The sequence below is a fragment of the Testudinibacter crocodili genome, from assembly GCF_006228025.1.
In the GTDB taxonomy this organism is placed as follows: domain Bacteria; phylum Pseudomonadota; class Gammaproteobacteria; order Enterobacterales; family Pasteurellaceae; genus Chelonobacter.
In genome coordinates, this window is record NZ_VDHF01000029.1 from 1 (window position 1) to 46,005 (window position 46,005).

The following is a 46,005-nucleotide window of genomic DNA, read 5'->3' on the forward strand; positions in this document are numbered from 1 at the left end:
GCTACTCCCCGTTACCGCTCGACTTGCATGTGTTAAGCCTGCCGCCAGCGTTCAATCTGAGCCATGATCAAACTCTTCAATTCAAGTTCAATCGCTCAATGAATCTCTGACTATAAGTTTGAAACTCCAAAAAGTTTCATTATGAATTTACTATCAGCACTCATTAAGACTTTAGTTATTTTTTTCGTCCCACTGAATAACAGTAAGACTTTACCAATGTCTTGCACAAGTGCCCACACAGATTGTCTGATATATTGTTAAAGAACAGATTTCCAACCTTCCATTTTGAAAAGCGGAAAGGTTTGATATTCTACCGAATCCTTATTTTTCGTCAAGCAGTTTTTGCAAACTTTTTGCTAAAATTTTCTGACTTAAGCCATGTATTCACATTGTCGTCGTCAGTGGGTGCGCATTATAGGGGGCTTATATTTTTTCGCAAGATCTTTTTTCCAAAAAAGGGATCTTTTTAAAAAAAAGTAGTTCATCTGGTAACTAATTGAACAAACTGTTTATTTTATTCGCTATTTTAGCGCTTTTTATATACCAGCATTTAGTCAAGATATTTTAGTTCACTGAAACCGTAACGTTGCATCATGTTATTAAATCCGAAAATATTTTCGATGGTTGCGGTTGCAAAAATAAGATTTTGTAGATTATCGTTCACTTCTGCTGTTGCTGTTGTAGTATAGGCTTTTTCTTCCAGCAAAAATGTGACCCGCTTCGCAACTGCTTTCCCCGAATCAACAAAATATTTTACATGTGGTAAACAAAGTTTCAGTTCATTTTCTAGTAGGGGGAAATGTGTACAGCCCCAAATCACCGTATCCAACTGTTTCAGTTCAATCCATGGTTTGATGATATTACGCAATTTACCCAAATCCACCGAATCACCGCGCAATTTGTTTTCAGCCAACTCCACCAATTCGGTAGTACCTATTTTTTCCACTTGGCAATCTGTGGCATAAGCCTTGATCAACGCTTCGGTATAAGCGCGTTTCACCGTACCTTTAGTTGCCAACAGCCCGATATGTTTAGTTTGTGAAATTTTTGCTGCCGGTTTTATTGCCGGTACGGTGCCGACAATACTGATATGTGGCGGCAAATGTTGGCGTAATGTCGGCAGCACCACGGTACTCGCTGTGTTGCAAGCAATCACCACCAAATCTATCGGGTATTGTTCAACCAATTTGCGACAAATCAACAAAGTGCGGTCAATAATCTGCTGTTCGGTTTTTTCTGAGTACGGAAAAAATGCATTATCCAAACAATAAAAATAGTGGTTATTCGGCAGTAATTGCTTGATTTCATGGTAAACCGTCAGTCCGCCGACACCAGAATCAAATACTAAAATAGTGGGTAATTTTGTTGCTTCATTCATATAAATAACCAAAATCCTGTAAAAACAGCTCTGTCACCAACAATCCCAATGCTGGCTTAGCAATATTGGTTTCACCACCGGTTTGGACGTAAAACAAAGAGCGCCTGGCGGATAAATTTTTGCTTTTGCTCCATTGTAATCCGCTACGCCCGAGCTGTTGCTCGAACAGAAATTCACCTAACGGCTTTGCTCCCAATTGTATTAATTGCGGAAATTGGCGGCAAAGCTGCTGCGGGATCACAGTGCGGGCGAACACCCAACGTTGCCGATCACCATGCAAAAACACTTCACGAATTAAATATGATTGATCTGCCGGCAAAACCGCACTTTCACTTTTTGCTAAATCTTGCTGCCAGTTTTGAGATAACAATTCGACCTCAAATTGCTGACACTTTGCTTTCAGCTTTGCTGTCAGCGAATCAGAACACAACAGCCACTCCTGTTCGGCAATGGTTAATGGTACGATCACTGCTTCATCTTGCCAGACCGCACTTTGAATTAAAGTGCGGTATTGTTGCACCAAATCAAGCATTGCCATACATCGTCCGTTGATCTAGCCAGCGCTTAATCAAGCCATCGACACAGCTCGGATATTCTTCAATAATTTTACGTGCATTATGTTGCACCAACGGGATCAGTTTACGATCACGCATCAGGCTGGCAATTTTAAATTCGGCAATTCCGGTCTGTTTCGTGCCTAGCACTTCGCCCGGTCCACGAATCTGCAAATCTTTTTCGGCAATTACAAATCCGTCCTGACTGTCACGCAATACTTGCAAACGCTGACGCGAAACCTTGCCGAGCGGCGGTTTATACATCAGCACACAGTAAGAGTCGATATTGCCACGCCCAACCCGTCCACGCAGTTGGTGCAGTTGCGACAATCCTAAGCGTTCGGCATTTTCAATAATCATTAAGCTGGCATTGGGGACATCCACTCCGACTTCAATCACCGTAGTTGCCACCAACAAATTCAGCTCTCCGTCTTTAAACTGTTGCATAATTTGCTGTTTTTCTTGTGGTTTCATTCGTCCGTGTACCAAGCCGATGGCTAAGTGCGGTAGCGCCCGCTGTAGATCCTGCATGATCGCTTCCGCCGCCTGTGCTTCCAACACTTCCGACTCTTCAATCAGGGTACACACCCAATATGCCTGACGATTTTCATTATGACATGCCTGATCGATACGACGCACAATTTCATCACGTCGTTCTTCCGATACCACAATCGTTTGGATTGGGGTCCGTCCCGGCGGCAATTCATCAATAATCGAAGTATCCAAATCTGCATAAACCGTCATCGCCAAGGTTCTGGGAATTGGCGTTGCGGTCATAATTAATTGGTGTGGATAGTAACCGTTTTTCAACCCTTTTTCACGCAACATTAGACGTTGATGTACCCCAAAACGGTGCTGTTCGTCAATAATCACCAGAGCCAAATCATGAAATTCAACCTCTTCCTGAAACAATGCATGGGTACCGACAATCATTTTTACCTGACCGCACTTTATCCGCTCCAGCTCCGTTTGCCGCGCTTTGCCTTTGACTTTGCCCGCCAGCCAGCCGACCTCAATTCCCAAAGGTTCAAACCAACGGCGGAAATTTTGCGCATGCTGTTCTGCCAGAATTTCGGTCGGCGCCATCAGTGCAACCTGTTTCTGATTGCCGATTGCCACCAGCGCCGCCAGTGCCGCAACCAGCGTTTTGCCGGATCCAACATCGCCCTGCACCAAGCGCATCATCGGTTCATGTTGCCTTAAATCTTGCTCAATTTCGGCACTCACCCGTTGTTGTGCCGTGGTCGGACTAAACGGCAGCTGCGCTAAAAAATCTTGCAACAAAGTCGCTTTTTGATGCAGGCTGAGCGCCGTTAAACGACGGGTTTCGATGCGGCTTTTTTGTATCGCCAGATTATGTGCCAGCAGTTCTTCATAGATCAGCCGTAATTGTGCCGGATGGTTGCCCTGTTGCAGTTGCTCGGAAGAGATTGTCGGCGGTGGTCGATGCAGAAAAATCAATGCCTCTTTCAGGTTGATTTTATGCGGATTGTATGGCAATGGTAATAATTCGTTGACCGGCGTGCTCTGCAACAATTTTAACGCCTGGTCGGTTAAATTGCGAAGTGCGGTCTGACGCAGCCCTTCCGTAGTCGGGTAAATCGGGGTCAGATTTTCTTCCAACTGCAACGGCTGATCATTACGAATAATTTGATATTGCGGATGATGCATTTCCGCCATAAAACGCCCGCGTTTAATTTCGCCGAAGGCTTTGACCCGAACGCCATTTTGCAGGCTGTTTTTCATACCAGCGTTAAAATTAAAAAAGCGTAACCCGATTTTACTGCAGCCGTCCGATAGGGTAATAGTTAAAATCGGACGTTTGCCGAAAGTCACCTCACAGCTCTGCACCACGCCTTCAATGGTGGCGTAGCTTTCGGGGCGAATGTCGCTCAGCGGCGTCATCCGAGTACGGTCTTCATAGCGGCTGGGAAGATGAAACAGCAGATCTTGTACGTTATTAATATTGATCTTCGCCAATTTGGCGGCAACCGCTGCTCCGACACCGGCAAGTGCGGTAAGCGGAATAGCGTCCAGCAGTTGCTCTTTCATATTATGCAGCCTTACTCGTTGATATTGCGAACGATCTCAATCACACCAGAAACCGAGCTGAGTTTTTTGATGATACTGTTAAGCTGTGTAAGGTTGTGCGTTGCAATCAGCAGTGTAACAAAATAGACGCGCCCTTCACGCTCTTCTGTGACAATACTTTTGATATTGCTGCCAGTGGTGGCGATTGCCGACGTCAAATTGGCCAGAATACCTTGCTTATTAACCACTTCAATCCGCAATTCCGCATCAAATTCTGCCGTATTTTCACTTTTTTCCCACTCGACCGAGGTAAAATGTTCCGGTTGGTTTTGGCTCTCACGCACGATATTAGAGCAGGACGCGTGGTGTACCACCAATCCTTTGCCAGGGCTGACAAAAGCAATAATCGGATCACCCGGCACCGGATGGCAACATTTGGCGCAGCTGGTCAACAGACCTTCTGCCCCTTTAATTACCAAGTTATTCGAATCACGTTGATTATTCGGAATACCGTCGGTATCAATCGCAATTTTTTCGCCGAGTAGCGCATGTGCAATTACCGCACTCATATGATTACCCAGACCGATTTCCGCTAATAAATCATCAAACGTATCCAGCTTCATTTCCGCCAGCATGCGCTGCAGCCGCAGCTGATCGATATCATCTAATTTATATGGCGAAAGTGAATGGATTAACTGGCGTTTGCCCAGCACTACCGACTCGTCACGGCGCAAGCTTTTTAAGGTCTGGCGGATTTTAGAACGTGCTTTGGCGGTGACCACAAAATTCAACCAACCCGCACTTGGACGAGCGGATGGTGCGGTGATCACTTCCACCGTTTGCCCACTTTCCAATGGTTGCGACAGCGGATACGGCACGCGATCAACTCGGGCACCAATGCAGGTTTGCCCGATATCGGAATGCACCGCATAGGCAAAATCAATCGCAGTTGCTCCAGTCGGCAGTTCGACGATCCGTCCTTTCGGCGTAAACACATAAATCTCGTCTGGGAACATATCGGATTTTACGCTTTCGATAAATTCCAACGAGTTACCGGAACTTTGCTGCAATTCAATCAAACTTTGTAGCCAACGCTGGGCGCGGATTTGCGCGGTGGTATTTTTAACTTCGCTACCTTGTTTATATGCCCAGTGTGCCGCTACCCCCATTTCCGCCATTTGATCCATATCTTCAGTACGAATCTGCACTTCGACCGGCACGCCGTGCGGTCCAATCATTGAGGTGTGCAGCGATTGGTAACCATTGGCTTTCGGAATGGCAATATAGTCTTTCACCCGCCCCGGGCGCGGTTTATACAAACCGTGCATCTGCCCAAGCACACGGTAGCAGGTGTCCACGTCATGTACGATCGATCGAAAGGCATAAATATCCATAATCGAGTGAAAACGCTGCTCTTTTAAGCGCATTTTCTGGTAGATCGAATACAGATGTTTCTCACGTCCAAACACCCGCGCCTGAATACCGACATCGTCCAAGCGTCCTTTGATTTCGTCCGCGATTCGCTGAATCATCTCTTTGCGGTTGCCACGCGCAGCTTGGATCACTTTTTGCAGCACTTGATAACGATTGGGATGCAATGCCTCAAAGCCGAGATCTTCCAATTCGTTTTTAATGTGTTCGATCCCCAAGCGATGTGCCAGCGGACTGTAGATTTCCAAGGTCTCTTTGGCGATACGGCGCCGCTTATCGGGACGCAATGATCCCAACGTTCGCATATTGTGAGTGCGGTCGGCGAGTTTGATCAATACTACCCGAATATCTTTAGTCATCGCCAAGATCATTTTGCGGAAATTTTCGGTTTCGGCTTCTTTGCGGGTTCTGAATTTCAGTTTATCCAGCTTCGAAACGCCTTCGACGATCTCCGCCACACTACGCCCAAATGATTGGGTCAGTTGTTCTTCGGTGTAAGGCGTATCTTCGATCACATCATGCAGCAACGCCGCCATCACCGCTTCATGATCCAATTTCATCTCGGCGATAATCGACGCCACCGCCACAGGGTGGGTAATATACGGCTCGCCGCTGGAGCGAGTCACGCCCTCGTGGGCATCACGGGCAACAACATATGCCTGCTTGACCAACTCAATCTGTTCCGGCGGCAAATAGCCTTCAATGATGCGATTTAAGCTTTCGAATAGATACAAATGACACCTGCCCGTTAATTAAGGATTAACAAACTGCAACAAACTCTCTTAAAGTGCGGTTGGCGTGGAATCAGACAGGAGCGAAACCGCATGGATTTCAGCTGTTTCTTGTTCCAATTGTTCAAAACGATCTTGTTTGTCCATAATCTCATTATTGATCAAGCCTTTTTCGATTTCTCGCAAGGCAATCACGGTCGGCTTATCATTTTCAGGCTCAACCAACGGCTCACGCACATTAGACTGTAATTGTCTTGCACGACGGGAAGCCGTCAAAATCAAATCAAAACGGTTACCGATTTTTTCTACTGCATCTTGCACTGTCACTCGTGCCATAATTCTTTCTCCACTGATCGAATGCCCTGAATAGTTGCCGGGCGAATTTATTGTTAAAAACGTTATATGATACTAAAGCTGCTATGATTTCGCCAGTAATTGCTGAATTAATAATTGGTGATTTTGCTGCTGCGCTTTCAGGCTGACCTTTTCCGCCAGCAAAATTGCCTTGATCTCTTCGACGGAATCCTCAAAATTATCATTAATAATCAAGTAATCATACTCGTGATAATGTTCCATCTCGCTGATCGCCTTCGCCATACGCTTGGCAATCACTGCAGCAGAATCCTGTCCGCGCCCGACCAAGCGTCGTTCCAGCTCTTGCAAAGACGGCGGCAAAATAAAAATGCTTTTACAGTTCGGCATTTTTGACCGCACTTGCTGTGCGCCTTGCCAGTCAATGTCTAAAAATACATCAATACCCTGTGCTAAATTTTGCTCGATCATCGGAATCGATGTGCCGTAGTAATTGCCGAACACATTGGCGTATTCCAAAAACAGCCCTTGTGCAATCAAGTTTTCAAATTCGTCCATACCACTAAAATAATAATGTGTGCCATGCTGCTCACCGGGGCGTGGTTGGCGGGTGGTATGCGACACCGAAACCCGTGCTTTGCCGGGAGGAAGTTGTTGCAGCAATGCTGAAATCAGCGACGACTTTCCCGCCCCACTTGGCGCCGATACAATATAAAGATGACCTTTTTGCATAAATTTCCTTAAAACAAAATCATATCGGAATTATGCCGTGAAATAAGAAAAAAAGCAGTAGAAAAATAACTGGTAAAAACAAAAGTGCGGTCTGCCAAACCGCACTTGTGCTGAAAATAGTCAGTGGCGCAATCTTATGATGACTGTTGTTGAATACTGCGGTAATTCAACCACACCATAAAACCGACGATCACCACCCCGATTAAATCGGTGATAGGCTCCGGTACGATCAACATTAGAGATCCCGCAGCCAGAATTATCCGCTGCCAGCTTACGATCGGGTTTTTGAAATAACCTTCGACTGCGGCCGATAAGCCCAGCACCCCAATGATGCCAGTCGCTACTACACTGACAATCACCCAAATATCCGGTAGCGGGAAAGTGCGAGCGGTTACAGCAACATCGGTGACATCGATCATCAGCATATTCGGGTTATACACAAACATAAACGGCACAATAAATCCCGCCAATGCCAAACGCAACGACTGCCAACCGGTTTTCATCGGGTCGCCGCCGGCAATCCCGGCACCGGCAAAGGCGGCTAGCGCAACCGGTGGGGTAATATTGGCGAAAATACCAAAATAGAACACAAACATGTGCGCCACCAATACCGGCACATCAAACACTGCCAATGCTGGCGCCGCCATAGTGGCGGTGATGATATATGCCGGAATCGACGGCAACCCCATGCCTAACACCATCGATGCCAGCATGGTTAAAATCAAGGTCAGTAATAATGAGCCAGCCCCTAAGGTCACAATCGAGGAGGTCATCACCGTGCCGAAACTGGTCAGATTGACCACGCCGATCACGATTCCGACCACCGCACAAGCCGCCATCACCGGCAGTGCCTGTTTTGCACCGTCTTCCAATGCCGCCCAAATATCTTTCAGCCCCATTCGGGTCTCTTGGCGCAATTGGCTGACTAATACCGTGATGCCGATAGTATAGGTCGCTGCATAACCGATGGGTACCGATTGAATCAGGAAATAGACTAGGGCAAAAATCGGCAGCAGCATATGCCCGCGTGCTTTCATCACGGCTTTCAGCTGTGGTAATTGATCTTTGGAAAGCCCTTTTAAATTACGTTTTCCGGCACGAAAATGCACTTGAGCAATCACCCCGATATAATACAGCAACGCTGGAAACAGAGCAGCTAACGCAATTGTACCGTAGCTGACACCCGTGGTTTCTGCCATAATAAACGCACTCGCCCCCATAATCGGCGGTAAGATTTGTCCGCCGACCGAAGCACTGGCTTCAACCGCCCCGGCAAAATTTTTGTGATAGCCAATCTTTTTCATCAGTGGGATCGTAAACGCCCCGGTACTGACCACATTCGCCACCGCAGCACCGTTGATACTGCCCATAAAACCGCTGGAAATCACTGCTACTTTTGCCGGTCCGCCCTGCTTATCACCGGCAATCGCCAGCGCTAAATCATTAAACAATTGCCCCATACCTGATTTGCCCAAAAACGCCCCAAATAGGATAAACAGGAAGATAAACGTCACCGAAGCACCGGTAGCCGAAGAGTAAATTCCTTCGGTTTTCAGATAAAGCTGACCAAAAATATCACCGATATCATAATAGCGGGTCAGTAGCCGATCCGGCATAAAATCCATTGAGCTGATGAACGGGTAAAGCAGAAAAATCAACGCAAAAATCACCAACACCCAGCCGGTGATCCGCCGTGCTGCTTCCAGCACCACAATCACGGTCAAAATGGCAAAAATAATGTCTTCCGTACTAGGAATACCGCCACGCACCGTCATAATCGCTTGATATTGATACATTAAATATCCGGCACCAGCTAGTGCCGCAACAACCCACAGCCATTCATACCACGCCACTTGATCACGACGGCTGCTTTTGCCTGCCGGATAAATCAAAAAAATCAGCGCACAACCGACCGCAACGTGAATCGCTCGCTGTAGCAGCGTTGGCATCGGATAAAAGGTGATATAAAGGTGAAATAAAGAATAAAAAACTGCCAGCAGGCTGATCAATTGCTTACTCCAACCGCACTTTAACTGTCGGGTCACCGACTCACGATCATATTTCTCTAAAATCTGCTGCTCTTTGCTACCTAATGTAGCCGCATTTTGGCTAACTTGCCCAGTCATAACACGACGTCCCCCATAAAAAATCAATCAATGCCATCCGAGAAGGTGCTATCCGAACCACCGTGTAATCCGGAACTAATTGATATAATGCTATATTGTATCGTTGCGTACTTAGGCTGCCCTGCATATTGTTAGAGACCACCCAATTAATTTCATGCAAATAAATATGCTGCCGATAGCCGATATAGTCATGCGTTGTCGGCAGCAGCTCTCCCTGTGACGGGGTACCGGCACCAAAGGTTTGGAATAAGCTTTGATCAAGTAGAATGCTACTGCCATCGCGCCGATAGTGTTCACGCCACCATTGATGCTCCACCGAGTGACGCCACCGCAATTCAAAATCCGCACTGTCCAAATAACATTGCCGCTCAGCAGCACTTACCCAAAACACTTTTTTTAACGGCAAAAAACAGGCAAGTGCGGTCACGATCAACAGTATAATCTTTGCGCCTTTGCCTGTGATTAAGAGGTGCATTAGTGTCTATTTGGCATTAACTTCATCATAGTACTTTTTCGCCCCCGGATGCAGTGGTGCGACCAAGCCTTGTTGTGCACTTTGCAAATTGATGTCTTTTGCTGCCTGATGTGCGGTTTGCAATTGTGGCAGACTTTCAAAAAACGTTTTGGTTAATTTATATACATCATCTTCGCTCAAATCAGAGCGTACCGCCAACGCATTTTTAATCGCTGCAGTCGCAATCGGATCGGTATTGCCATAAGTCCCTGCCGGGATCTCCATCGCATTAAAATACGGTTTGGTTTTGATCACTTCAGCCAAGCCGTCTGCAGGAATGCTAACAATTTGCAGATCAAAACCTTGTTGCAATTCCATCAAGGAAGAATTTGGCAAACCGCTGGTCAAGAATGCCGCATCAATCTTACCGGATTTCAAAGCATCCGCCGCTTCGGCATAACCTAGGTAATCCACGGTGATATCATTGTAAGTAATACCAAATCCTTCCAACAAGTTCCGCGCATTGACTTCCACTCCGGAATTCTGCGCCCCGGTTGCGACACGTTTTCCTTTCAAGTCGCTGATGGTTTCAATTCCTGTGCGTTTTGAGGTGACAATCTGCACATAGTTCGGGTAAAGTGCGGCTATTTGGCTGACATTTTCGATTTTATTCGGAAAATTACCAACGCCGTTCACCGCATCACTGAGTACATCGCTCATCAGAAATGCCATTTCCACTTTTTTCTGATTCAGCAAATTGATGTTTTCAACTGAAGCCCCCGTCGTTTGCGTTTTGGAGTTGGTATTTAAATCTTTGCTATAAACTTCCGCCAACGTGGTGGCGATAATATTATAAGGACCTGATGCCCCACCGGTTGCAATCGTGATAAATTTACTCTGTACGCCATTGGTTTCTGTTGCAGATGATGCTGGTTTCTCACCACAGGCACTCAACAATAATCCCAATGCTGCCGTTGCGACAAGCATAAATGATGCTTTCATTTTTTTCATAATTTTCCCCTTATCGATAAGATAAAATTTACCCAAAAATAACCGTAAAACCGCTCTTAACCATTCAATATTTTACACCACAACACGAAATGAAGCCGACTTGACAATAACCATTAAGACTATTGCCTGTCAATCTGTTCGTGACAAGAATTTTATAAAATTCACATTTTTATTACATTTATAATAAAAAAGTCGTGAATAAAATTCTGTTTTTCTTTAATCATTATCCGGGCTGTTATATGCTATAACCTTATGTTTTATCGGTTATAGAAGGATATGTATGCACTCATTTATCGGAAAATTTTTGAAGCTGGAGTCTGCCGGTGGGATCACACTCTTGGCCACATCCGCATTGGCATTGATTTTTGCCAACAGTTTTTTATCCCCTTATTATTTCGAATTGTTGAATACGCCAGTTGTCGTGCAATTTGGTGAACAAGGCATTGCTAAGCCGTTTTTATTGTGGGTCAACGACGGGCTAATGGCTGTTTTCTTCGTTTTAGTGGGCTTGGAGGTGAAACGTGAAATTGTGTTAGGCTCGCTTTCCTCCTATCAACAGGCCATTTTACCGGTCTTAGCCGCACTGGGCGGCATGGTTGTCCCAGCCTTAGTGTTTACTTTTTTCAATTTTAACGATCCGATTGCGATGGAAGGTTGGGCTATTCCAATGGCGACCGATATCGCCTTTGCACTGGGCATTATGGCACTACTCGGCAAACGAGTTCCGTTACCCCTGAAAATATTCTTACTGGCATTAGCCATTATTGATGACTTGGGTGCAATTATCGTGATCGCATTGTTCTTCGCCCATGGTTTGAGCACCGAAGCGATGCTCGGCGCCGGGCTTTCCGTGATTATTTTAATCATCATGAACAGAATGCGAATCAGTGCGCTGTGCGCCTATCTGTTTGTCGGCATGGTGTTGTGGATTTGTGTACTAAAATCAGGGGTGCATGCTACGCTTGCCGGAGTCATTCTCGGTTTCACTATTCCGATTACCGCCAAAGACGGCAGCAGCCCGCTAGAGAATCTGGAGCATGCCCTAAACCCCTGGTCGGCATTTTTTATCCTACCGATTTTTGCCTTCGCTAATGCCGGTGTACCATTAGGCGGGGTTAATCTAGACACCTTAAGTGGCGCGCTACCGTTAGGCATTATGTTAGGTTTGTTGATCGGCAAGCCGTTGGGGGTGTTTAGTTTCTGCTTTATTGCCATCAAACTGAAAATTGCCAAACTACCACTATTAGTGAATCTGAAGCATATTTTTGCGGTCTCGGTGCTATGCGGAATCGGTTTTACCATGTCGATGTTCTTGTCGGGATTAGCATTTGAAAATGCCGGTGAGAGTATTAATACGCTATCTCGAATTGGTATTCTGTTAGGTTCAAGCGTCTCAGCAGTCCTGGGATTAGTTTTGCTACGCACCAGCACCAATACGCCAAGTGCGGTTACACACAAAAATACTTAACAGCGATCTAAAAGCAAGGGCGGATTGACTACCCGCCCTTACTTTGTCTTATCAGATATCGTTATCAATCATCAAATCACTAAGCATAAACAGGGAAACGTTTACAGATTGCAATCGCTTTCTGTTTAATATCCTCAATAACCGCTTCGTCTTCAATGTTATCCAGCACATCGCACATCCAATCGGCAAGCTCTTTGGCTTCCGCTTCTTTGAAGCCGCGACGAGTGATTGCCGGCGTTCCAACACGGATACCGGAGGTTACAAACGGGCTTTTCGGATCGTTTGGCACCGCATTTTTGTTGACGGTAATATTGGCACGTCCTAACGCTGCATCAGCCGCTTTTCCGGTCAAGCCTTTATTCACCAAATCTACCAAGAACAGGTGGTTTTCCGTGCCGTTGGAAACAATGTTGAAACCACGTTGTTTGAACACTGCTACCATCGCTTGCGCATTTTTTACCACTTGCTGTTGGAAGATTTTAAATTCCGGCTCCATCGCTTCTTTAAAACACACCGCTTTTGCTGCAATCACGTGTACCAACGGACCACCTTGACCTGCTGGGAATACCGCACTATTCAGTTTTTTGTACAGCTCTTCATCGCCGCCTTTCGCCAAAATCAAGCCGCCACGTGGGCCGGCAAGGGTTTTATGAGTGGTCGTGGTGACGATATGCGCATGCTCCATCGGGCTTGGGTAAACACCGGCGGCGATCAAACCGGCAACATGCGCCATATCCACAAACAGATAAGCGCCGACTTCATCTGCGATTTCACGCATTTTTTTCCAGTCAACCACTTGCGAATACGCCGAAAAACCGCCAACGATCATTTTAGGTTTCACCGCCAACGCTTGCGCACGCAAGGCATCGTAGTCGATAAAACCTTCATCGGTGATACCGTATTGCTCTGCATGATAAATTTTGCCAGAGAAGCTGACCGTTGCACCGTGGGTCAGGTGACCACCGTGCGCTAAGCTCATCCCTAAAATAGTATCGCCGGGATTTAACAATGCCATATACACTGCGGCATTGGCTTGTGACCCAGAGTGCGGTTGCACGTTGGCATAATCTGCACCAAACAATTCTTTGGCACGATCAATCGCCAGTTGCTCGATAATATCAACATATTCACAACCACCGTAATAACGCTTGCCCGGATAGCCTTCGGCATATTTGTTGGTCAACTGCGAACCTTGCGCTTCCATCACTCGTGGGCTGGCGTAGTTTTCGGAAGCGATCAGCTCGATATGCTCATCTTGACGACGGTCTTCGTCTTTGATTGCCTGCCATAATACCGGATCATAATCGGCGATATTCATATCACGTCTTAACATTGTTCTATTCCTCATTTTAGGTGGTCATTTTGGATAGTTGCTAACTTACTGGCTAAGTCTAAGACTTTTTAGTATTTCGATACAGCCTTTTTTACAAAAATTGCCGTCGTTAATTTCATAGCCAAGATTAAATTTTTTCATTTTCGCCGCTCAAAAGCGGAATTATTTTCCTTGTTCCCGCGCTACGGCACGATAGCCGATATCACGGCGGTAGAAACGCCCTTGCCATTGCACTTGTTCCGCCAGTTGCAACGCTTGTTGCTGTGCAGCCGCTACTGTATCGCCAAGTGCGGTGACGCACAGCACACGCCCACCGTTAGTCACGAGTTGATCCTCTTTTTGTTCAACCCCTGCCAAAAACACTTTTTGTCCGTTTCGCTCGGTTTGCCCTATTCTACTAGAAGAAATTCCACTGATCACATCGCCTTTGCGGTAATCGCCCGGATAGCCTTCCGCCGCTAATACGATCCCCAATGCGGCTTGTGCACACCATTCGGACCGCACTTGATCCAGTTTGCCGTCGCACGCCGCCAAGCAGAGTTCAACCAAATCCGATTGCAAACGCATCATAATCGGCTGGGTTTCCGGATCACCAAAACGACAATTGAACTCGATCACTTTCGGTTGTCCGTTCGGCATAATCATCAAACCGGCGTACAAGAAACCAGTGTAAACATTGCCCTCTATCGCCATACCGTTTACGGTCGGGTAGATCACTTCTTGCATAATCCGTTGGTGAATCTCCGCCGTGACCACCGGCGCCGGCGAATATGCGCCCATACCGCCAGTGTTCAAACCGCTATCGTTTTCACCGACTCGTTTGTGATCCTGACTGGTTGCCATCGCTTCGACGTTTTTGCCGTCCACCATTACAATAAAACTCGCCTCTTCGCCGTCTAAAAACTCTTCAATCACAATCCGATGTCCGGCATTGCCAAAGGCATTACCTGCCAGCATATCCTGAACCGCACTTTCAGCCTCTTCTAGGGTCATTGCCACAATCACGCCTTTACCTGCCGCCAAGCCGTCCGCTTTGATCACAATCGGTGCGCCTTTTTGTTGCAGGTAAGCCAGCGCAGGCTCCACTTCAGTAAAGTTCTGGTATTCTGCGGTCGGAATATTATGCCGTGCGAGAAAATCTTTGGTAAAGGCTTTCGAGCCTTCCAGTTGCGCCGCCGCTTGGGTCGGACCGAAAATTTTCAATCCGGCGGCACGGAATGCATCCACCACCCCAATCACTAACGGCGCTTCCGGTCCGACGATCGTCAAACCGATTTCGTTTTTCTGGGCAAATTCGACCAAACCGGCAATATCGGTGACCGCAATCGCGACATTTTCGACCTTAGGCTCAAGTGCGGTGCCGGCATTGCCCGGTGCCACAAAAATTTTCTGCGCCAATGGCGATTGTGATACTTTCCAAGCTAAAGCGTGTTCACGACCGCCATTGCCGATAATTAAAATATTCATTTGAGATCCTTACGCTAAATGGGAAAAACAAAAGTGCGGTCGCCACCGTTGGCTGACCGCACTTTGCAGATTAATGACGGAAATGGCGCATGTTGGTCAGCACCATCGCCATGCCGTGTTCATCGGCGGCGTCGATCACTTCCTGATCGCGCATTGAACCACCGGGATGGATCACACAACTGACCCCTGCCGCAGCTGCCGCATCGATACCATCACGGAACGGAAAGAAAGCGTCAGATGCCATCACCGTACCTTTGACTTCCAAGCCTTCATCTGCGGCTTTGATACCGGCGATTTTGGCAGAATAGACTCGGCTCATCTGTCCGGCGCCGATCCCGATAGTTTGGTTATTTTTGGCATATACAATCGCATTGGATTTGACATATTTCGCCACTTTCCAGCAGAACAACAAATCCCTCAACTCGGCTTCCGTCGGTTGGCGTTTGCTCACCACTTGTAAGTCATTTAATCCCACCATGCCCAAGTCTTTGTCTTGCACCAACAAACCGCCGTTGACCCGTTTGAAGTCCAAGTGCACTTGCCGCTCGCCCCACTCGCCACAGGCTAAAACACGCACATTCTTTTTGCTTTTCAAAATAGTCTGGGCGTCTTCTGCAACCGATGGTGCGATAATCACTTCGACGAATTGGCGATCGATAATAGCTTTGGCCGTTTTTAAATCCAAAGTGCGGTTAAAGGCAATAATTCCACCAAATGCGGACGTCGGATCGGTTTGATAGGCGCGGTCGTAGGCTTGCAGAATATCAGTACCCAACGCTACACCACATGGATTGGCGTGTTTAACAATGACACATGCCGGTTCGGCAAACTCTTTGACACATTCCAATGCTGCGTCGGTATCGGCAATATTATTATAAGACAATGCCTTGCCCTGCAACTGTTCTGCGGTAGCAACACTGGCTTCATGCAATTGATTTTCTACATAAAATGCTGCATTTTGATGACTATTTTCGCCGTAACGCATGGTTTGTTTACGCGTAAAATTCAGGTTTAAGGTGCGTGGGAATTGTCCGCTCGACTGGCTTAATTCCTCTTTTTCTGCACCTTGATAAGGCGGTACTAACTGACCAAAATAGTTGGCAATCATGCAGTCATATTGCGCAGTATGCTCAAAAGCTTTGATCGCCAGATTAAAACGGGTCTGCGGCGTAAGCGCATTCTGGTTTTCGTCCATCTCTTGCAACACACGCTCATAATCACTGCTATCGACCACAATGGTCACATCTTTATAATTTTTTGCTGCCGAACGCACCATCGCCGGACCACCAATGTCGATATTCTCAACGGCCTCTTCCAAGGTGCAATCGGCACTGGCAACAGTTTGTGCAAACGGATAAAGATTAACCACCACAATATCAATCGTCTGAATACCGTGAATCGTCATCACCGCATCATCAATCCCACGCCGCCCCAAAATGCCACCGTGAATTTTCGGGTGCAGCGTTTTCACCCGCCCACTCATCATTTCCGGAAATTGAGTATAGCTCGATACTTCGCTGACTGTCAGCCCAGCCTCGCTCAACAATTTGGCGGTTCCGCCAGTGGAAAGCAGCTTAACGCCGCGCTCGACAAGACCTCGAGCAAATTCTACAACGCCACTTTTGTCAGAGACACTCAACAAGGCTTGGCGAATAGGACGATTAGATTGCATGGTAATTTCCTTTACAGATTAAGGTGAAAATGAGTGAAATTCGAGCACTAATTATAGCCTAATTTACATTTTTTCTGTAGCAGAAAACAGATTTATAAAATTAAACCGCACTTTGCACAAAATCCAGCACCTGAGGATCGGCGATTCGGCGGTAGTCTTCAGTGTTGAGGATAATCGAGCTTTCCAGCGTGCCGGCGTTAAATGCCAGCTCGCTATAACGGTTAAACAAGCTGCGGTCGGCAACCAGTTTTAATTCCGGGTGAAAGCTGAAGGGTGGAATTGCACCAAAGACACAATCAGTCAGTTCGCTAACTTCTTTCGGGCTGGCAAGTGCCGCACGCAAACCACCAAGTGCGGTTGCCAAGCGAGATAAATCCGCTTGCTTGTCCGCCGGTAAAATGGCTAAAACCCACTGCTTTGTACCTTGCCCTTTCACCACGCACAATAACGCTTTTGCGCCTTGTCCTAATTCAGTACCACGCACCTTGGCGACCTCTTCCGACTTGCCGCAGGCTGGGTGCTCAACCACGCGATAACGTGCTTGTTGTTGATGCAAAAGTGCGGTCAGTTGTTGAAAAGTGGCTAATGACATCTTCTCTCTCCATCGTTGCAATTCAGTTGCTGACCTGACTATAACAAAAAACCCGCTCGGCGTTAACCGAACGGGTGGCTTGAACATCAACAAGCGATTATTTTTTACAAATTTTATTGTCCAATGCTAATGCGCCTGGGCCGGCAAACACAAAGTACAAAAACACTGGCGAATACAGCGCTGCTAATTCACCTTGATTCAACAACGGCATCAAAATATTGCCTGCGGCACCGTGCACCACAAAATAAGCAAACGCCATTTGACCAGACAGTAAAAATGCGGTCAGACGCGTGAACAAGCCCAACGCCAACAACATTCCGCCACCGATTTCTAATACGCCAGCCAAGCCGTATTGTGAGAACAGCGCCACGCCGCCGTTACCACCCGTCATTGAAACCGGATATTCGAAAAATTTCGCCGTACCGTGCCAAATAAACATATAAGCGGCGATAATGCGTAATAAGGCTAAGGCATAAGGTGCATAGGAATTTAATTTATTGTTCATCGGTTTCTCTCTTAATATAAAATGTTAAAAATGGTTACTGGTATAAAGTGCGGTCATTATAGTTTTCCTGATTGGCGGAACAACCCAAGAAAAAGAAACGTATTATCAACCCAAAAGAAATCATCCGATGTGACACTGCTGCAAAATCCCCCTTTTTACATAATAGGGGATGTTGATCTTTGTTTATCGCAATTGTCGCTGAAATTATTGCGACCTCGATGCTGAAAGCCTCACAGCAATTCACTCATTTCGCACCGAGTATGATCGTGGCGATCAACCTTTTTTCGAAAACAGTGAGGCATTAAAAGATAAAAATCGGCATCTTAGCGGTGCCGATGATAGCGCAAAGTGCGGTCAGACTTAGCCGTAAGTACAGAAATAGGCGGTTTCGACTGTAACTTTCAGATCAAACGATTGGTTGGCATCAACGGTAAAGGTTTCACCTGCACTGAATGTTTGCCATTCATCGCTTTGCGGCAGTTTGACGCTTAGGGCGCCGCTGATCACGGTCATGGTTTCAAACTGGCTGGTGCCGAAGGTGTATTCACCGGCCGCCATCACCCCGACCGTTGCCGGTAAGGTTTCAGTTTGCAACCCGATTGACGCCACTTTGCCGTCGAAATATTGATTGATTTTTAACATATTGCTTTCCTTTTGTTGATAAATAATATTTAGCATTTTATGTGATAACTTGATTAAAAATCAATAATCTTTTTAATTTTCAAGATAAGCATTAAATTTAAGCGCAAAGTGCGGTATAAACCGCACTTTGACATCAACTTGAGATTACCCAACTTGAACGCAGGTCATATCCAACGAACCACCGACAAAATCGGTATTGAAAATATTCAGCTTGTCGTCAGGATCTTGCAGCGCCAAAATATACAGCAACGGCAGATAGTGTTCCGGTGTCGGAATCGCTTTTTGCACGTCTTCGCCTAACGAGCGGTAATCGGCGAGCGCTGGCAAATCGCCTGAACGGATCAAATCCAATAAGGTTTGTTGCGCACGCTGCGCCCAGTCATACCCGAACAGTTGATCCGAGCGCTGCCAGTCGATTAGGCGCAAATTGTGGATCAAGTTGCCGCTGCCTAGAATCAACACGCCCTGCTCGCGCAGCGGTTTTAGCTGTTTTGCCAGTTCGAGATGCTGCTGCATTGTCAAACGTCCGCCCAAGCTGAGTTGCACCACCGGAATGTCCGCCGCCGGATACATCTGTTTCAACACCGCCCAAGTGCCGTGATCCAAGCCTTGTTCCATATCAAGACTGATATTCGGATTGTTAACCAAATCTTTCACTTGTGCCGCCAACGCCGGAGCGCCTTGCACCGGATATTGCACTTGATACAGCGCCTCCGGAAAACCGTAAAAATCATAGTTCAGCGCTGGATTGGCTGCGGCAGTTTCTGCCACCCCCATCGAGATCCAGTGGGCAGAGATCACCAAAATCGCTTTCGGTTTCGGCATTGCCTGTGCCGCTTGACGCCATTTCGGGGTGAATGGGTTGTCTTGAATCGCCAACATGGGCGAACCGTGACCGATAAAAATCGCCGGCATTTTGTTGTTCATATTAACTCCTTGTGAATTTGTATCTTTGAAGTATATGAATCAACCAATAGGAAATAAAGTGCGGTTTTGTTGATGGATGATTTTCTATCGGGAAATAATAGATAATGTCATTGTTTACGCTATGGATATTTTTTCAGGCTGTGTAACACGGTCAAAATGAATACGTTATTTTCCACCTCATTGTATTCATAAACAATCCGATAGCGTTGACAAAAAGCGTATCGGCTACCGTCAGACTGCACTTTATAGGCTTTCGGGAATTCTGAAATAAAATCAAATTTTTCAAAAAAAAGTGACCGTAATTTTGCAACACTTCGAGCAGAATTAGTATATTCACCAACACTAATGAGAATATCCTCTAATTCAGTTAATGCTCGAACAGAAAAATTAAGCGAACGCTTTGATATTTTGTTCAAACTCTACTTCCTCATTCGCAATCCGTTCAACAATCTCAAGTGTTAGTAATTCTGCCTCTTCAAGTGTAACAATACGACCAGCTGCAATATCCGCCCGCCCCGCTGCAATTTTTTCAGCCAGATATTCATCATATCCTTTTTCTTTTATCAGCATACAAGCCTCCGTTTTTAATTATAGTAACTGTGTTGCCACAGAAACACAGTTACTATTCATTTTATTTCCAATATTAATCAGTGACTACACTTCATAAGTCGTAGAAGCGATATCACCGCCTTTGCCGGTCCAGTTAGTGTGGAAAAACTCGCCGCGTGGTCGGTCGGTGCGCTCGTAAGTGTGTGCACCGAAGTAGTCACGCTGCGCTTGTAGCAGGTTGGCCGGCAAACGGGCGCTGGTGTAGCCGTCTAAGAACGTGATGGCCGACGCCATACACGGCATTGGCAAGCCGATCTCAATGGATTTCGCCACCACTTTGCGCCATTCTGGCAACGCATTTTCCAAAATAGTTTTGAAATAGCGGTCGGCACCCAAGAATTGCAGATTCGGATTAGTCTCGTAAGCATCACGGATATTGCCCAAGAACGCACTGCGGATAATACAGCCTTCGCGCCATAAAAGTGCGGTATTGCCATAGTTCAGATCCCAATGGTTGTTTTCTGACGCTTCACGAATCAGCATAAAGCCTTGCGCATAAGAGATAATTTTTGAGGCCAGCAGCGCTTTGCGTACCGCTTCGATCCATTGCGCTTTATCGCCTGTAACCGTATCGATCTGTTTGTTGAACAACGCTTGGTTTTCGACACGCTGTTCTTTGAATGCCGACACGCAACGAGCGAATACCGCTTCGCTGATTAAGGTCAACGGAATGCCTAAGTCCAATGCGTTGATGCCGGTCCATTTTCCGGTGCCTTTTTGCCCGGCAGTATCCAGAATTTTTTCTACCAACGGTTCGCCGTTTTCATCACGATAGCCCAGAATATCGGCAGTGATCTCAATCAAGTAGCTGTCCAGTTCGGTTTTGTTCCACTCACTAAATACCTGGTGCAATTCGTCATAACTTAAGCCCAGCCCTTCTTTCAGGAATTGGTAGGCTTCGCAAATCAACTGCATATCGCCATATTCGATACCGTTGTGCACCATTTTCACAAAATGCCCGGCGCCCTCTTTGCCTACCCAATCACAGCACGGTTCGCCATCTTTGGTTTTGGCGGAAATCGCTTGCAAAATTGGTTTGACATAAACCCAAGCCTCTTCGTTACCGCCCGGCATAATTGATGGTCCGAAACGTGCGCCTTCCTCGCCGCCGGAAACTCCGGCGCCGATAAAGCGAATGCCTTTTGCCGCCAAATCTTTCACGCGGCGGTTGGTGTCCGGATAATTGGAGTTGCCACCATCGATGATGATATCACCCTGCTCCAAGTGCGGTAACAAACTATCGATAAATTGATCGACCACTTCACCGGCACGCACCATCAACATCACTTTACGCGGTTTTTCCAGTTTATCGGCTAAATCTTGTAATGAATATGCGCCAATAATATTGGTGCCTTTTGCCGCCCCTTGCAAAAATTCGTCCACTTTGCTGGTGGTGCGGTTGTAAGCCACCACCTTGAAGCCGTGATCGTTCATATTCAGAATCAGATTTTGCCCCATGACTGCAAGTCCGATTACGCCGATATCACCTTTCATATTTGTTTCCTTTTTAGTTTGCTAAAATTGTTGATTAATATGTTATACCGCACTTTGTAAATGGGTAGATGCAATCCACCCCTACCATCATTTCAATATATCTCGGTAAAATTACTGCAACTGCGACGCCGCATCGGCATCCAAATACCATTCGGTATTACCGTTATTCGCCTTGACCCGAGCCGCTGGATAGGGCAACTCGTTCTCGCCTGCCAGTTGAATTTCATGCAGCAGATCAGCTTTACTGGCGCCGGTGACCAAATAGGTCAGGCGTTTCGCATTTTCGATCAGGTAAGCAGATTTAGACACCCGTAGTTGCCCCGATTGCGGCTGCTTCGCCACAATGGTCAACACTGTTGTGGCAAAATCCACTTGCAGCGGAAACAGTGAGGCGGTGTGACCGTCTGGCCCCATACCTAAAATAATCCAATCGAACTCCGGCACACCAGCGCTGTTTTTTGGTACGACAGCCAACATTTCAGCGGCAAAGCGTTTGGCTTCGGCTTCCGGCTCGTCTTCACCACGAATGCGGTGGATATTCTCCGCCGGAATCTGAATATGATCGAACAGTAAACGCTGCACTTCACCGTAGTTGCTCTCTTCATCGTCCGGCGCAACACAACGCTCGTCACCCCACCAGAAATGCAGATTTTGCCAATTAATTTTGTCGGCATACTGTTCCGCCAAGGTTTTAAACAACAACTTCGGGGTGCTGCCGCCGGACAGGGAAATATGGACCGGCTTGGCTTGTTGACTATAGGTTAAAAATGCTTCGGCTATCTTCTCTACCGCACTTTGTGCGTCTGCAAAAGTAATATAATTCATGTTATAACTCACAATATTCCGTATTCGTTAAATTTTTACACGGAAAACGCCAACTGCGGTTTTTAGATTCCATCATAAAATCTGCTTCTTGTGGCCCCCAAGTTCCGCTGGCGTATCCATATAGTTTTGGGTTATTGGCTTTGTAATCCAATATCGGTTGGACAAATTTCCAACAGGCTCGCACTGCATCACTGCGAGAAAACAGGGTTGCGTCTCCCAACAGTGAATCCAACAGCAAGCGTTCGTAAGCATCCAGAATATTCTTATCTGCCAAATCCTGATAATGAAAATCCATCGATACCTCTTTGGCTTCAAATCCGGAACCCGGATTTTTCAAGCCGAAACTCATCACGATTCCTTCATTCGGTTGAATGCGGATAATCAATTTATTCTCCGGGGCATTGGTGCTGAACACTGGATGTGGGGTTTTCTTAAAGTGAATAACGACTTCAGTCACCCGTGTCGGCAGCCGTTTGCCAGTGCGGATATAAAACGGCACACCGCTCCAACGCCAGTTGTCGATCTTCAATTTCAGCGCCATATAGGTTTCGGTGCGCGATTGCGGATCAACGCCTTTTTCTTCGCGATACCCGTTTTGGTATTCGCCACGCACTTTAGCACCGGTATATTGCCCCAGCACCAAATATTTTTCCAAGTCTTCATCACTCAGCGGATGCAGGCTTTGTAGCACTTTCACCACTTCGTTACGCATCGCATCAGCATTGATCACGGCTGGCGATTCCATGGCGATCATCGCCAACACTTGCAGCAAATGGTTTTGGAACATATCGCGCATTGCGCCAGAGCCGTCGTAATAGCCGCCACGCTCTTCTACGCCAAGCGATTCTGCCCCGGTAATTTCCACATAATCAATGTAGTTACGATTCCACAGTGGCTCAAACAAACCGTTAGAAAAACGCAACACTAAAATATTCTGTACGGTTTCTTTGCCTAAATAGTGGTCGATCCGATAAATTTGCGATTCGTCAAAATCCTCATGCAGTTTGCTATCTAGGCTGATCGCCGATGCCAAATCGTAGCCGAACGGTTTTTCCACCACAAGGCGTTTCCAACCATGATTCTGGTGATTCAGCCCATGTGCCGCCAGACACGCTGGGATCACCGGATACAGGCTCGGCGGCGTGGAAAGGTAGAACAGCGTATTGCCGCCAGTATGGTGCGCTTGCTCCAACTGCTGCAACCGCACTTTGACTTTGGCATAATCGGCTTCGTTCGAGGTGTCAATCGCTTGATAATAAACATGCGAAAAAAACTTATCCATCTCAGCCGCTGCAATATTTTCGCTCTTTGCCAAAATTTCACTCAATTTTTCACGATATTGTGCGTCACTGTATTCGGTTCTGCTCACGCCTAAAATCGCAAAATCATCTGCTAGACGACCATTTTTAAACAGATGGTATAAGGCTGGAATCAATTTACGGTGGGTCAAATCCCCTGATGCGCCAAAAATAACAAGGCTGTTGTTGTCCGGTTTTTTCATTTTTTATCCTTTCAGGTCTGCAATCTTTTTGATCAGCAATCGTTGCAGTCTAATAAGATGGATTCTTGTCGTCAATCGCTTATTATACGCTTATCGTCTATTTTGGACTCAGCATTTGATCATTTACGGTTTATTACACTGTTTTTTCTACATTCGGTTTAAGATGCTGTTGAAAACGTACCACCTTTTGCCACGGAAACGCTGCATTGCCTAGCATAATAAAATCAGGATTGATCAAGGTATTCCGCCGATTATAAGTCAGGGGCTCTCCGTATAAATCCACGATTTTGCCGCCAGTTTCACGCAAAATACATTCAACCGCGGCGGTGTCCCACTCACCGGTTTTGCCCAAACGAATATAACAATCGCTACGTCCTTCCGCCACCAGCGCACCTTTTAGACCACTGGATCCATAACGCAACAGTTGGTATTCAAACTGATCTCGAAAACACGCCAGCACCTGAGTGCGCGCGACATTCTGCCCAACCACAATTCGAATCACTTCATCGCTTGGGGTGCAAGTCTGCAAGCGGCTGATCACACCATTTTGCTGTTTATAAGCGCCAAATTTATCCATCGCATAAAATGCTAATCTTGGCACCGGGGAATAAACGATCCCCAATGTTGGCTGATGATCTTGCACCAAGGCGACCAGTACTGAAAATTGATCGGTCTTTTGCAAAAACTGCTGTGTGCCGTCCAACGGATCGACCAGCCAATACTGTGTCCAATGGCGGCGCTCGCTTAAATCAATCGCTTGGCTCTCTTCCGACAACACCGGCACGCCGGGCGTCAACGCTTGCAATTCATCGACTAAAAAACGGCTGGCTGCCAAATCTGCGGCGGTAACCGGTGTATTGTCCTGCTTCAATTCACTGTCGATATCCTGATAATAAAATGTCAACAGCAGCTCGCCTGCCCGTTTGGCAATCGACAAGGCGGCGTTCAGCAGTTCGTTGGTCAAGATAATTTTATTCATAACAACCGCCGTTTATGCTTCTGATTGCGCGGCTAGATGATCGCGCAACAGGTAAAGTGCGGTCAGATTACGCGCCTCACAAAAATCCTGTTGTGACAACAGGTGATCCACCTCACTGAGCGGATACGCCACCAGCTCTAGCGGCTCCGGCTCGTCGCCGACCAAGTGCGATGGCGTTAACTGTTCTGCAAGAAAAATGTGCATCGGGTTATGCATAAAACCGGGGGAGGTGATCACGGTGCGCAGTAGTGTCAATTTATCGGCTTTGAAGCCAATCTCTTCCTGCAATTCACGGTTGGCGCTTTGTTGCGGCGTTTCGCCCGGATCCATCAGCCCTTTGGCAAAACCCAGTTCATAACGTTCGGTACCGACCGCATACTCCCGTACCAATAATAAGTTGTCTTGGTGAATTGCCATCACCAAGACCGCACTTCGCTGGCTGGGTTTAAAACGTTCGAATGTTCGCCGCTCACCGTTGGCAAATTCCAAGTCTACCGCTTGGATTTCAAAAATTTTTGATTTAGCAGCAACAGAGAGAGAAAGGATTTTGGGTTTTTGCCGAGTTTCACACATGCTGGCTCCTGCGGATTAACTATAAATCCCAGTAACAATAGCATATAATCAGGCTTGGTGACCAGAAGATGTTGCTAGTAACGCCATCATTTTGGAGCATTTCCAGCGCACTTTCACGACAAAGTTCGCTCACATTGTCCGTGGCATTTAGCTGCCAATAACCCATGATAACAAAAACCATAAACAAGGATTAAGCGTGAAAATCATCGATTGGGATAACATCGATACCATATTATTTGACCTGGACGGCACCTTGATCGACCTGCATTTAGATGCCTATTTTTGGAAACAACTGGTGCCGCAAACTTATGCCGACAAAGAGGGCTTGGACGCACAAACTTGCCATGCTCGGATTCAACAGCTTTACCGCAATATTGAACACAGTATGCAGTGGTACGATATCGATCATTGGGCGAAAACATTGGATTTGCCGATTCGCGAAATGCAGCGGCAGCACGCTCTCAACACCCAAGTGCGTTCCGGCGTTTACCCACTGTTGGAATCATTGCAAAAATTAGACAAGCAATTGATTTTACTGACAGATTCACATCCTTTTAGCCTACAGGTAAAAATGGATAACTGCAATCTGAGCGGTTATTTCGAGCAACTGCTCTCATCTCACCAATTCCAAAGACCGAAAATGCACCGCGCACTGTGGCAATCGGTGTATCAACACTGTCAGCTCAATCCCAACCGCACTTTATTAATTGACGATATGGAGCCGGTGTTAGATCAGGCTAAAAGCAATCAAATGGCGTACACGTTAGGCATCACAACACCCGATTCGCAACAACCGCCAAAGCAATTTAACAACCACCAAAGTATCGCTGATTTTCAGACTTTATTGGGATCGTTACCAGGATAAAAAATGGAACAAGTCAGATTGGACAAATGGCTGTGGGCAGCTCGTTTTTATAAAACCCGCTCAATCGCCCGCGAGATGATTGACGGCGGCAAGGTACATTATAACGGACAGCGAAGCAAACCCAGCAAAATCGTCGAAATCGGCGCAATGCTGAAGTTGCGCCAAGGCAGCGATGAAAAAGAGGTGGAAATTCTAGCCATCTCCGACAAACGCAACGGCGCAGCACAAGCACAATCGCTATATCAAGAAACCACCGCCAGCATCAGCAAGCGCGAACAAATCGCCGCCGCCCGCAAAGCCAACGCCCTTTCAATGCCCAACCCCGAACGGCGCCCGAATAAAAAAGAACGACGCGATTTGATTCGGTTTAAGTATCAAGAGTAGCCAATTCTTGCTTGAGTGTAATGCTATTTTGCATTACAATTTATGCTGATAATAAAACGAAAGGAGCTAATATGGCAACGTTAAATATCCGTTTAGATGATCAGTTGAAGCAAGATGCCTACCACGCATTACAAAAAATGAATATGACTCCGACCGAAGCCGTTCGAATCTTGTTTCAATATGTAGCACAAAATGAAAAATTTCCCATTCAGACCGTTATGCTCAACGACGAGGATTTAGCATTACTTGAAACCGTACGCTATCGACTCAATAATCCTGAACAAGGTATCAAGGTAACTTTAGATGAGCTATGAACTGGTTTTTGATCCAAGAGCATTAAAAGAGTGGCGAAAATTAGGGGAAACAATCAAAGTTCAACTTAAAAAGAAACTTTTTGAAGTCCTAAAAAATCCTAAAATTGAAGCCAATCGATTACGGGAATTTCCAAATTGTTACAAAATTAAATTACGCACTTCTGGGTATCGCTTGATCTATCAAGTACAAGATGAAAAAGTGACAGTTTTTGTGATTGCTATTGGTCAGCGTGACAGTGAGAAAGTCTATAAAAATACGCAAAACCGAATCAGCACATATTAAGAAATTAGACGACGAAATGAAATCAACCCATTATTTATTCCCCTTGCAAACCCACAAAACACCCATATATACAAGCCAACATAAATACATCACAATGGACAAAATATGACCGAATTTAACGCTTACCAACCAGACAACGACACCCTGCACCGCTACCTGTTTCAGCAAAAAGCGGTGCGTGGCGAGTGGGTGCGCTTGAACCGCACTTTTGAAGAAACCTTGAACACCCATCACTATCCGAAAGCCGTGCAGAATCTATTGGGCGAGATGCTGGTAGCAACCAGTTTATTGACTGCCACTCTGAAATTCGAAGGTGATATTACCGTTCAAATTCAAGGAGACGGTCCGTTAAAGCTGGCGTTGGTCAACGGCAATCATCAACTGCAATTGCGTGCGTTGGCACGGGTAGAAGGTGAGATCGCGGATGACAGCAGCTTGCAGCAGATGATCGGCAAAGCGGTATTGGTGATTTCGATTAATCCAAAACAAGGCGAGCGTTATCAAGGGATTGTCGAATTGAGCAAAGCAACAATTAGCGAATGCCTACAGGACTATTTCGAACGCTCCGAACAACTGAAAACCGCACTTTTCATCAAAACTGGCGAGTTTGAAGGCAAACCGGTTGCCGCCGGTATGCTGCTGCAAATTATGCCGGATGGCAGCGGTTCGGTTGATGATTTGGAACATTTGCAGATGCTGACCCACACGGTTAAAGCGATGGAATTGTTTGCTTTGCCGGCAGAAGAGTTGTTGTATCGACTGTATCACGAAGAAACAGTTGAATTATTTAACCCAAGTGCGGTCAGCTTCCATTGCGGTTGCTCCGCAGAGCGCTCCGGAGCAGCACTATTATTGATTGATGATGACGAAATTGATGAAATTTTACACGAACATAATGGCAGTATTGATATGCAGTGCGAATGTTGTGGCACCCACTATTTTTTCAACAAACACGCTATCGAGCAACTTAAACAAAATTCAAACTGTGCCTAAACAATTCCTTAACAGGAATGTCTAATTCTATTAAAAAGCGCGACGCCACAAGGTTCGCGCTTACTTTTTTTCTGATAGCTATGTTGAATAGTTTGATCCAGCTAACATTTTTATTTCTGTTTTTCTTCTACAATAACTGCGGAATTTGATTTTTAATAACTTACTAAAAAACAGAGGTAATAAAGATGACAGATGTAGCTTCAGTAGTAAAAGAATTGTCCGTATTGGGAATCCACGATGTGAAAGAAGTGGTGTATAACCCAAGTTATGAATTCTTGTTTGAAGAAGAAACCAAAGCAGATTTACAAGGTTACGAAAAAGGCACATTAACCACTACTGGTGCAATTGCGGTGGATACCGGCATTTTCACCGGACGTTCCCCAAAAGATAAATATATTGTCTTAGATGACAAAACTAAAGACAGCGTTTGGTGGACCAGCGACAAAGCTAAAAACGACAACAAAACCATGACCCAAGAGACCTGGGGCAGCCTGAAAAAATTAGTGGCAGATCAACTTTCAGGTAAACGCCTATTTGTGATCGATGCGTTCTGCGGCACCAACCCAGACACCCGTTTAGCAGTGCGAATCGTGACCGAAGTGGCATGGCAAGCACACTTTGTGAAAAACATGTTTATTCGCCCGAATGACGAAGAGCTGAAAGGCTTCAAACCAGATTTCACGGTATTAAACGGTTCAAAAACCACTAACCCTAACTGGAAAGCGCAAGGCCTGAACTCCGAAAACTTTGTCGCGTTCAACCTGACCGAAGGCGTGCAATTGATCGGCGGAACTTGGTACGGCGGCGAGATGAAAAAAGGCATGTTCTCGATGATGAACTACTTCCTGCCGTTAAAAGGGGTGGCTTCCATGCACTGTTCTGCCAACGTTGGCGAAGATGGTGATGTTGCAGTGTTCTTCGGTTTGTCCGGCACCGGCAAAACCACCCTTTCTACCGATCCAAAACGCCGTCTGATTGGTGATGACGAACACGGTTGGGACGATGAAGGTGTATTCAACTACGAAGGCGGTTGCTATGCCAAAACCATCAATTTGTCTGAAGAAGCCGAGCCAGATATTTATCGTGCGATTAAACGCGATGCGCTGTTAGAAAACGTAGTGGTGTTAGAGGATGGCACTATTGATTTCAACGACGGATCGAAAACCGAGAATACCCGGGTTTCTTATCCGATTTATCACATCCAAAATATTGTTAAACCAGTCTCTAAAGCGGGTCATGCCAAAAAAGTGATCTTCTTGACGGCTGATGCCTTCGGCGTGTTGCCTCCGGTTTCTAAACTGACTCCGGAACAAACTCAGTATTATTTCCTGTCCGGCTTCACCGCCAAATTGGCCGGTACTGAGCGCGGCATCACTGAGCCAACACCAACCTTCTCTGCCTGTTTCGGTGCGGCATTCCTGTCATTGCACCCGACCCAATACGCAGAAGTGCTGGTGAAACGCATGCAAGCCTCTGGTGCGGAAGCCTATTTAGTCAACACTGGTTGGAACGGTACCGGCAAACGGATCTCGATTAAAGATACTCGCGGTATCATTGATGCGATCTTAGACGGTTCAATTGAAAAAGCAGAGATGAATCAATTACCTATCTTTAACTTAGCCATTCCAACTGCGCTTCCGGGCGTTGATCCTGCAATTTTGGATCCACGTGATACCTATGCCGATAAAGCACAGTGGCAAGTCAAAGCAGAAGACTTAGCCGGACGCTTTGCGAAAAACTTCGATAAATACACCGACAACGACGAAGGCAAAGCTTTAGTTGCAGCCGGTCCAAAAGCATAAGTTTAATCAACCATAACGAAAACCGCACTTTGAACAAAGTGCGGTTTTTTATCGGCGAGTAACGTAATTTCGTTAGGGTTGCTTATTTACCCGCGTTCACGGTATTGGAAAGCAATTTTTCCGCACCCGCTAATTTTTGTGAGAGTTCTTGCGGCACTTCATGGCGATTACCCAGAAATTCCGCTTGATTTAGTGAAACAAATACCTTACCGGCTTTATCCTCCCACACCAACGCTTTCAGTGGCAAATCAATTGCGATTGTTGGATGTTCGATCATAATCGGTGTGCCGACTTTCGGGCTGCCAAATAAAACCACCGTCGCCGCAGGCATGGTCAAGCCATTGTCTTGCGCCGCTTTTTGATGATCTACTAAACCAAAAACCGTCATGCCTTTGTCAGTAACCGTTTTTTCAATCAATTGCACCGTTTCTGTAGCATTATATTGACTCGGCACAGTCAATAAACCATTTGCGTTAGGCGCTGCCTGAGCTAAAAAAGGTAACATGGCGATAATCAATCCTGCTGTTTTGCTTAAGTTCATACAATATCCTTGTTTAGTGAAGAACGTGAGTAATGCTGATAAGCATAAAGAGATTGATTGTATAAAAATTGTCATAAAAACTACATAATTTAAGATTTGATCGCATTTTTAACGATAGCCTTTTGCCCTGAAATCAGTGTAGAATCAAGACGACTTATCCATGTTAAAAAGAGAAAACCATGACAATACATTGCCAATACCCACTAATGACAGAAACCTATCCCAACATGGTTTGTGAGTTGAACCACTACCAATTAATTGAAGTGAGCGGTGAGGACAGTGAAAAATTTTTACAAGGTCAGTTAACCACTGATATCAGCAAATTGGCGGTCGGAAATTCAACATTAACTGCACATTGTGATCCCAAAGGCAAAGTTTGGTCAGTATTCCGCCTCGTTCGTGTTGGCTCGCAGCACTTTTATTTTATTATCCGCAAAGCATTGCTACCAACGGCATTGGAACAACTGAAAAAATATGCCGTCTTTTCAAAAGTCAGTTTTAATCTGGCGCAAGACCGCACTTTAATCGGCTTTGCCGGCAGACAAGCGCCGCAAACCATCACAACCCTCAGCGATCAACTGCCGAATGCCGAAACGCCGCTGATTCATGCTGATGGGCATAGTTTATTGTATATTGAACACCCTCAGCCACGTTGGATCTTGATCAGTGAAAGTGCGGTTACGATCACCCCAACCGTCACCACAATCGCTTGGGATCTGTTGGATATTCAAGACGGCATACCGTTACTAACGGCAGAAAGCCAGAATCAATTTATTCCTCAAGCCATTAATTTACAACTGCTGGAACAAACCGTCTCTTTCCATAAAGGTTGCTATATCGGACAAGAAACCATCGCCCGCGCCAAATATCGCGGTGCCAACAAAAGAGCACTGTTTACCTTAGTCGGACAACCGAACACCGTTCCGGCTATCGGGCAGGGGGTGGAGTTATTGCTAGAAACCAACTGGCGCAAAACCGGTTCGATTTTAAATGCGGTACAGCACGACGGTGTATTGTGGCTGCAAGTGGTGCTGGCAAACGATAGCGAAGCCTGTCAACGTTTCCGCTTAAGCGAAGACAGTCCGCAGCCGCTGTGCTTATATCCGCTGCCTTATGCGTTGGAAGAAACGGAACGTTAAGTAAAATATAACCGATAGTAGAAGTCTCTATTATCGGTTATATTTGCTATTACATACAAACATCAAACTGTCTTTGACTAATAATTTTAATATTTTCCAACCTTTCCTCTCTAAGATTTCTATTACCATCTTCTGAGTGCAGGAAACTCCTCGTTATAAAAAGCTCGATTGCAGCCGAATTCTCACTTTTATTAATAAAACGAATTAACTCTAATGCAAAATGCCCACCTAAAAGTTCAATTTTACCAACACCGTTTTCTCGATCTAACGCCGTTTCAATGTATGACGCCCCTAGAGCCCTATAAGAAGGCACATGGCACATTTGATAATAATGTTTAACATTAACATAAGCATCAATGTAATTTATAGGTACTTCTATTGTAGAGGACGCTGAACCCTCAAGATTTCTCCGACTTTTTTCTAAATTAAAACAGGCAGTTAATAAGCTGATAAATAGAGATAATACCCCTAACTTTACAAATTTAGCTTGAAATAGATGTACAACACTCATATACGACTCTCCATTTTAAAAGAAATACAATAATTCATTTACAACGCTATATCTAGAATATATCATATCACAATAAATAAGACTCGTTATCATTTTTATTGGAGGTTTAAAATGTCAGTAAGGAGAATACTATTCCTTTTTCTAATATTGTTTTTATCTGCTTGTTCTATCAAAGAAAATGCTATAGAGGACGCAAAGTGGTTAGCCCATTATCGTTCCCAACTAATAACAGACAATCAACCTTATGCTACATTACGCATATATCCGATCACTCCTTATTTTGGATATAGTACATTAGATGTTCCACCGATCAATATATATAAAGTAAATGATAAAATATTAAAAAATGACAATTCTTTTTTAGGAAAAAAATATGAACTTTTAACACCTTATGAAAAAGTAATGGTTCCCGTAGGAAATAATACAATTATAATTAGTATATCAAACCGATATGCTAAATTTGAAAATATACACTTTGAAGCCAACAAAGACTACATTGTTTATTTAGAAGATAGTAATAGAAAAAATCTTTCATGGAGAGTGTATGAATATTCCTATGACAATCGCTTTAATCCTAGAGATAAAGATGCTATTATTTTAGGAAAGCCTATTAGTAATATACAAAAAAGCTCACTAACACAATCAAGCTTATAAATTAAAAGAGCTAATTTCTTTTATAGAAGAACTTAGCTCTTTCAGCAAAAACTCACAATCTATTACAGAACTGTTTTAAATACTGCTTAAATTCACTTGCCAATTTCGGGTGTTGCGTGCCGTATTCGACAATCGCTTGCAGATAGCCTAGTTTATCGCCGCAGTCGAAACTTTTTCCGCTCATATGAAATGCTTCCACGGTTTCTTGCTCGATAAGCATATCAATGGCATCGGTTAATTGGATTTCATCCCCAACACCGACCGGCGTTTTTGCCAATAAATGCCAAATCGCACTCGAGAACACATAGCGCCCGACGACAGAAAGATTTGATGGGGCTTCTTCTTGAGCCGGTTTTTCTACAATGTTATTGATCACCGCACTTTGCCCAGCTTCCAACACCGCGTCACCGCAATCAACGATACCATAATTGCTGACATCTTCCACCGCTACCGGCGCTACCATAATTTGGCTGATTTTGGTTTGTTTGAAACGTTGCAGCATGGCAGCTAAATTCTCTTTTTTCTGATCGGCACTGAACTCTGCCAAAATCACATCCGGCAACACCACCGCAAAAGGCTCATCGCCAACGAGCGGTTTGGCGCACAGCACCGCGTGTCCCAAGCCTTTGGCATTCCCCTGCCGCACGTGCATAATCGTGACGCCCGGTGGAATAATTGACCGCACTTCTTCCAACAACTGGCGCTTCACTCGTTTTTCGAGCATAGATTCCAATTCATACGAGGTATCAAAATGGTTCTCAATTGAATTTTTAGAGGAGTGAGTGACTAAGATAACCTCTTTCACGCCAGCATTGACACATTCACTGACCACATATTGAATCAACGGTTTATCTACAATCGTCAACATCTCTTTCGGAATAGCTTTGGTCGCAGGCAACATTCGGGTGCCTAATCCGGCGACGGGAATAATAACTTTCATGTAATATCCTTTTATCATCAGTTTGGTCATTAAAGAAATAGCAAAATCCGCTTTCAGTGACAACCTGAAAGCGGATAGTATTTTACGCCAAAACTACTGTCTGAGTAAGGCTAAAATCTCAGCGGTTTTCTCTTCCATCAGCGCTTTGTCGCCACGAGTTTCCAAATTCAGGCGCACCACCGGCTCAGTATTGGAACTACGCAGGTTGAAACGCCATGTCGGATATTCAATGCTGATACCGTCCATTTCATCGATGGCAATTGCATCCTTCTCATAGAACGCACGCACACGGGCAATCGCCACTTGAGCATCTTCCAACTTGCTGTTGATTTCTCCCGGAGATGGGTAAGCATTCAAACGATCACCGACCAATTGTCCTAAAGTTTTACCCGTGGTGCACAACAATTCCGCCGCCAATAGCCATGGAATCATGCCGCTATCACAATAGAAGAAATCACGGAAATAGTGGTGAGCGCTCATTTCACCGCCATAAATCGCATCAACTGCACGCATTTTTTCTTTGATAAACGAGTGTCCGGATTTAGAAACTACGGCTTCACCGCCCATTTCTTCAACCAACTCAACGGTATTCCACATCAAACGTGGATCAAGGATAATTTTAGCCCCCGGATTTTTCGCCAAGAATGCCTGTCCTAATAGACCGACAATATAGTAACCTTCAATAAAAGTGGCATTTTCATCAAACAAGAAACAACGGTCAAAGTCACCGTCAAAAGCAATCCCCATATCCGCCTTGTTTGCCAGCACGGCATCAATGGTGTCTTGACGGTTTTCATGCAAAATCGGGTTAGGGATCCCGTGTGGGAAGTTGCCGTCCGGCTCATTGTGGACTTTGATAAAGCTGACCAACGGTGCATGCTGTTTAAAACGCGCCTCCAGCTCGTCAACTACATGACCAGCTGCCCCGTTTCCGGAATTGATTACCAGTTTTAACGGTTTATTGAAATTTTCTAAATTAACATAGGTTAACAAGTGATCGACATATTCTTGCAACACAGAAAGCTGCTTATACTCGCCACGTTTTGCCACATCCGGAAAATTATTCTCTTCAGCTAATTTCTGGATATCGCCTAAACCACTATCAGCGCTAATTGGGCGCGATCCGGCTTTAACAAACTTTAATCCATTATAATTCATTGGATTATGGCTGGCTGTAACTTCAATTCCACCATCAACTTTCAGAAACGATGTCGCAAAATAGACCTCTTCAGTGCCGGTCAATCCCAAGTCAATCACATCAACCCCGGAATCAAGCAAACCGTTGGTTAAGGCACTTTTCAGCTCTTTACTGCTCAAGCGAACATCACCACCGACAACCACTTGCTTAGGCTGTAAAAACTGTCCGAAGGCACGACCAATACGATAGGCGATATCGGTATTTAATTCATCGCCTAAACGACCACGAACATCATAAGCTTTGAAACATGTTAATTTTGTCATCTGCAAACTCCAATTACTATTGATCTACTTTTTTATCATCTGCTTCTTTAAGACGCTGATATATTTCCTCTCGATGTACCGTAACCTCTTTTGGAGCGTCAACTCCAATTTTCACTTGATTACCGCGCACGCTGAGTACGGAGATTGAAATATCTTCCCCGATTAGCAAACTTTCACCGATTTTTCTCGTCAGAATCAGCATATATCCCTCTTTGATAGCAATAAAGGTATTATCTGTGGTAAAAAATATTTATTACCGAAAAATAACACATATTGATAATACTTTATTTCATAAAAAAAAGTGAATGGAAAAACCACAAAATGTGCAGTGGCACACAAAAATAAAAACAGGGTCGAAACCCTGTTTTTCATTTGCATTGATTTAATTACAATTTATTTTCTAACCATGTCTTGGCGCTGGCTAGTGCAATCGCTACATTCTCAAGCTGTGTGCCGCCTGCCATCGCCAGATCCGGACGTCCGCCGCCTTTGCCGCCGACCTGTTCCGCCATCAAGTTCACCAACTCGCCCGCTTTCACTGTTGCGGTTAAATCAGAGGTCACCCCGACAATCAAATTCACCTTAGCATCCGCCACCGAGGCAAATGCAATCACAGCTGAACCCAGTTGGTTTTTCAGGTCGTCAACCATCATCCGCAAGGATTTCGCCTCAACGCCGTCCAGTTTTTGCAGCACCACTTGTACTCCGTTAATGATTTGAGTCTGTTTCGCCAAATCATTACCAGCCTGTTGTGCAGCTTTCTCTTTCAACAGTTGCAACTCTTTTTCCGCACGTTTATTGCGTTCTTGCAATTGATTAATTTTGTCGAGCAAACTATTGCCATCGGTTTTCAGTAAATCTGCACTTTGCTGTAACACCGCTTGTTGCTGATGCAGCCAATCCATCGCATTTTGCCCTGTCACCGCTTCAATCCGACGAATGCCGGCTGCAATTGCCCCTTCAGAGGTGATTTTAAACAGCCCGATGTCACCGGTTCTGTTGGCATGAATTCCGCCACACAGCTCGGTCGAAAAATCGCCCATTGACAACACCCGTACTTGCTCACTGTATTTTTCACCGAACAGTGCCATTGCGCCTTTAGCTTTAGCCGCGTCCAAATCCATAATCTCGGTCACCACCGGGTAGTTAGCACGGATATGCTGATTGACCAGATTTTCAATGTCCGTTAGTTGTGCTTTACTGATCGCTTCCGGTTGCGCAAAATCAAAACGCAATAGGCTATCGGACACCAACGAACCTTTTTGACTGACATGAGTACCTAAAATTTGGCGCAATGCGGCGTGTAGCAAATGTGTCGCCGAATGGTTTAACGAGATCTCGGCACGACGTTGACTATCCACCACTGCATTCAGGCTCTGTCCTACCGCCAATTCGCCTTGCTGCAACGCCCCGATATGCCCGAACACTTTGCCATATTTTTGCGTATCTTTGACCGTAAAAACCGCACTTTGACTTTCCAAGCGTCCAGTGTCGCCGATTTGTCCGCCGGATTCACCGTAAAATGGCGTATTATCCAACACCACCACCGCACTTTGTCCGGCTTGAATACGTTCGACTTCTTTGCCGTCATGGAAAATTGCCACTACTTTACCCAAGCTTTCTGACTCGCTGTAGCCTTCGAAGCAAGTTTCACCGTCAACGGAAATAACATTGCTATAATCAATCCCAAAATTACTCGCGGCTTGTGCCTGCTGGCGCTGCGCTTCCATCGCACGGTCAAAACCCGCTTGGTCAATGGCAATCGCTTTTTCACGGCAAATATCCGCAGTTAAATCATAAGGAAATCCATAGGTATCATACAGTTTGAACACCACTTCGCCAGGCAACAGATTATTTTCTACTTTCGCCAACGCTTCGTCTAACAACACCAAGCCACGCTCTAACGTGCGGGCAAACTGTTCTTCTTCTTGGCGCAGCAATTTTTCGATTTGCGCCTGATTGTCCTTCAATTCGCTACCGGCTTCCGCCATCACCTCAATCAACGTCGGCACCAAGCGGTAGAAAAATGCTTGTTTTGCGCCCAGCAAATGTCCGTGGCGCACTGCACGGCGGATAATCCGGCGCAACACATAGCCTCGCCCTTCATTAGACGGAATCACGCCATCGGCAATCAAATATGCACAAGAACGGATATGATCAGCAATCACGTTTAAAGATTTATTTTTCAGATCAGCAGTCTCAGTAATCTCGCCAGCTTTAGTGACCAAACGACGGAAAATATCAATCTCATAGTTAGAATTCACATGCTGCAACACCGCTGTAATCCGCTCCAAGCCCATGCCGGTATCGACCGACGGTTTGGGCAACGGCAGCATCGTACCATCAGCTTGACGGTTGAATTGCATAAAAACGACGTTCCAAATTTCAATGTAACGGTCACCGTCTTCCTCAGCTGATCCCGGCGGTCCACCCCAAATATGATCACCGTGATCGTAAAAAATCTCAGTACAAGGGCCACAAGGACCGGTGTCACCCATTTGCCAGAAGTTATCAGAGGCATATGGCGCGCCTTTGTTATCGCCGATGCGCACGATACGCTCGGCAGGCACTCCAACGGTTTTATTCCAAATATCATAGGCTTCCTGGTCAGTTTCATACACCGTCACCCACAATTTTTCTTTTGGCAGGTTCAACCAAGCAGCAGAAGTCAGAAATTCCCACGCATATTGAATCGCCTCTTGTTTAAAATAATCACCAAAGCTGAAATTGCCTAGCATTTCGAAAAACGTGTGGTGACGTGCGGTATAACCGACATTTTCCAAATCGTTATGCTTGCCACCGGCACGTACACAACGTTGTGCGGTGGTAGCGCGTTTGTAGCTGCGTTGATCTTGTCCGAGAAATACTTCTTTAAATTGGTTCATACCGGCATTGGTAAACAATAGAGTCGGATCATTTTCCGGCACTAATGAGCTGCTGGCGACAATTTGGTGTCCTTTAGTTTCAAAAAAACGCAAAAAATCGCGTCTGATATCTGCTGTTGTTTTCATTCATTTAATCCTGTGCAATAACATCGCCGTGCTTTGCACCAAGCTCAGCACCACGACCTAACAAATTCTGTAAACTGTTTATTTTCGCATAAAAAATAGGCTTGGGGAATGGCTTTAGGAGGGATTGCGAGCAATTGCAGTGGATTTTAAAGTAAATAGACCGCACTTTATGCTTTCACCGATAGTTCGTCGGTCAAAGTGCGGTCAAACGGCTAAAAATTATCGGTTAATCTTGCTCTTTTAACGGCACGACCAACATATCAATCGTCACCGAATTCATCACTTGACGGGTGGAAGAGATCAACTTGCTCCAGAAATCTTGATGATGCCCAGTCACCAGCAAATCGACCTGATATTTGCCAATCGCCTCTTTCAGCACTTGTTCCAAATCACCCGTGCCGCTCAGTTTTTCCGTAATCGGAAAGTCCACCGACTCCGCCAATTTATTCAACGCTTCTTGTGTTTCAACCGAAATACGATCCTGCATCGTCGCCATATTAATATCAATCAAGCCGGTATAGAGATCGGAAAAATTGACATCCACATGAATCAACGATAGCTTTGCTTCGTGCCGTGTAGCGATATCCACCGCTTTATTTAACAGTATCGGACTGTCTTCAGATAGATCCACAGCGACTAAAACGTGCTTGTACATAACTGCCTCCTTTTTGCCCCTTTATGATAAGTAAATGTTTATTATAGAGATACTGCCTAACTTCTTACTAAATCATACCATTACAAAATAAAAAAGAGCATGTGCCAGATCACATATTATTATTTTTGTTATGCAAATTTTCTGCAATTTATTTATTTTGGAGTGCTGATCAAAATTTTGTGCTCAATCGCAACCAATAGTAACCATAATCTGCCGCCGAGCTACCACGGAGAGAATGACTTGACCTTTATGGCTCGAAAGCGTAAGATTCGCACGATTTAATAATATGAGGACACACACTTTGGACAGTCACAGTCGATACTGGTTTAATTCTCACGCTTGATTCTTCGCCCTCATCTCAACCTGCTTGTCGGCGAAACTCTCGCAGATAGGTATAAACAACACTTGCTTTCCCTATTGCTGAAATTTACCGGCATCTTATTCTTGTTCATTGCGTGTTCATCACTCACCGGGGAGTATGAAATATGATTGGTGCTTTTGCCTTGGACAATGCCCGCTTGGTTCGCATCGACGAAACCAGCCAAAATTTAGACAGCGCCATTTGGATTGATTTGATTGATCCAAGCAGCGAAGAACGTGACATTTTACAACAAGGTCTCGGACAGAGCCTTGCCAGCTATCTTGAACTGGAAGATTTAGAAGCCTCCGCCCGTTTCTTTGAAGATGAAGACGGGCTGCACCTGCACTCCTTTTTCTATTGTGAAGACGAAGATGATTACGCTGACATTTCCACTGTCGCTTTCACCCTGCGCGACGGTCGCCTATTCACGCTACGTGACCGCGAACTGCCGGCATTCCGCCTATATCGTATGCGTTCACGCATTCAAAAATTGGAAGCCTGTAATGCCTATGAACTGCTGTTAGATCTGTTTGAAACCAAAATCGAGCAGCTAGCCGACGTTATTGAAACCATTTATGCCGATTTGGAACAATTAAGCCGAGTTATCCTTGACGGCAAACAAGGCGAAGCCTTTGACCGTGCCCTTTCTACCCTGACAGAGCAAGAAGATGCTAGCTCGAAAGTGCGGTTGTGCTTGATGGATACCCAGCGGGCACTGAGCTTTTTGGTGCGTAAAACTCGTCTGCCCGCAAGCCAGTTGGAACAGGCACGCGAAGTGCTGCGCGATATTGAATCTCTGCAACCGCACAACGAATCGCTGTTCCAAAAAGTCAACTTCTTGATGCAGGCGGCAATGGGCTTTATCAATATTGAACAGAACCGAATTATCAAAATCTTCTCGGTGGTCTCGGTAATCTTCCTGCCACCAACGCTAGTTGCCTCCAATTACGGCATGAACTTTAAAGAGATGCCGGAACTCGGCTTTGAGTTTGGTTATCCGATGGCGCTCGGCTTAATGCTGCTCGCTGCGTTTGCACCGTATATCTATTTTAAACGCAAAGGCTGGCTATAGTTTTTATCGTTATGCTTGAAACTGACAGAAAACCGTGCTGCAAAGTGCGGTTTTTACATTTGGTGAGTACAAAAAGAAATAATACAGGAATACAAAATAGATGGCGGTGAGAGAGGGATTCGAACCCTCGATGCACTTTCGCGCATACACACTTTCCAGGCGTGCTCCTTCAGCCTCTCGGACATCTCACCGTTGAGTATGGGTACTGCTATTTGAGAACTGACAGGGCGCAAACTATAGGGAGTTATCCGCTTTTCGTCAAGTATTTTTTCAGCAATGCCACCATATTCGATGATTAATACCGCACTTTGCTTATTTTTAATGCTTATTTTTAACAAAGTGCGGTCACGTCTATTTCTCACAGCCGTGTTTGCCGATACTGGCGCTAACGGCGACAGCCAGCGAACATATCCATTGTCGGGTTATAAAGTGCGGTTTTAATCTGCATTAAGCCCAAGACCGAATGGAAATAGTTATCTTGCGAATAGGCAGTGGTATTTGCGGTTTTTTGCAAACATGACAGATCCAAATTGCGCTGTGCCTGCAAACCTTGCGATGCCCAGAAAACTGCCGGCACATGGGTTTGTTCATCTGGGGCAATCGAGTACGGCGTGCCGTGCAGATATATACCGTTTTCGCCCAACGATTCACCGTGATCCGACACATATAACAGTGCACTATTTAAATTCGGCTGTTTTTTCAACGTGTTAATCACGCGATCCAAAAATTGGTCAATATATAAAATCGTATTATCGTAAGTATTGACTAGCTGCTCTTTTGAACATTTAGCAATATCTTGCATATCACAAGTCGGCGTAAAGTGACGGTATTCTGAGGTGTAACGCTCAAAATAGGTTGGTCCGTGACTGCCCATGGTGTGCAGCACCACAATCAAATCTTTGTTTGGATCGGCTTGCAAGCGCTGCTCGAAATTTTGCAGCAAGATATCGTCCAAACATTCGCCGTTATGACAAAACTCCGCTGAGTTTGTGCCCGTCAGATTTTCAGTCGGCACCCGCTCGCATACACCTTTACAGCCCGTATCGTTGTCCAACCATAAAATATTGATACCGCTGCGTTGAGCAATATCCAATAGATTATCCTGCTTTTGCGCCACTGAGCTGTTGAAATTACTACGATCCATCACTGAAAACATACACGGCACCGACACTGCGGTTGCCGTGCCGCAGCTGGTCACTTGCGGATAATTGATCAATTCACTGCCCAACGCCGCCAGTTTAGGTGTGGTTTGTCGCAGCTGTCCGTTGACTTGATAACCGTTCAAGCCCCAATTTTGCGCACGAGTTGTTTCGCCGACCACCAACACCAACACACGTCTTTTTTGTCCATCTTGTTTGACCTGTTGTGCATCTAAACCGATCTGTTCAAACGGGCGATTAGCTTGCTGAATCCGTTTGACTTCATTAATTCCAGCGCCGATGAAATTGCTTGGTACGATTAAGTTGACGACTTGTTTATTATTACGGAAAAATGAAGCGTAATCCTGATAATAAAATTTCGCGATACTGCCGACCACCACCACCGACAAAGCGATCAACAACAGCCGCATCGCAATTTCTTTATACCAAGTGCGGTAGTTCACTTTCACCATCACATACAGTATTGACGGCACGACCCCGAAAACAACAATCCACAAGATATAAGAGAAGGTAATCAATTTGCTCGCCTCAGTAAACGAGGTTTGCAACACGTTTTCCAACATATTGGTATCAAAATATACATTATAAAACAGTGCGTTATAACCAATTGAGGCACTAAGCAACAGCAACAGCGGTATCAAAATTTTATGCAGGTAAGGCAGGGCTAGAATTTGGAATGCGGCATACAAAATAAAAAACATCGCAAACGGTAAGCTCAGCGCAAACATATCGATGTTTGGATACAATGCCAATACGGTTTTATAAAATGCATAGTTCATCACAACCGTGAAAAACAGCGTCAACAACAGCAACAATTTGCTGCTGCTCATGCCTTTGCTTAGAAAGCGGGGGGATAACAAGGCCATTAGATTCTTCCTCAACTAATTAATATATAATGAATTTTTAACTACTTTAACCCATAAAGTTTAAAGTAGCGTTTCTATATTAAAATTATAAAGAGGAAGAATTAGCTAAAAATTAGGGATATTTACCAGCCCTGTCGTTCTGTGGTTAATCGTCACGCCCCATTCTGCGCATATCATAGCCACTCGGTGCCTGATAAATCCGCAGTTTAAACTCCTTTGCGACCGCATAAATATGATCAAAAATATCTGCTTGAATGCCTTCATATTCGCCCCACAACACCGTGTTAGTGAAGCAGTAAATTTCAAGTGGAATCCCTTTATCACTGGCATCAAGTTGACGCACCATCAAGGTCATATCTTTGCGAATATGCCGATTGGTGTGGAGATATTGCTGCAAATAAACACGAAAAGTCCCTAAATTGGTGAGATGTCTACCGTTAAGATAGCTATTGTGGTCAATGTGATTCATCTGATGAAACTCACGAATATCTTGCTGGCGTTTATCCAAATAGTCATTCAGCAGACGACTTTGTTGCAAATGAGCGATCTCTTCAGCATTTAGAAAATGAACACTGTTAGTGTCTAAATAGACCGCACGTTTAATCCGCCGCCCGCCGGATTCACTCATTGCGCGCCAGTTTTTAAAGGAGTCGGAAATCAGTGCATAAGTCGGTAGCGTAGTTACGGTGTTATCCCAATTCCGCACTTTGACAGTAGTCAATCCAATATCCACCACGCTACCGTCGGCACCATATTTTGGCATTTCTAGCCAATCACCGACATTCAACATGCGGTTGGCTGAAAGTTGAATACCGGCTACCAACCCCAAAATCGGATCTTTAAACACCAACATCAGTACCGCAGTCATCGCCCCTAAACCACTGAGCAGAATCAACGGGGATTGCCCCAGAATGAGTGAAATTAACAGAATTCCGATGGCGATCGATGCCAACAATTTGATGGTTTGTACTAAGCCGCGTACCGGGAAGTGTTGCGCTAGATTGCGTCGGAACAAATAGGTTTGCAGGGTGTCCAACAAAGAGAAAATCGAAAATAGCGCAAAAATTAGACACCAGATGTGGGTGACGGCAATAAATCCTTCACGCCAAACATTCTCCGGCAGCCAAATCCGTAATTGCACCACCAATAATAGCCCCTGAATCGTCAATGCCAGATTATTGAACAATCGGTGTTCTGCCAAAATGTTCAGAAACAGTAGTTTTGACGTGCGCAATTTATTGATCAGTACACGAAATAAAACATAGTGAATCAGGGTATGCAACAGTAGCGTCGTTAGGATAATTAAACTGATCATCACCAAATTGACCACCAGCTCAGAATTTGGGTAGTTTTGACCTGATAGCCACTGAAGTAGTTGTTCTCGCATCGGGAAAATATCCTCCTAAATTGGTTTTCAAGAGGATAAATTGTAACATAAATGCAACACTCTGCCAAAAGCCCCTGATTCTATGGCTGGCCGCACTTTGCAGTATCAACTCAAGACTTTCAAATTCATGGGAGAGCATAACCCTATTGGCAAATAAACAGTACAATTTAAGCCGTGCGCAAAGCGCTTAGAATCACTCAGCACGATTTTTCCGTAATAACGTTTAGCAATACTGTTGGCAATTGCCAATCCCAATCCGGTGCCTTGCTGTCCGCTGCCCAACACTCGATAAAACGGATCCAGTACACGCAACCGCTCTTTTGGCGGAATACCGTTGCCGTTGTCATCAACTTCCAGCATCAGCCACTCGCCGTCACTGTCCTGAAACAGTCGGACTGCCAGATCCACTTGTCCGCCTGGCGGCACATAAGTCACAGCATTTTCACATAAGATTTTGAGCAAAATATAAATATCACTTTGATCAGCGCAGATACTGACATCAACATCGCTAACCAGCCCGATATCAATCGCTTTTTCATCAGCTAACGGCAATAAGTCTGCCAATACTTGTCGATAAACTGCCAAAATCGAAACCACACTTTGCCGACTGTCGGCCTGCGCTGCGCCTGCTTGAAGCCTCGCCAGTGAAAGCAACTGCTCCAATAGATGACGAATCCGCTGTATGCCTTGACTCAAGGCATTTGCCTGTTCCAACACACCGGTTTGTTCCGAGCCGTGGTTTTGCAACTGCTGTAATTTGATCAAACGCTCGGCTTGCAGTGAAAGTGCGGTCATCGGACTGCGTAGCTCATGAGAAGCATCGGCAATAAAGCGTTTTTGCTGTCGCATACTGGCTGCGACTTTATCCAGCATTTGGTTGATGGAATGGATAAACCCTCGCAATTCTTGCGGAACATTGTCGGTTTCAAGTGCGGTTAAATCGTTTTCTGAACGTGCTTGCAGCGTTTTTGCCAGCCGATCAATCGGCGCAATGCTACACCCGATAATCCAAATTGCCAACGGTAACATCAACAATATAAACAGTAGTACTGGCACAGTACTAAGCCATATTGAATGCACAATAATCTCATCACGAAATTCCGACTCATCAAAAATCACCGCTATTTTTTGCTGATTCAGCGTTTTTAAATAAAAGCGATATTTGATATTGCCTTTGCTAATCGTGTGGAATCCTTCCTGATATTGATCTAAATCAGCAATAAAATAGTCCTGTTGCGGATCCGTGTTGTGGTTTTGAATCAGAATACGGTTATCATGATTGTTCAGTAACACTTCTGGCGTTTGGCTGTGTTCATCAACCAAATAGGCAGTTTGCTGCAAAATATCATCTTGCAGGCTATATGCCGATTTGAAGCTATAGAAAAAAGTGAAAAGTGCGGTCAGCAGGCTGGCACTCAACGCCAAAACCATTAAACCGACGCTCAATTTTTTGCGAATTGAGGTGATCTTCATATTATGTCAACCCGCCTTTACTCACACTCCAACCAGCACCACGAATATTACGAATGCTCTCTTTGCCCAGTTTTTTACGCAGTGAATGGATTAAATAGTCAATTGCATTGCTCTCCACTTCTTCGCCCCAAGCATAAATTTTGTCTTCCAATTCCGCCCGAGAATAAATTCTGCCTTGATGTTGCATTAAGGTTTGCAATAAGGAAAATTCCTTATGAGTCAAGCTGACCGCCTCCGGATTTCCGCACAGCCACACTTGATAACTCGACGGATCGAGGGTAAGCAAACCATTACTGAGCTGCAACTGCCCATGGTGATGTTTACGCCGCACCACCGCTCGCAAACGGGCTAACAGCTCCTCCATTTGAAAAGGCTTTACCACATAATCATCTGCTCCGCCATCTAAACCTTGTAGGCGGCTGTTCAAATCATCTCTTGCCGTGGCAATCACAATAGGCAACTGTTGATCTTGACGACGAATCTCTGCCAACACCAGCAAACCATCTTTCTTTGGCAAGCCCAGATCGAGCAGCAGCACGTCATAATTCTGCACCGCCAATGCCGAAAGTGCGGTTTGCCCATCTTGCACCCAATCGACTGCATAACCGGCATCTTTTAGGCTAGCTTGCATCACCTCGCCAATCATCACATCATCTTCAACCAATAATATTCGCATGCTGTTATCCGTTTTATTCGTTTTTATTTCATCGATTAGCACATTATTAATGTCATTATCACCCAATATTTCGCACATAAAAATAGCAAAATGACTAGGGTCTGTTGATC

The 46,005-nt window shown here is 45.3% G+C and carries 45 protein-coding genes, 1 tRNA gene and 1 rRNA gene; 11 read left to right on the forward strand and 36 right to left on the reverse strand.

Annotated features, from left to right (window positions below):
- The 10 genes from FHQ23_RS03035 to FHQ23_RS03080 form a co-directional block, all read right to left on the reverse strand.
- Positions 1-83, reverse strand: a 16S ribosomal RNA gene (locus FHQ23_RS03035); the annotation flags it as partial.
- Between the two features lie 467 nt (positions 84-550).
- Positions 551-1,378 carry a glutamate racemase gene (gene murI / locus FHQ23_RS03040; protein ID WP_139612992.1) on the reverse strand — a complete coding sequence of 276 codons (828 nt, stop codon included), beginning with the start codon at positions 1,376-1,378 and terminating at the stop codon, positions 551-553.
- Positions 1,371-1,916, reverse strand: a complete 546-nt coding sequence (locus FHQ23_RS03045; protein WP_139612993.1) for a chorismate--pyruvate lyase family protein — start codon at positions 1,914-1,916, stop codon at positions 1,371-1,373. The genes murI and FHQ23_RS03045 overlap by 8 nt, the downstream gene beginning before the upstream one ends.
- Positions 1,903-3,984 carry an ATP-dependent DNA helicase RecG gene (recG, locus tag FHQ23_RS03050; RefSeq protein WP_139612994.1) on the reverse strand — a complete coding sequence of 694 codons (2,082 nt, stop codon included), beginning with the start codon at positions 3,982-3,984 and terminating at the stop codon, positions 1,903-1,905. The genes FHQ23_RS03045 and recG overlap by 14 nt, the downstream gene beginning before the upstream one ends.
- Before the next feature lie 11 nt (positions 3,985-3,995).
- The gene (gene spoT / locus FHQ23_RS03055) at positions 3,996-6,128 is read right to left on the reverse strand and encodes a bifunctional GTP diphosphokinase/guanosine-3',5'-bis pyrophosphate 3'-pyrophosphohydrolase (RefSeq protein ID WP_139611629.1); all 2,133 of its coding nucleotides are present in this window, start codon (positions 6,126-6,128) and stop codon (positions 3,996-3,998) included.
- A 48-nt stretch (positions 6,129-6,176) separates the two neighbouring features.
- Entirely contained in the window at positions 6,177-6,461 is a 285-nt protein-coding gene (gene rpoZ, locus FHQ23_RS03060) for a DNA-directed RNA polymerase subunit omega (protein WP_132967809.1), read from the reverse strand.
- A gap of 81 nt (positions 6,462-6,542) precedes the next feature.
- Positions 6,543-7,169, reverse strand: a complete 627-nt coding sequence (gmk, locus tag FHQ23_RS03065) for a guanylate kinase (RefSeq protein ID WP_139612995.1) — start codon at positions 7,167-7,169, stop codon at positions 6,543-6,545.
- A 134-nt stretch (positions 7,170-7,303) separates the two neighbouring features.
- Positions 7,304-9,295 carry a TRAP transporter permease gene (locus tag FHQ23_RS03070; protein ID WP_139612996.1) on the reverse strand — a complete coding sequence of 664 codons (1,992 nt, stop codon included), beginning with the start codon at positions 9,293-9,295 and terminating at the stop codon, positions 7,304-7,306.
- A complete protein-coding gene (locus FHQ23_RS03075; protein WP_139612997.1) occupies positions 9,279-9,770 on the reverse strand; it encodes a DUF1850 domain-containing protein in 492 nt (163 codons plus the stop codon). Before FHQ23_RS03075 ends, FHQ23_RS03070 begins: the two co-directional genes overlap by 17 nt.
- 6 nt (positions 9,771-9,776) lie before the next feature.
- Positions 9,777-10,760: a TAXI family TRAP transporter solute-binding subunit gene (locus FHQ23_RS03080; protein WP_139612998.1), complete on the reverse strand. Its 984-nt coding sequence runs from the start codon at positions 10,758-10,760 to the stop codon at positions 9,777-9,779.
- A gap of 280 nt (positions 10,761-11,040) precedes the next feature.
- Here FHQ23_RS03080 and nhaA point away from each other — a divergent pair, with 280 nt between their 5' ends.
- Positions 11,041-12,228, forward strand: a complete 1,188-nt coding sequence (gene nhaA / locus FHQ23_RS03085) for a Na+/H+ antiporter NhaA (RefSeq protein ID WP_139612999.1) — start codon at positions 11,041-11,043, stop codon at positions 12,226-12,228.
- Positions 12,229-12,307: 79 nt separating this feature from the next.
- On the opposite strand, the gene glyA is transcribed toward nhaA, so the two are convergent.
- From glyA to FHQ23_RS03110, 5 genes are all read right to left on the reverse strand, one after another.
- On the reverse strand, positions 12,308-13,561 hold the full coding sequence (gene glyA / locus FHQ23_RS03090) for a serine hydroxymethyltransferase (RefSeq protein WP_139613000.1): 1,254 nt from the start codon (positions 13,559-13,561) through the stop codon (positions 12,308-12,310).
- Positions 13,562-13,723: 162 nt separating this feature from the next.
- Positions 13,724-15,028, reverse strand: coding sequence for a phosphoribosylamine--glycine ligase (purD, locus tag FHQ23_RS03095; protein ID WP_139613001.1), 1,305 nt, complete (start codon positions 15,026-15,028; stop codon positions 13,724-13,726).
- Between the two features lie 70 nt (positions 15,029-15,098).
- A complete protein-coding gene (purH, locus tag FHQ23_RS03100; protein ID WP_139613002.1) occupies positions 15,099-16,700 on the reverse strand; it encodes a bifunctional phosphoribosylaminoimidazolecarboxamide formyltransferase/IMP cyclohydrolase in 1,602 nt (533 codons plus the stop codon).
- A gap of 100 nt (positions 16,701-16,800) precedes the next feature.
- Positions 16,801-17,292, reverse strand: a complete 492-nt coding sequence (locus tag FHQ23_RS03105; RefSeq protein ID WP_139613003.1) for a YbaK/prolyl-tRNA synthetase associated domain-containing protein — start codon at positions 17,290-17,292, stop codon at positions 16,801-16,803.
- Positions 17,293-17,389: 97 nt separating this feature from the next.
- Entirely contained in the window at positions 17,390-17,797 is a 408-nt protein-coding gene (locus FHQ23_RS03110) for a DoxX family protein (RefSeq protein WP_139613004.1), read from the reverse strand.
- A gap of 179 nt (positions 17,798-17,976) precedes the next feature.
- On the opposite strand from FHQ23_RS03110, the gene FHQ23_RS03115 reads away from it, so the two are divergent.
- On the forward strand, positions 17,977-18,102 hold the full coding sequence (locus FHQ23_RS03115; protein ID WP_139610640.1) for an SMR family transporter: 126 nt from the start codon (positions 17,977-17,979) through the stop codon (positions 18,100-18,102).
- A 55-nt stretch (positions 18,103-18,157) separates the two neighbouring features.
- On the opposite strand, the gene ppnP is transcribed toward FHQ23_RS03115, so the two are convergent.
- The 9 genes from ppnP to nudE form a co-directional block, all read right to left on the reverse strand.
- A complete protein-coding gene (ppnP, locus tag FHQ23_RS03120) occupies positions 18,158-18,439 on the reverse strand; it encodes a pyrimidine/purine nucleoside phosphorylase (RefSeq protein ID WP_139613005.1) in 282 nt (93 codons plus the stop codon).
- A gap of 144 nt (positions 18,440-18,583) precedes the next feature.
- Positions 18,584-19,366: a 4,5-DOPA-extradiol-dioxygenase gene (gene ygiD, locus FHQ23_RS03125; protein ID WP_139613006.1), complete on the reverse strand. Its 783-nt coding sequence runs from the start codon at positions 19,364-19,366 to the stop codon at positions 18,584-18,586.
- 119 nt (positions 19,367-19,485) lie between these two features.
- Positions 19,486-19,782 (reverse strand): type II toxin-antitoxin system RelE/ParE family toxin, encoded by a 297-nt coding sequence (locus FHQ23_RS03130; RefSeq protein WP_139613007.1) that lies wholly within the window; start codon positions 19,780-19,782, stop codon positions 19,486-19,488.
- Entirely contained in the window at positions 19,754-19,936 is a 183-nt protein-coding gene (locus FHQ23_RS03135) for a hypothetical protein (RefSeq protein ID WP_139613008.1), read from the reverse strand. The genes FHQ23_RS03130 and FHQ23_RS03135 overlap by 29 nt, the downstream gene beginning before the upstream one ends.
- Positions 19,937-20,020: 84 nt before the next feature.
- The gene (gnd, locus tag FHQ23_RS03140) at positions 20,021-21,469 is read right to left on the reverse strand and encodes a decarboxylating NADP(+)-dependent phosphogluconate dehydrogenase (protein WP_139613009.1); all 1,449 of its coding nucleotides are present in this window, start codon (positions 21,467-21,469) and stop codon (positions 20,021-20,023) included.
- A 111-nt stretch (positions 21,470-21,580) separates the two neighbouring features.
- Entirely contained in the window at positions 21,581-22,294 is a 714-nt protein-coding gene (pgl, locus tag FHQ23_RS03145; protein WP_139613010.1) for a 6-phosphogluconolactonase, read from the reverse strand.
- 1 nt (position 22,295) lies between these two features.
- Positions 22,296-23,795: a glucose-6-phosphate dehydrogenase gene (gene zwf, locus FHQ23_RS03150; RefSeq protein WP_139613011.1), complete on the reverse strand. Its 1,500-nt coding sequence runs from the start codon at positions 23,793-23,795 to the stop codon at positions 22,296-22,298.
- A gap of 133 nt (positions 23,796-23,928) precedes the next feature.
- The gene (cysQ, locus tag FHQ23_RS03155; RefSeq protein ID WP_139613012.1) at positions 23,929-24,774 is read right to left on the reverse strand and encodes a 3'(2'),5'-bisphosphate nucleotidase CysQ; all 846 of its coding nucleotides are present in this window, start codon (positions 24,772-24,774) and stop codon (positions 23,929-23,931) included.
- A 12-nt stretch (positions 24,775-24,786) separates the two neighbouring features.
- Positions 24,787-25,347 carry an ADP compounds hydrolase NudE gene (nudE, locus tag FHQ23_RS03160; protein WP_139613013.1) on the reverse strand — a complete coding sequence of 187 codons (561 nt, stop codon included), beginning with the start codon at positions 25,345-25,347 and terminating at the stop codon, positions 24,787-24,789.
- A gap of 196 nt (positions 25,348-25,543) precedes the next feature.
- On the opposite strand from nudE, the gene yrfG reads away from it, so the two are divergent.
- The 6 genes from yrfG (at position 25,544) to pckA (ending at position 29,988) form a co-directional block, all read left to right on the forward strand.
- Positions 25,544-26,212 carry a GMP/IMP nucleotidase gene (gene yrfG / locus FHQ23_RS03165; RefSeq protein ID WP_267963606.1) on the forward strand — a complete coding sequence of 223 codons (669 nt, stop codon included), beginning with the start codon at positions 25,544-25,546 and terminating at the stop codon, positions 26,210-26,212.
- Positions 26,213-26,215: 3 nt separating this feature from the next.
- Entirely contained in the window at positions 26,216-26,596 is a 381-nt protein-coding gene (hslR, locus tag FHQ23_RS03170; protein WP_139613014.1) for a ribosome-associated heat shock protein Hsp15, read from the forward strand.
- 71 nt (positions 26,597-26,667) lie between these two features.
- Entirely contained in the window at positions 26,668-26,910 is a 243-nt protein-coding gene (locus tag FHQ23_RS03175; protein WP_139609021.1) for a type II toxin-antitoxin system RelB/DinJ family antitoxin, read from the forward strand.
- Positions 26,900-27,193, forward strand: a complete 294-nt coding sequence (locus tag FHQ23_RS03180) for a type II toxin-antitoxin system RelE family toxin (protein ID WP_139613015.1) — start codon at positions 26,900-26,902, stop codon at positions 27,191-27,193. Before FHQ23_RS03175 ends, FHQ23_RS03180 begins: the two co-directional genes overlap by 11 nt.
- A 105-nt stretch (positions 27,194-27,298) precedes the next feature.
- Entirely contained in the window at positions 27,299-28,186 is an 888-nt protein-coding gene (gene hslO, locus FHQ23_RS03185) for an Hsp33 family molecular chaperone HslO (protein ID WP_139613016.1), read from the forward strand.
- Between the two features lie 185 nt (positions 28,187-28,371).
- A complete protein-coding gene (gene pckA, locus FHQ23_RS03190) occupies positions 28,372-29,988 on the forward strand; it encodes a phosphoenolpyruvate carboxykinase (ATP) (protein WP_139613017.1) in 1,617 nt (538 codons plus the stop codon).
- Positions 29,989-30,070: 82 nt separating this feature from the next.
- Here pckA and FHQ23_RS03195 read toward each other — a convergent pair whose 3' ends face one another.
- A complete protein-coding gene (locus FHQ23_RS03195; RefSeq protein WP_267963607.1) occupies positions 30,071-30,529 on the reverse strand; it encodes a DUF302 domain-containing protein in 459 nt (152 codons plus the stop codon).
- 179 nt (positions 30,530-30,708) lie between these two features.
- On the opposite strand from FHQ23_RS03195, the gene ygfZ reads away from it, so the two are divergent.
- Complete coding sequence (gene ygfZ, locus FHQ23_RS03200) at positions 30,709-31,668, forward strand: tRNA-modifying protein YgfZ (RefSeq protein WP_139613018.1); 960 nt, start codon at positions 30,709-30,711, stop codon at positions 31,666-31,668.
- 49 nt (positions 31,669-31,717) lie between these two features.
- Here ygfZ and FHQ23_RS03205 read toward each other — a convergent pair whose 3' ends face one another.
- On the reverse strand, positions 31,718-32,179 hold the full coding sequence (locus tag FHQ23_RS03205; RefSeq protein WP_139613019.1) for a hypothetical protein: 462 nt from the start codon (positions 32,177-32,179) through the stop codon (positions 31,718-31,720).
- A 111-nt stretch (positions 32,180-32,290) separates the two neighbouring features.
- On the opposite strand from FHQ23_RS03205, the gene FHQ23_RS03210 reads away from it, so the two are divergent.
- Complete coding sequence (locus FHQ23_RS03210) at positions 32,291-32,833, forward strand: hypothetical protein (RefSeq protein WP_139613020.1); 543 nt, start codon at positions 32,291-32,293, stop codon at positions 32,831-32,833.
- Positions 32,834-32,885: 52 nt separating this feature from the next.
- Here the strand turns inward: FHQ23_RS03210 and galU are convergent, their stop codons facing one another.
- The 5 genes from galU to uspA form a co-directional block, all read right to left on the reverse strand.
- Positions 32,886-33,773 (reverse strand): UTP--glucose-1-phosphate uridylyltransferase GalU, encoded by an 888-nt coding sequence (galU, locus tag FHQ23_RS03215; RefSeq protein ID WP_139613021.1) that lies wholly within the window; start codon positions 33,771-33,773, stop codon positions 32,886-32,888.
- A 93-nt stretch (positions 33,774-33,866) separates the two neighbouring features.
- A complete protein-coding gene (locus FHQ23_RS03220; RefSeq protein WP_139613022.1) occupies positions 33,867-35,234 on the reverse strand; it encodes a phosphohexomutase domain-containing protein in 1,368 nt (455 codons plus the stop codon).
- 16 nt (positions 35,235-35,250) lie between these two features.
- The gene (csrA, locus tag FHQ23_RS03225; protein WP_139613023.1) at positions 35,251-35,436 is read right to left on the reverse strand and encodes a carbon storage regulator CsrA; all 186 of its coding nucleotides are present in this window, start codon (positions 35,434-35,436) and stop codon (positions 35,251-35,253) included.
- Positions 35,437-35,620: 184 nt separating this feature from the next.
- On the reverse strand, positions 35,621-38,245 hold the full coding sequence (alaS, locus tag FHQ23_RS03230) for an alanine--tRNA ligase (protein ID WP_139613024.1): 2,625 nt from the start codon (positions 38,243-38,245) through the stop codon (positions 35,621-35,623).
- A gap of 226 nt (positions 38,246-38,471) precedes the next feature.
- Entirely contained in the window at positions 38,472-38,900 is a 429-nt protein-coding gene (gene uspA / locus FHQ23_RS03235) for a universal stress protein UspA (protein WP_139609556.1), read from the reverse strand.
- 485 nt (positions 38,901-39,385) lie between these two features.
- Here uspA and corA point away from each other — a divergent pair, with 485 nt between their 5' ends.
- Positions 39,386-40,333 carry a magnesium/cobalt transporter CorA gene (gene corA / locus FHQ23_RS03240; RefSeq protein ID WP_132967779.1) on the forward strand — a complete coding sequence of 316 codons (948 nt, stop codon included), beginning with the start codon at positions 39,386-39,388 and terminating at the stop codon, positions 40,331-40,333.
- Between the two features lie 101 nt (positions 40,334-40,434).
- Here corA and FHQ23_RS03245 read toward each other — a convergent pair.
- The 5 genes from FHQ23_RS03245 to FHQ23_RS03265 all read right to left on the reverse strand — a co-directional run.
- A tRNA-Ser gene (locus tag FHQ23_RS03245) sits at positions 40,435-40,524 on the reverse strand.
- Positions 40,525-40,718: 194 nt separating this feature from the next.
- Positions 40,719-42,359 (reverse strand): phosphoethanolamine transferase, encoded by a 1,641-nt coding sequence (locus FHQ23_RS03250; RefSeq protein WP_139613025.1) that lies wholly within the window; start codon positions 42,357-42,359, stop codon positions 40,719-40,721.
- Between the two features lie 145 nt (positions 42,360-42,504).
- Positions 42,505-43,746 (reverse strand): mechanosensitive ion channel family protein, encoded by a 1,242-nt coding sequence (locus FHQ23_RS03255; RefSeq protein ID WP_139613026.1) that lies wholly within the window; start codon positions 43,744-43,746, stop codon positions 42,505-42,507.
- A 105-nt stretch (positions 43,747-43,851) separates the two neighbouring features.
- Complete coding sequence (locus FHQ23_RS03260) at positions 43,852-45,219, reverse strand: ATP-binding protein (protein WP_139613027.1); 1,368 nt, start codon at positions 45,217-45,219, stop codon at positions 43,852-43,854.
- A gap of 1 nt (position 45,220) precedes the next feature.
- Positions 45,221-46,005 (reverse strand): response regulator transcription factor (locus FHQ23_RS03265; RefSeq protein ID WP_326480828.1); only part of this gene is annotated, 785 nt, incomplete at its 5' end.

Coding starts and splice junctions, on each gene's coding strand:
- ygiD (WP_139613006.1), bottom strand. CDS start 19,366: ATGAACAACAAAATGCCGGCGATTTTTATCGGTCACGGTTCGCCCATG.
- galU (WP_139613021.1), bottom strand. CDS start 33,773: ATGAAAGTTATTATTCCCGTCGCCGGATTAGGCACCCGAATGTTGCCT.
- FHQ23_RS03110 (WP_139613004.1), bottom strand. CDS start 17,797: ATGAACAATAAATTAAATTCCTATGCACCTTATGCCTTAGCCTTATTA.
- purH (WP_139613002.1), bottom strand. CDS start 16,700: ATGCAATCTAATCGTCCTATTCGCCAAGCCTTGTTGAGTGTCTCTGAC.
- hslR (WP_139613014.1), top strand. CDS start 26,216: ATGGAACAAGTCAGATTGGACAAATGGCTGTGGGCAGCTCGTTTTTAT.
- FHQ23_RS03075 (WP_139612997.1), bottom strand. CDS start 9,770: ATGCACCTCTTAATCACAGGCAAAGGCGCAAAGATTATACTGTTGATC.
- nudE (WP_139613013.1), bottom strand. CDS start 25,347: ATGTGTGAAACTCGGCAAAAACCCAAAATCCTTTCTCTCTCTGTTGCT.
- pckA (WP_139613017.1), top strand. CDS start 28,372: ATGACAGATGTAGCTTCAGTAGTAAAAGAATTGTCCGTATTGGGAATC.
- FHQ23_RS03260 (WP_139613027.1), bottom strand. CDS start 45,219: ATGAAGATCACCTCAATTCGCAAAAAATTGAGCGTCGGTTTAATGGTT.
- rpoZ (WP_132967809.1), bottom strand. CDS start 6,461: ATGGCACGAGTGACAGTGCAAGATGCAGTAGAAAAAATCGGTAACCGT.
- gmk (WP_139612995.1), bottom strand. CDS start 7,169: ATGCAAAAAGGTCATCTTTATATTGTATCGGCGCCAAGTGGGGCGGGA.
- FHQ23_RS03180 (WP_139613015.1), top strand. CDS start 26,900: ATGAGCTATGAACTGGTTTTTGATCCAAGAGCATTAAAAGAGTGGCGA.
- FHQ23_RS03250 (WP_139613025.1), bottom strand. CDS start 42,359: ATGGCCTTGTTATCCCCCCGCTTTCTAAGCAAAGGCATGAGCAGCAGC.
- recG (WP_139612994.1), bottom strand. CDS start 3,984: ATGAAAGAGCAACTGCTGGACGCTATTCCGCTTACCGCACTTGCCGGT.
- FHQ23_RS03195 (WP_267963607.1), bottom strand. CDS start 30,529: ATGAACTTAAGCAAAACAGCAGGATTGATTATCGCCATGTTACCTTTT.
- zwf (WP_139613011.1), bottom strand. CDS start 23,795: ATGAAAAAACCGGACAACAACAGCCTTGTTATTTTTGGCGCATCAGGG.
- FHQ23_RS03080 (WP_139612998.1), bottom strand. CDS start 10,760: ATGAAAAAAATGAAAGCATCATTTATGCTTGTCGCAACGGCAGCATTG.
- FHQ23_RS03070 (WP_139612996.1), bottom strand. CDS start 9,295: ATGACTGGGCAAGTTAGCCAAAATGCGGCTACATTAGGTAGCAAAGAG.
- csrA (WP_139613023.1), bottom strand. CDS start 35,436: ATGCTGATTCTGACGAGAAAAATCGGTGAAAGTTTGCTAATCGGGGAA.
- glyA (WP_139613000.1), bottom strand. CDS start 13,561: ATGTTAAGACGTGATATGAATATCGCCGATTATGATCCGGTATTATGG.
- murI (WP_139612992.1), bottom strand. CDS start 1,378: ATGAATGAAGCAACAAAATTACCCACTATTTTAGTATTTGATTCTGGT.
- cysQ (WP_139613012.1), bottom strand. CDS start 24,774: ATGAATAAAATTATCTTGACCAACGAACTGCTGAACGCCGCCTTGTCG.
- purD (WP_139613001.1), bottom strand. CDS start 15,028: ATGAATATTTTAATTATCGGCAATGGCGGTCGTGAACACGCTTTAGCT.
- FHQ23_RS03255 (WP_139613026.1), bottom strand. CDS start 43,746: ATGCGAGAACAACTACTTCAGTGGCTATCAGGTCAAAACTACCCAAAT.
- hslO (WP_139613016.1), top strand. CDS start 27,299: ATGACCGAATTTAACGCTTACCAACCAGACAACGACACCCTGCACCGC.
- ygfZ (WP_139613018.1), top strand. CDS start 30,709: ATGACAATACATTGCCAATACCCACTAATGACAGAAACCTATCCCAAC.
- corA (WP_132967779.1), top strand. CDS start 39,386: ATGATTGGTGCTTTTGCCTTGGACAATGCCCGCTTGGTTCGCATCGAC.
- alaS (WP_139613024.1), bottom strand. CDS start 38,245: ATGAAAACAACAGCAGATATCAGACGCGATTTTTTGCGTTTTTTTGAA.
- FHQ23_RS03105 (WP_139613003.1), bottom strand. CDS start 17,292: ATGTCATTAGCCACTTTTCAACAACTGACCGCACTTTTGCATCAACAA.
- FHQ23_RS03220 (WP_139613022.1), bottom strand. CDS start 35,234: ATGACAAAATTAACATGTTTCAAAGCTTATGATGTTCGTGGTCGTTTA.
- uspA (WP_139609556.1), bottom strand. CDS start 38,900: ATGTACAAGCACGTTTTAGTCGCTGTGGATCTATCTGAAGACAGTCCG.
- FHQ23_RS03135 (WP_139613008.1), bottom strand. CDS start 19,936: ATGCTGATAAAAGAAAAAGGATATGATGAATATCTGGCTGAAAAAATT.
- FHQ23_RS03205 (WP_139613019.1), bottom strand. CDS start 32,179: ATGAGTGTTGTACATCTATTTCAAGCTAAATTTGTAAAGTTAGGGGTA.
- FHQ23_RS03175 (WP_139609021.1), top strand. CDS start 26,668: ATGGCAACGTTAAATATCCGTTTAGATGATCAGTTGAAGCAAGATGCC.
- ppnP (WP_139613005.1), bottom strand. CDS start 18,439: ATGTTAAAAATCAATCAATATTTCGACGGCAAAGTGGCGTCAATCGGG.
- FHQ23_RS03210 (WP_139613020.1), top strand. CDS start 32,291: ATGTCAGTAAGGAGAATACTATTCCTTTTTCTAATATTGTTTTTATCT.
- gnd (WP_139613009.1), bottom strand. CDS start 21,469: ATGAAAGGTGATATCGGCGTAATCGGACTTGCAGTCATGGGGCAAAAT.
- FHQ23_RS03045 (WP_139612993.1), bottom strand. CDS start 1,916: ATGGCAATGCTTGATTTGGTGCAACAATACCGCACTTTAATTCAAAGT.
- nhaA (WP_139612999.1), top strand. CDS start 11,041: ATGCACTCATTTATCGGAAAATTTTTGAAGCTGGAGTCTGCCGGTGGG.
- pgl (WP_139613010.1), bottom strand. CDS start 22,294: ATGAATTATATTACTTTTGCAGACGCACAAAGTGCGGTAGAGAAGATA.